Here is a 57,671-nt window from a genome sequence, read left to right on the forward strand (position 1 = left end):
CTGCGCGAGCAGGCCCTCGCGGCCGTTGTGGGCCTGCACACCGTCGACATCGGATCGGACGCCTGCGAGCAGGCCGTGCTGGCCTGGCGCACGGCACGCGACACCACGCAGTCCCAGATCCTTGTCGTTGACGCATCCGCCGAGGACGGGCTGAACCTGCAACTCGCCGACACGGTGGTGCACGTGCGACTACCTTGGTCTCCCAACCAGTTGGAGCAGCGTATCGGGCGCGTGGACCGCTACCGGGGAGTGGAATCGCTGCGCCAACACCGACCGGCGCAGCAGTTCCGCGTGGGCGACCGCGAGGGCGATGAGGCGTTCTGCGGCGCGTGGGCCCGTGTCCTTCACGAGGGATACGACCTGTTCACCGCGTCTGCCTCGACCCTGCAGGACACCATTGCCGCTGCTCTGCCCGGTGTGTGGGGGCAAGCCCTCCTCGACGGTCCGGGGCGGCTGACCTCGCTGGCGCCCAGCATCCGCGAAGAACTGCGCCAGGCCAAGCGGGATATCGACACCATGGACATGCTGGAGTCCGTACATGGGGCGTCGGAGCAGACACGCCAGATTGCTGCCGCCCTGGATCGCCTGGAACAAGACTGGCAACGTCTACGGACGGGCCTGGTGCACTACGCAGACCGAAACAACGGTGGACTGGGCTTCCGGCACGGCACGCGTACCGTCGCAGGCCACCAACGCGATTACTTCGACGTCGCTTCCTCACGTCCGCTGATCGACCCACGCCGCTACAAAGCAGCTGCCGAGCGCATGCATGCCGACATGACACAGGGGGTCTTCAACCGGTCCACCGCGTTGCGGGCTCCGGGAACCAGGCTGTTTCGCGCGGGCAACCCCTTCGTGGACCTGCTCGCCGACATCGTTTTCACCGATGAATGCGGTCAGGCCACAGCTTTCCGCCGCTTCGACCCCGCCTGTCGCGGAGCCGATGAGGCCTACTTCGGACTCGAGTATCTCGTGGAGGCGGACATCAGTGCCGCACTGCGCCGCCTCGAAGAGGTACCGGAGGCCCGGCGCGCGCTGAGGCGGCAGGCTGATCGCCTCATGCCCCCGTTCACCCTCAAGGTGTGGACGCGCGCGGGGCACCCCACGGCTCTGATCGACCCGGCGGTCTGCGCCTGGCTGAATGCTCCCTACGGCAAGGACAAGGACGGCAAGGAGACGAAGAGAGATCAGAACTACAACGTCACCAACCAAGGCCAACTGCTGGCTGTGTTCGGTGGCTGGCAGGAATTCCGGCATGCGGCACAAGCGGCCGAGGACGCGGCCCGGGCCCACCTGTTCCAGGCGACCGACCTCGTGAGCAGGTGCACCACGGCGCAGGAGCAGGCACGCCAGCAACTCGCCGTCGCAACCGCCCAGGCCCAGGCGCGCCAGGCAGCCGGTCATCTGCTGGGGGATACCGAGAGCTATCTGCTGGATGTTGCCGTGGCAGGCGATCTCGTGGAGGGGCTCAGCCGCCCCTCGGTGCGCGTGGTTGCTGCCACCTGCATCGTGCGGGGCGGCTACCGCAAGGCGGCGCACCATGAGTGATGCGTGGGCGCAGGCCCAGGAATTGTTTGCCGCATGGCCCCAGATGCCGTCGAAGCCGGCTGCCGGCACCCTGCGACGGCTGCAGGACGCCCTGGCCGACCAGGCAGCGCAGCACACCCAGGCGGTCGCCTGGCGCGACATTGCGGCGCTGACCCGCCAGGTGCTGTTGGAGGCTGCCGTCAGGGGAAACAACACCGGACTCGACGTCCCCCTGGATCCGGCACTGCCCAGCCGCGAGCAGTGGGAGCAGATGGCCTGCCGGACCCTGCCGACCGAGCGAGGCCTGCGGGTCTTCGCCCAGCCGTGGCACCCGCGAGCGCTGACGCCCGAAGCACAAGACAGCGCGCAAAAGGATTTGAAACAGGTCTACCTCGGAGTGGACTCGCCGCACCGGCGACACCTTGAACCCCGGCCTGCCGATCCCTTTTGGCACGAGGCCCTGGGATATCAGGAGTACGTCTCCGTCGGACAGCAGCAGGCGGCACGGGCGGTCGCGCTCGCCCCCGCCGGCACCACGACGATCGTGTGCCTGCCCACCGGACACGGCAAGACCGCGGTCGCGCAGGCTTCAGCCCTGCTGGCCGGTGCCCGCGGGGGAGTGTCCGTTGTGGTCGTGCCCACCGTCATCCTGGCCCTGGACATGGAAGCCAGAACGCAAGCCACCCTTGAGCGGCAAGGCAAACGAAGCCCGAGCGGACGCTACGCCTACACCAGCGGTATGCCGCAGGAGGTCAAGCAGCAGATCTGCGACGACGTCCGCGCCGGTCGGCAGCGCCTGCTGTTCACCTCGCCCGAAGCAGTGGTGACGGCGCTGAAGAAGCCGCTGGAGGATGCCGCCGAGGCGGGACTGCTGCAGTACTTCATCATCGATGAAGCACACCTGGTCGAGCAGTGGGGCACAGGCTTTCGGCCCGATTTTCAAACCATGGCCAGCCACCGGCGCACCTGGCTGCACAAAGCCCCCGCAGGGCAGGCCCCGGTGACTGTGGCCATGAGCGCCACCCTCACCAGCCGACAGGTGACCCTGCTGGAACAGCTGTTTGCCGAACCAGGACAGGCACAGGTGGCTTGGGCGGCGCAACTGCGTCACGAGCCCAGCTACTACGTCGACACCTGCCCGGACCCTGAAACGCGGCAGGAAGCTGTCATCGAGGCCGTCGCCATGCTCCCGAAGCCTTTGGCGCTGTACACGACGCGCGTTAAGGACGCCGAAGCCTGGGCTGAGCGGCTTCGGTCAGCTGGCTTCCACCGCGTGACCCAGGTGACCGGCCGTTCTAAAGACGATGAGCGTCGCGCTGCCTTGGAAGGCTGGGCGGGCTCCACGCCTGCCGGGCCCAGCCCGACCCGGTTTGACGTGGTCGTCGGCACCTCAGCCTTTGGTCTGGGAGTCGACCTCGCCGACGTACGCACCGTCGTCCACGCCTGCCTACCGGAAACCACCGACCGCTACTACCAGGAAGTCGGCCGCGCAGGGCGCGACGGCAACCCCTGCATCGCCTACATGGCCACAGCCCCCGGGGATGAGGAGTTGGCCGAACGCCTCAACCGCGACCCGCAACTGACAACCGGTCGTGCCTGGAAACGATGGCGTGCCATGTGGCGCGACCGCACGGCCACCCCCAGCGGCGCCTACCGGATCAGCCTTGATTCCCTGCCCGCCGATATGCCCGAAGGCTTCAACCAACATCGCACCTGGAACGAACGCATCCTCAACTTGATGGTCAGAGCCGGCCTGATCACGGTGACCGTCCCTGAGCCGCCTGTGCGCGCACCCGAGGAAACCGACGCAGCCTGGCAGCAGCAGTCCGATGCGTTCTACGCCGCGCTGGGCAAGCAGTTCGACATCATCCTCGCCGACGGCCAAACCAATGACCTTGCCTACTTCGGCGCCCACTTCAACCAGGTGCGCCAGCAGATCATCGCCGACCAGCACAGTGCGGGCGGGCGACTGCGCACCATCCTGCGCAGCGAACGCTGCTGGGGCGAGGCACTGGCAGAGCACTACCGCGTGCCGTACCAGGGGGGCACCTTGACCACCGCAGTCACCTGCCGCGGGTGCCCGCACTGCCGCAAGAACGGCCCCGCGCGGGGGAGTGCTGCCGGCTACTACCGACTGGCCGTAGAACCCCGACCCCCGGTGCCGTCCTGGCCCACCAGCAGCGCAGATCCCCTGCAGCGCTTCAGGACAGACTTGCCGTGCCTTTCCATCTACTGGGAAACCCAACAAGAGTTCAACGACCTCATACCCGAACTGCTCGAGCGGTTGGCGGCACGAGGGATGTCAGCCGTGGGCGGTCCGGGGATCAGTCGCCTTTCCACTCGACGACTGCAGCGCGACATGCGCCCACATCCCCTCATCGTGGACTCCGACGGAGATCTCCTCGACCGCTACACCAACCCCCTGGTCTGGCTCATGGACCCGGAGGATTCCGTCATGGGGCCGGAAGCAGCGATGCGCTTTGAGTCCCAGGATGTGACATACCTGCTGCATCCCCGGTCCCTGACGCATCCGGACCGCCCCAAAACCCCTCTCATTGCCATCCACCGTGCCCACCTGTGGGTACGTACTGCCCTGGAGTCTTTCTGATGGCCCTGCTGAATGTGGAAGCCTCGGTACCACCTTTTATGTGGGCCGTGGTTCGGCTGCTTGCCGCAGAAGGCAAACCACTGCCCGTCGACCGGGCACGGTCCTTCTTGACTCCGCCCGCGCTCACCGAGGGCAAGGAGAACAAGACCTTCGATCAAACCGTACGCACCCTGCGGGACCTGGGACTGATTGCAGAGGAAGACAACTGCATTCGGCTCGCTGGGCATGCTGTGACCGTGGATGGCACGGACTTCACCGCATTCGCTACCTGCCTACGCCGCGCTGTCTTGGACAGTGACCTCAACGCGGGACTGGCGCAGGATCCCGCGCAGACCGGTCCGCGGGACCTGACCCGTACGCTTGTGTGGTTCTTGTCCCGAGACCCCCTGGGCGAGGCCGCCACCTGGGATATTGCTCAGCTTGAGCAGTCTGAATACCTCAACCCTGAAGCGGGGACCGCTTCCAAAAATGACACCCGCTGGAATCGCTTCGTGCACTGGGCCCCCGCTCTGGGCCTCGGAGCGACTCCCTTGCTGCCCACCCCGGGCAGGGGTCCCTTGTCGCCGGACTGCACAGCCGCCATCAAAGAGACCATGCTGACGATGTGGGCGATCGGGGAACGCGTCAACGCCGTTGACGCCGCCCAGGCCCTGCGCACCGCCCTACCGGTGCTTCCCGGCGGTGAGTACGCCGTGGCCTTGGGCATCCCCGACCCAGGAGCACGATCGGCTGGCCCTGCCTTGTCCTTTGCCCTCCTGCGCGGTGAAGACGAGGGCTGGCTCGTTCTGCAGCAGGATGCGGATGCGCAGCGCATCCTGAGCCTTCACGACCCCGACCGCCCCTCCCACTACGTGTCCGACATCGTCATCTCGGAGGACCAGAATGGCTGACCTTCGCGGCTTTTTGTGCTGGAAGCCTGAAACGGCAGCTGCGACGATCAACACCGAAGCAGTCAGCCCTTCCCGAGCGGTCTTCCTGGCCACGCATGCACCGCTGCGTATTCGCCGCTCCCGCTTGGACGGGCGCTCTGTTTTGGACGACGGCGCCCTGGTCGACGAGAAAGCCGTCCGCGATGAGTTTCTTGCACTGAAATCCGACACAGGTGCACTTTTGGTGCCGATTGTGGGTGACTCCGGCACCGGAAAGTCCCACCTGGTGCGCTGGGTAGGCGAAACGCTGCCCGACTCGGCCAGGCGCAAGGTCATCTACCTGGAAAAGGCCAAGACGAGTCTGCGTGCCGTCATCGATGCCTTGCTCGCCGACGTCCAGGACGACAACCTGGCCAAACTGCGCGACGACATCCATCGCTTCACCGACAGTATGGATGTGGCGACGCTCAGCAGGCGACTAGTCAACGCACTGAGTGAATCCCTGGCCGCCACCACGGTCCGCGACGTTCCGCAGCAGGCCCGTTTCCTGGCCGGCCCCCGCGGCCTGACCGTCATCTTGCAAGACCCCCACGTGAGCGCCTCCATGCTCGCCCAGGGCAAGTTCATCACCGCCCTGGCAGAGCAGTTGCTGCATGACCGCGCGGATAGCGAACCAGACCGTCCCTTGGCCTTCACCATCGACGATCTGCCGACCGACCTGCTCGATCTCCACCAGGCCGCCCAGATCACGATCAAGCTGGTCGGCGCGATCTCCGGTAACCCCCTTGCGCAGCAGGCTGCCGTTGACCTGCTGAACCAGCATTTGGAAACGGCCGTCAAGCAGGTAGCCAGCCTGGGCTCCGGCCGCCTACAGGACGCCATGCTCAAGGTGCGGCGGGAGTATGCCCGCGAGGGCAAAGAGATAGTTCTGCTGATCGAAGACTTTGCACTCATTCAGGGTGTCCAGAAAGATCTTCTCGATGCGGTCATCGAGGCGGGTAACCGCTTTGGCAGCGCAAGCCTGGCGCCCATCCGCACGCTCATGGCTGTCACCACGGGTTACTTCAAGGACCTGCCGGAAACCGCCCTGACCCGTGTGCGGGCGACGGCCGGATACGTCTACAACCTCAATGTGCCCTTCACCCAGGATGATCAAGGCGAGGAAGAGATCGCCTCGTTCGTCGGGCGGTATCTGAACGCTGCCCGCCTTGGACGGGACGCCTTGGAAAGCGCGGACGACGGACAGGTCGCCAATTACTGCGAATCCTGCCCTCTGATCACCCCTTGCCACGAGCAGTTCGGGGCAACCTCTCAGGGCTTTGGGCTCTACCCCTTCAACGAGTCTGCGCTGGTGCGCACCATCCACGCCACCGCCCCACGCAGCGACCCTTACGCGTTCGTCCCCCGCACCGTTTTGGGAAGTGTGATCCGCCCTGTCCTGGTCGAGCACGCGACCGCGCTCAAGGAAGGCTCTTTCCCCGACGCCCGCTTCCGCTATCAGTTCCCCACGGCAGCCGTTGATGACCCACTGCCTGCCGACGTGCAGGAAGTGGTCGAGGCTGAGGACCACCTGGACGCCGCTCGCCGCAAGCTTGTCCTGGAATTTTGGGGAAACGCCCCCACCCACGCCGAGGCCCTGCCCAACGCCGTCGTCGACGCCTTTGCCCTGGAACACCGCACCTTCTCCGGCGACAGCACAGCGATCAAACAGACACCGAAAACCCAGGTAAAAGCTGAAAGGGACAAGAGGGGCACCGTCACCAGCACGCCGTCGACGACCGCTCCCGTCCGCGCTGAACCAAACCTGCCCCGATCGCTTCTGGCCAAGCTCAAAGCAGTGGATGACTGGCTCACGCGGGACCAGGTGCTCGTGCAGTCCGTTGCTCTGGAACTGCGCACCGCACTCATCGGCGCGGTCGTCCAGCGCTACCACTGGATCGATCCCTTGATGCCGGAACAATCTCAAAGCACCGCCCGCGCCGTGTGGCCCGTTAACGCCCGTGTGGTCTCCATCGAAGGAGCGACGGAGAACCTTCCCGGCGCGGCAACCGCACCCATTCGCCTCAGCCGGACCGCGCGCAACAGCCGTTATCTGCACAGCATCCTGCTGATGAAGAACGGCCAGACCGCGCAACGAGCGGAGCACGTACGCCGTTTGAGCGCGGAAGCAGACCGCTACGCTGCGTCTTTTACGACGGCCCTGCAAACAAGCTTGCAGATCACCGACGATGAACTGGTACTCGGACTGAGGGCCTCGCTCATCGGTGCCGTGTTGGCTGGCGTTGCATGGCCTGGCATGGACGAGGCCGACCTCTTGACGGCGGCCTTCCACGACGGGCGTTCATGGAAGCGTCAGGACGCAGCCGACCGCGATCCTGCATGGAACAGAATGTTGGAGTACCACCTCCCCAACAGGCCCGCCCTGGTCGAATGGCTTCGCAACGCACTGGGCGTGGCTCAGGGCATCGGGCAACCGCGGATGATCGACGCTGCCCGGGCTCTGCCGCTGTTGCGTCAGGCGTGCACGCAGTGGGACTGGCAGATGGAAGGGAAGGAAGCGCCGGACCACGTGAAGCCGGCCGTCAGGAACTTCGCCAACTGGATCGACGTCGTCAACAGCCAAAACGCCGCCCTACGCAACCAGTTGCATGTCATTCGCCAGCATCATCCGCGCGGTACTACTTCCGCGCAGGTCCTGGCCGCAGTACGCGACGCCCTCGCGGCAGCCGAAGACGCGAGCATCTCGATCCCTCGGGCAACCCTCAAGCGGATCACCGAGTTGCTGGAAGATGCCCGCGACGTCGACTGGAAGCTCCTCAACCAACTCGAGGACGACCTGCGTAAAGCCGACGCTTCAGACGCCACTGATGCTGCGCGCCACGCGGCAGGCATCACTGCCGCCGCGCGAGACCGCGGCGCGACCGTGCAGGTCGTGCAGGAGTTTCTCGTGGCCAGCGACACCTGGCTGACCGCTGCCTTGGACCACGCAGAATCTCGAACCAACTCCCACGGCGACGAAGCCGCCCGGGCAGTTCAGGACATTCTGACCGAGTGGCAGGCGCTGAACGTAGAGGGAGAAGACCGATGAGCGGGACCTTGTCTGTCCTGCAAAAGGCAGAACGCCTGCAAGCTGAAGCACGCCGTCTCAACGAGGGAGCCAAGGGAGAGGAGGAAGCGCGGCGTATCAGCGAACGCATCATCGTCTTGCGGACCCACCTGGTCACCTTGCAACGCCACCTCCGTATCGCCCGCTCGCTGATGACGCAACCTGCAAGCCCGGACATCGACCTGTCCGGAATCGACTCCGGGCTAGCGACATTCTCCCGCCAATGCGAGGGCGGCGGCTTGCCCCCCAACGCTGCCTTCACCCGCGCATCGACCGCAGTACAGAAAACAGTAGAGCGCATCGCCCAGGACAGTCAGGAGGCCTGGCGGCAGTGGACGCAAACGCAACTAACCGGACTCGAACTAGCCCGGCAAGTCATGCTCTCCATCGGCGAGCAGAACCGAGCGAAGTCACTGCACCAAGACCTCATCAAAGCCGCCCGGACCGCAGAAGTCGACGCATCAGCGATCACCCTGTTTGCCAACGCGCACGCCGAACTGGCCGAACTACTCAGCACCGCACCGGCCCCCCCGCCGGAACTGCAGACACTCCTGGACCGCCTGGCATCCGGCACCTCACAGCTACTGAAGGACATCACCGACACAGAAATTGCGCTGCTGCGCCAGTGCCAACTCGATGGCGACCTGGAAGTCCGAAGGAGACGAGCGTGATCTCACCTGCGCTGGCGCGCTTTTACAACCTGGTCCTCAACGCCCTCGAGGACCGCGAACTGCCTCTCCTGTCGTGGGGTATCACCGACGGATCCCTGACCGAGCACGAAGTCCTCGACGTCATAGAAACCTTGCTGCCCAAGGCCCCCGCGGACATTGCGCAGATGTCGAGCGAGGACCTGCTCTATGGGCTCCGCGACCGGGCCTGGCTCTTCAAATTGCCCGACACCTCCCCTGCGCAGTACCGCACACGCCTCGCAGAGAGCGTCCGACTCGCAGCACAACTGCGGCAACTTTTTCCCTGGCAAGCGCGGGATGAATCAACACCGTGGTGGCAAAGCGGCAAACGACTCGTGGCCGACTACCGCCTGCACACCGCGCCACGCCGCTACCCCCAACGCAACATCCCAGCAACCACAGCACTGAAAGAACTGGACAGCCAACCAGGCTGGGGAGCCGTTCAACACCTTGTGGCGCAAACCAACATCGGCCCCCGCGACCTCGCCCGCTTCCAGGTCGAGGCCACCGCGGCAGTGACCGGCGCCCTGCAACGCCCCCACTCCAGCGGCGTCATCGTGGGCGCCGGCACCGGCAGCGGCAAGACCCTGGCCTTTTATCTGCCAGCCTTCGCGGCCATGGCCGAGCGCGCCCGCCCCAACACCTTCCGCCTGCACACGCTCGCGTTGTATCCCCGCAAGGAACTCCTACGGGACCAGTTGCGCGAGGCACTGAGCACCGCACGCTCACTGGAGCCTGCCCTGCTGAAGTTGGGACGCCGGCCATTTCGGCTGGGAGCCCTGTACGGAGACACGCCGTACCGCCAAGACGACACTCGCCTGGAACCCGGCGCCACGGCCCGTACCGCCTGGAAACGCACACGCGATGGCGCCGTCTGCCCGTACCTGACCTGCCCCACGTGCGAGCGCGGCGAACTGCTGTGGCGCGATACTGATCGCCGGAACAATCAAGAACGCCTGACCTGTCTAGGCTGCCGTGCCACCATCCCCCACGGCCTCCTCGCCCTGACTCGAAAATCTCAGGAAGACACACCTCCTGACCTGCTGTTCACTACAACCGAAATGCTCAACCTGAATAGCGCCGGAGGCGGCCTCAGTCGCCTGCTGGGCTGGCAAGGCGGCGCAGTACCATCCCTCGTCCTGCTCGACGAGGTACACACCTACTCGGGGATCCACGGAGCCCAAACCGCCCTGCTGCTGCGCCGTTGGCAGCACGCTGTCCGCAAACCGGTCGCTTTCGTCGGCCTGAGCGCTACCCTGCGCGATGCCGCCGGGTTCTTCGCCCGCCTGGTAGGACTGCGCGACAGCCGCGTGGAATACATCCAGCCCACCGATGACAGCATGGACCACGAGGGTCGCGAATACGCCCTGGCCTTGCGCGGCGATCCGATCGCAGGCAGCAGTTTGTTGTCGACATCGATCCAGACAGCCATGCTCTTTGGACGCATGCTCGACCCGGAAGAGGACGCGGCGCTCTACGGCTCCACCGGATTCCTCTTCACCGACGACCTGGACGTCACCAATCGCTTCTACGACGACCTCAGGGACGCCGAAGGAGGACAGAACCGCTACGGCAAGCCGGGAAGAAAACCGGTTCTCGCAGCGTTGCGGGCCCCGACGCGCGCCCAGCACCAAGCACGCTACCGCGACGGCCAGTCGTGGGACCTCATGGAGAAAATCGGCCATGTACTCGCTGCCGGCAGGGCCAACCACGCTTTGCGCATCGCACGCACCTCCTCCCAGGACGTTGGGGTCGATCTCCAAGCGAACCTGACGGTTGCGACGGCTTCCCTCGAGGTCGGATTCAACGACCCCCGCGTGGGACTGGTACTCCAACACAAGGCGCCCCACGACGCGGCAGCCTTCATCCAGCGGCGCGGCCGGGCAGGCCGCCAACGCGCTATGCGCCCCCTCACCGTCATCACCCTCTCCGACTACGGTCGCGACCGTCTGGCCTACCAGGCCTACGAAGCGCTGTTTCAGCCCGAAGTACCCGCACGCCACCTTCCAGTCCACAATCGCTTCGTCATCAAGATTCAAGGAACGCAATCACTGCTGGACTGGGCCGGACGCAAGATCCGCCCCAAGCATTGGTGGGCCGACCCTCGAGGGCTGCTGACCGCACCCAGCGGGGGAAGCAGCAGCAAGGAAAAGCAAGCCGCCGGTGAAGCCTTGGCGCGCCTGCTGGAGAGTCTGTTGACCACTCCCACTCTCCAAGACGACCTGGCCCGCCACCTCAAGGCGTCACTGCACCTGGGCGCCGACGACGTACAAGCCCTGCTCTGGGAAGAGCCGCGCTCCTTGCTACTCAGCGTCGTTCCCACCGCGCTGCGCCGACTGAAGAACGACTGGCAAGTCCTCCAGGACAAGGACCCCGGCGCCGAACCCAGAGCGATGCTGCCGGAGTTCGTCACACGCACCCTGTTCGACCCCCTGAACGTGCCCGAAGTCGCACTGATTCTGCCCTTCGCTGCGCAGCCCACAGCCCACACGGCTGAGCAGAACAGCGCCGATGAACTGCTGCCGATCGCCAGAGCCCTGCGCGAGGCCGTACCGGGAAGAATCAGCCGCCGCTATGGCCACCAGCACGACGACCACCGCACCTGGCTGCCCATCCCGCCGCTGGGCCAGGACACCCTGGAACTCGACAGCAGCCTCGTGCCCGTCTCGACCGCCGAAGGCCGTTGGACCCCAACCCTCACCGGCCAAGGATCGTCCGACGTCGACGTCCTTCGCCCGCACCGACTGCAATTGAGCAAGCCGGACAAGCAGGTCGCCGACCGGTCCCAAGGATTTCCTCTGTGGGGCTCACAACTCGTCATCGAAGCCGGCGCACGCCCCCTGCCCGCCGATATTCCCCACCCCTCGCCCTGGGAACAACGAATCGCCAGCGTGGGCTTCGCCACCCACGAGGCAGGCAACCCCATCGAGGTGCGCCGCATGACATGCGGATCGCGCTTTGAGGTCAGCTACGACGGGGGCACCACCGACGCACGCACCGTGCGCTACACCCTGAACGGGGAACCGGCCGCACTCGGCTTCCGACTGAACGTGGACGCAGCCTCCTTCACCCTGGCCCCCCTCGACACCAGCCACCCCCAGGTCGCCCAGTATCTGACCTCGCCCCAATGGCGCACCCTCGCCTTCTTCCACACCGTCGACAGCGACGCCGCCCTCATCGAGGTGACCAACCAATTCCAGCGCGGCTGGCTGGCCCTGGTCTACCTGACGTCGTTCTCCCTGCGAGGCCTGGCAGAAAGCAGCCCTACCCCGGCATCGATCCGCCAGGCACTCGCCACCGGAACCTGGCGAGACGACCTGGGCGAGATCCTCAGCGTGCTCTACCGCGACGACCCAACTACATCACCCGCACAGAGCAACGAACGCCTCATCGCCACCCTCACCGATCTCAGCCAACACCCCGTTGTCATCGAAGCACTCGACCGCGCCGGACACCTCCTCGTGGCCTCGGACATCGCCGAGCGCACAGCCAACCTGGCACGACGTACCTACACCGACACCATGGCCGCAGCCATCTTGAGCGCCGCCCTTCGCGCCTGCCCCGACGCCCAAGACGGCGACCTGATCGTGGACGTGGAACTGCCCGCACACAGCCACAACGCGGCCGCGATCTGGCTCAGTGAAACCTCGATCGGCGGCCTGGGCGTCATCGAGCAGCTCTCCCGGCACTACGCCGAAGACCCGCGGCGCTTTTGGCGCCTGGTCGAATCAGCACTGACCCCCAACGACTACGAATACGTCGACTCCACCGTGACCCGGCTCCTGCGCCACGTGACCACCCAACCCAACGGCACAGCAGCACGTGCCATGGCAGCCCTACGGGCCCACACCTCAGCCGCTGAATCCAACCAAGCGCTGACAACACTGCGCGAGGCCTGGAGGGACATCGACGGCCCACCACGCCACAGCGCAGTGGCAGCACTGTCAACCCGACTGCTGCGCCCCGGCAGCACTCCCGCCACCGACGCCAGCACACTGGCATTGGTCCAAGGATGGCAGTCCCTGGAACAACGCCTGGGCGTGGAAGTCGACGCCCGCGTCATCGCCTACGCCGTCGGATCAGGCCGCATGCCCACCGGCCCGGGACCGCGCCTTACCGCCGACCAGGCCTTCAGCCTGCTCTGGCCGCGCGGCCGCGACGCCCGCAACCACCATCTCCAGCACTACCACCCCTATCTCGACCACCCCGCCAGCCTGGACCGACTCCTGGCCACCGCAGCACACGACGAACAACTGCCCCACATCGACGTCACGGAAGAAGGCTGGGAAGAGCGCTACCAAACCGCACTAGCCCAACACGCCGCCGTCGTATTGACCGCAGACACCCAAGCCATCACCGCACTGGCCGACGCCATCGTCCGGGTGCCGGCCCTGTCGATCGACCGAGACGCGATGCGCGTACACGGAGAAATGCAAGGCATGAGCCGCCACGGCCAGCAGTGGCACGTACGAGTGGACATCCGAGAGGCCACACAATGAATGGACTCCAGCGCCCCGTACGAACCGGCGGACCCACCGGTGAAAACCCCGACACCATTCTTGCCACGGCCCTGACGGGCGAACTTCTCTTCCCCGGACCCAGAATGTGGCTGGTCTCGCCCTGGATCAGCGACGTCCACGTCTTGGACAACAGCCACGGATCATACGACGACCTGTTCGGCGACACCCCTCCCAGCGCTTGCTCACTATCCGACCTCCTCGCCCGGATCGTGACCGCTGGCGCCGCCCTCACCGTCGTCACCCGCCCCGACCCCCACAACGCCCACTTCCTCGCCCGATTGCACCGCCGCACCCCTGCCCAATCCGTCCGCGTGGTGCAAGACGCCTCCGTCCACGAAAAGACCATCTGTGGCCGTGACTGGCTGCTCACCGGGTCAATGAACTTCACCGTGCGCGGCTTGTTGGAAAACGACGAAGCCGTGACCTACAAGGTAGGAGGCAGCCATGCAGGCCAGGCACGCCTCGAACTCGCCCAGCGTTGGAAGGAGCATCAGTGACCACCACACGTCAAAGCGCCCCGCCCTGGACCACACAGGACCTGAACGACCTCCTTGAGCGCTTCTTCGGCCCAGGCAACGACGCGTGGCCAGGAATGGACCCCGACCCCCACAAAGGTGAACGAGCCCGGCCCTTCGTCGACCTGCTGCGCCGCAGCACTGACATTCCCCTCGTCCTGCCCCGCTACCAGCAAGCCCAGGACCGCTTCGCCATCTACGTCACCGCCCGCGACGAAGCGCACGCGGCACTCATGGCCCAGATCATTACCGCGTTCGCCGGACCGACATACCTCATCGACGCAGGCGTGCGCCCGTGCACTCTTGACGTCAACGACCCGATCGAGTCAGCACTGCTGGACCTCGCCGGCGAAGCCACCACCTTCCGCCTGGAAACCCACCCCAACCGCCGCTACCGCCAGAAACTGACCGACGTTGCCCTGCTCATGCAGCACACCCTGGCCAATCGCCCTCCTCGCCTGTGGCGCGTAACCAAACCCACGGGGCGACTCCTGGCCGAGTTCGACGCTGCCCTGGCCGCCGGCGGCGAAGCAGCCTCCCAAGCAACACTCGACCAGTTGGCAGCGCAAGGCGGCATCAACGCCGTCAACCTCGCCTACCTGCGCATCAAACGGCTCTCCCGCCTTGGCCTCGACCAGGAACTGCTCGACTACCCCGACCTGGGCGACATCGTGCGGCAAAACCCGCCGATCCCCGTCAAGGAAGCAGTGCTTAACGCCGTCTACGCCTGCGACCTGCACGAACCACTCACCTGCGGTGACCTGCAAGGCGCCCAACAAACCTTGCGCGATCGAGGCTTTCTCGCCCTTGCGCCCTTCGAAGAAGCCCAAGCCTCATACTCCACCGAAGCTCTCACCGTCCTCCTCGTTGCCGCTGTGAGCCGAGAGGACCTGGCAAGCACCCAAACGGTTCTCGATACTCTCCAAAAGAGCGCTTCGCTCGAATCCCTTTCCTTGGGCCTTCGCCACGCTATTGCCACGTTGCGCAACGTCCAACCGGACGGCATACCAACCCACCAAACAAGCAACCCCTCCGAAACGCACGCACCCCCCGCCCCCGCGTCCCTGACGCACAACGCGGACGCGACACCCCCACCAGCAGCTCCCACCTCCTGGGCGGAGTTGATGAGCGCGGTCGCTGACGGCCATGCCAACCTGACCAGCATCCTGGACCAGGAAGCGTGGACCGACTGGCCATCACCGGCCCAAGACGACCGGCACATCGCCACGGTGCTGGAGGATCTCCCTAACGACAGCCAGGCAAAGATCTGGCGATACGTGGGTGCCTTCATCGATAGCGTCGGTTACGGCCAGCCTGCCCCCTTGAGTGCACGCGCCCTGATCACCTGCGCGCTGGCATACGACTGGCTCGGTCCGGGAGACCTGCTGGCCGTGCAGGCCCTAACCGAAATTGTGCTGCGGTCCAGTCCTTCCTCCGCTACCTACCAACAACTGCTGGAAGAACTCTCCGACACCTGCGAACGCTGGGTTGCCCCCGAGCGAGCCGCCATCGCACTGGACTTCGCCGACCGCCTCGTCATGGAAGCCAGCCCCGAGCCAAACGCGCGAGAGACCTTCGCCCTGGCGCTGCTGCTACCACTGAGCGTGCACCAGGGGCGCTTGGACCCCGGCGACCTGAGCATGGCGCGCCGTCTGTCCACGGAACTCGGCATTGAACTGGACTGGCAGAGCCAGCCCAGTGAAGGCGAAGCGCAAGAAGCCGAAGCGGAACTCAAGGCGGCAACGGGGCGCCAACTCCTGCTGTACTCCCTCGACCAACGGGTGCTGGATCGAGTCACCGAGACGCTTCAGCAACTTGTCCCTGGCCTCAAAGTGACCGCTTCCCACGACAGCGTAGGAAGTTCCCAACTGCGTCAAAAGGCCCGACAGGCAGACGTGATCGTCTTGGCCACCCGCTGTGCCAAGCACGCCGCCACAGGGTTCATCACACAGCACGCAAAATCAGCTGTTACCGAATATGCGGACGGCAGTGGTTCGGCCTCTCTTCTGCGCGCGGCAATACACGGCTTGCTCCGCGCGGGCAAGGTTTGAGGCAGAAGCCCGCCTCGCTTACGTTGCCGTCACCCGGCCCGCGACCGCCTCGACCTCGGCGTGTGAGGCTCATAAAATCATCGCTGCTAGTCGGCACCTGCCTACAGGCTCGTCGACGGGGACTTGTAATGCTGCCCTGATGATCGTGTCCCTGCTCTACCGCACCGCATCGACGCCCCCTCGACCGGGCTCCCTGCAGGCACCACACGCCGCACCCACTTCGCCGACCTCGACCTCACACCCCGACCCCGCCGGAAGCCCCGCACACACCTCCCGCGAATCGGGCGTCAGAGTCCCACAGGGCCGGGTCGGTGTCGGTGGTGCGCGCCATCGTGGATTCGCTGCAGGATCGCTCCGCCCAACTGGCAGCCGCCGAAGACGGGCGCAAGCACGGCAGATGTGGGGCATTCACCGTGTCCGGTCCAGGCACAGTGAACCCAGTCGGCCGGTCAGCCTCGCACGGTGCGCACCAGCAGGTCTGTGAGCAGGCGGATGTCGTTGGGGGTGTTTTGCAGGCCGTTCCAGCGGCGCTGTTCGCCGTCGGGGAAGCGCCACATGCCGGAGGTCCAGGCGGTGACCGGCATCAGGCTCAGGATGGCGTTCCGGACCCGGTCGCAGTCGACGTCTTCGGCGGCCATGCCGTCGGTGAGGCTATCCATGACGAAGCCCATGGCTTGGATGCCTGCTCCGTGGCTGAGGCGGGACTGGCGGGGCGGGAGCTTCCAGGCGTCACTGAAGGTTTCCTGCACGATGGTCCAAAAGGAGCGCAGGTGCAGCAGCATGCGTTCGACGTCGCCGGAGCCGTCTTCGGGGTTGCGGTACTGGTAGAGGGCCCCTTCGAAGAGGCTGTGCTCCAGCATGCGCAGCAGGCTGGTGTCTTTGATGTTGCCGTGGGGGGAAGTGGGGCTGGCGACGCGGCCGTAGAAGGGGCCCTTGCCGTCGGTGTTAAGGCGGGTCATCAACTGCGCTGGCAGGCGCTTGCGGGCGTAGGAGGGAGGAAGGTGTCCGCTGGTTTCGGGCAACAGTTCGTGGATGAGGCCCTTGGGTAGCGGTTTGGTGGAGTTGACGAGGATGAACTGGGAGCGCTGGTCTTGTTGATCGTCGGCGATGAAACCGACGGCAGCGACGGGGAATTCGGCCAGGTCCGCGTCGCGAATGGCGGCGCTGCGCTGCTGTCCGTCCACGATCAGCGCGGGCTTTTCCTCATCGGGAAGGGATTCGTCGACGGGGATGACCAATTCTCCCGGGACGGAGTAGTCGACGCCGGCAGCTCGGCGCGCTCCGGTCTCGAACCTGACGGACTCGTCGAACGCCAGGACCAGGGCGTTGGGGAGCATGGCGTTGTCGGACTCGAGGTAGCGGCGGATGCCCCGGACGTGGCTGAGGACTTCGGGCCGCTGATAGCCCTGCAGGCTGCTGCTGTCGTCCCGCCGGACGCGGGAGACGGCGGCGAAGCTGTGGATCTTCTTGCCGTCGACAGCGAAGCAGTAGATTTTTCGCTCTCCCTGACGCACTTCAAGTGCAGGGAGCCTGAGTTCATAGCGGTCGGCCATCGCATCTCCTGACGTGGATAAAAAGTAGAGGGCGGATCTTACCCGAAGGTGAGTGATCGCATTTTCGCTTCGAGTACGGTCAAATTATGAAATCCGCGACGCTTGTTTCGCTCACTCCCCCGGAATATTACGATCTCAATTCCGTGCTTCTCGCACAGGGCGCAGGGGCAGATACGCCAGGGCGCATCGCTCAGGGTGCGCTCGTACACTTCGAGGTAGCTTTTCTTTTTCGGCCCGAGTACGAGGGATTCGTAGGTTCCGAGGGCAATCAGGACCTCCTCTATGGATGTTTCCTCGCGATCAAATTCGCGCAGGGCGCGCAGGCTGGCTCGCTCGGCGGTGATTGCTTCTGTCTGCGACACGTTCCCGGACAGGATGAGCCGCTTGAGTGCGGGGTTTCCGTCGACTTGGGGGACCCTGATGGCCGTGTAGGAGTCGGTGGCCGAGTGGTAGTTATTGCGGTCATCCATGAAGGCCTGACGGAAAGCGGAGGTACTGTCGAAACTGGTCACGCCGTGGCGGGCGAACTGTTCCATGCTGTCCACCCGGTTGATGCCGAGCAGATGCAGTCCTGTTCCCGGGGAGCGAATGTCGTCGATGGCACGCAGACAGGAGAGGATTTCGTGCGATTTGAGGGGAACCATGCCGCCTAGTGCGATGCGCCGGTAACCCATCTTCTGCAATTGCTTCACGCTGTGCGCGTAGCTTTGCGGGCCCCAGCCCTGTGCTGCACCGACCGGTTCGAAGCGCGCGCCTGATTTTTGTGTTGCGGTAATGAATTCTTCGGCAAGTTCCAGGGAGATTTGCTGCCGGGCGATCCAGGCATCTTCGGGCCGCTTATCAGACTCTTCGGGAATATATCCGAAGATAATGTGGTCGATACTAATTCCCGCATCGAATCCACAACGGCCGTAGAAGTCCATGACTTCATCCACCTCGTAAGGCGGACGCTCTTCGTCTATATAGTTGAAGGCTCCACAGTCACCGATGGTGGCACAGACTTCGGGGAGACGGAAGAAATTTCTCACGCCCAGCCGGTAGAAACGCTCGCGCTGCGGGGAGGAGTATTTTCCCGAGCCTTTCACGGATCCGTCGACAACCGCCTTGCTGACGAGGATCCCGTCGTAGGGGATCGGCGTCACAACCTGGTGGGCATAGACGTCGTCCCGTTGGCGCACTCGATAGGGCGAGTACTCGTCGTTGACGAAGTCGTAGGTGGGACTCACCAGGTCCTGACTGTCAGGAAAATAGAATTTCACGCGGCTTTTGCCTTTTCCTGCACATAGATACGGAGGAGGTAGTTCGAAAGGGTACTGATGTGGCGCGGGTTGTTCTGGAGTTCGTTCCAAGGGATGTTCAGGTCCGGCCAGCGCCCGTCGGTCCAACGGCAGTGCGGTGCGACTAGTGCGAGTTCGGCCCGTGCCTGCTCGAGCGCATGGGGGGATGCAGGGGGGATGGCCATCATTACGCGGTCCATGAGACGCCCCATGGAGCGAATGCCCACTCCGTGCATCAGCCGACTCCGAGTCGCCGGCAGGCCCCACGCTTCCGGGAAGGTGTCGCGGACGGCATTCCAATAGATGACAAGAATCTGCCGGATAGTGGCGGTATCGACGGTGCCGTTGGACAGATTTTTGTAGGGGAAGAAAACACCCGAAGGGGAGTTGAGGGATTCCTGTATGGCCGTGGTGAGGCTGTTGTCGGTGACGACAGCCTCCGCTTTCTGCTCGACAGTTGTGGAAGGGCGGCGCACCAACCCGTGAAAGGGCGAATCCTTGTCCTGATTGAGGGCTTCGACCAGAACCGAGGGGAGTTTCCTGGCGGACAGTTTGGTCGGCAGCACCGTGCCGACTTCAGGAAGCAGTTCGGTGACGAGGTTGGTCGGCAGAGGAGAGACCGTGTTCACGCGCAGGAACTGGTCTCGCTGTGTTTCCAGGTCTTCGGCGACAAACCCGGCGATGGTCACTGCCAGGCGGGTGTTGCGGGTACGTGCGAGAGCGAGGCTGCGCTGCTGGCCGTCGACGATCCAGGCCGGCCGGGGGGCATCGGGGGAATCGGGCAGAGAGATCTCCAGCGTCCCAGAGGTACACAGGCCGTCGCTGCTGCTGGGGCCGGGGCTGGACTTGAACCGCACACTGGAGGGCAAGGCGAGGATCAGTCCGTTGGGAAAGAGGACCTCGTCACTGTCGAGATACTCCAGGATCTGCTTGACGTGCTGCTTTTTCTCGGGGCGCTGGTAGCCGATGAGCCTGCCGGCCTCGTCCCGGGAGATCCGCGCGACGTCGGCGACCTGGTGCACCTCTTCTGCCGCCAACGTGAACACATACAGCGGGATCGTGGGGTGCTGCTCGATCCGCAGGGCCCGACGCTTAAGCACAGTGAAAGTCATCCGCGGCCAATCGTTGATGTGTACAGGTCTGCGAAGCGCTTCTGTTCACAGGCCATCCCCTTGTCTCTGAAGAGACGCAGCAGTCGAGTGCGGGAGGAGTCGGGGTGGAGGGCCTTCATCTCTTTAATGAAGGCGATCACCAGCTCGTCCGACATAGGTGTGCGGGCGTAACGTTCGGGCCGGGCCGCCTGAGAGGCCCAGGCATCCCAACGCGCCTGTGCCTCAGGGCTGATGAGGCGGCCCGGCGTGCAGTACTCGAGCCAGGAGGCTGCCATGCGGGCGTTCAAGCTGGTGAGGGTTCCGCCGAGGGCCTGCCGCAGGGCGGCGTTGGCCGGCACACGCAGCACCCCGTCCAGATCGCAAGCGCCCCCGATCAGCACCACATCGGTGTCGGCGGCCGCGAGCCCGCGCAAGTCCCGCTGCATGGCCTGGGCGTAGGTCTCCGACAGCACCACCAGTGCCCGTCCGGCGGCCGTGGCGATCTTAGACAGATCGCTGGTGCCGTCCAGGTGCTGCAGGTGATCCCACCACCGGGATGCTTCAGGACTGGAGAAAGCCACGGAATCTGCGTGTCGTGGTACGAAAGTCGCTGCATACGACGGCGCCAGGCTGGAGACTTGCCGGAGGCCCAGGCCGGCCGAGGCTACATAGAGGCGAGGGATAAACCCTGCTCGAGATGCGGCGTCGGTGAGAGCGAGCGCACGCCGCCACTGATCCCCCTGGTAGAGGTCCTGCAGTTTCGCCCGCCGGCCCTGGACTACCTGCAGGCGACGTGCCCATTCCGCGGCTCGCTGCGGCAGGTCGCCGGTGGGCAGAGTGCGTGCTTGCAGGTCCGCGGGGGGTGGTGAGGCCTTCCGGTCCGTGCACGTGACCACGATGGGCAACTCGTTCACTGCGACTCGACCCCTGGCTTCCGTAACTCGATTTTTGTTGTGGTTACTGTAGCCGGTAGTTAGGGGGGTAGGCTGCACCTGCCTCAGCTGAGGAAACTGGACTGCAGATAGGGGAGTGACAGCATGGACCGTCCCGCGATCGTGTTGCTGAGCGGCGGCCTGGACTCGACCACGGTGCTGGCCATCGCCAAGGACCAGGGATTCACTCCCTACGCGCTCAGCTTCCGCTACGGCCAGCGGCACAGCATCGAGTTGGAGGCGGCTCAGCGCGTAGCGCAGACCCAGGGCGTGGCCCGGCACGTCATTGCCGACATCGATCTGCGGGTCTTCGGCGGCTCTGCCCTGACCTCCGACATCGAGGTGCCCAAGCATGAGACGCTGGAGGACGTCGAGGAGGGTGGTGTGCCGATCACGTATGTGCCGGCCCGCAACACGATCTTCCTCTCATTCGCGCTGGCGTTCGCCGAGACGGTCGGTGCCAGCGACATCTTCACCGGGGTCACAGCCGTGGACTACAGCGGCTACCCCGACTGCCGCCCCGAGTACATGGAGGCCTTCGCCACCATGGCCAACCTGGCCACCCGAGCCGGGGTGGAAGGAACCTCCAAGATCACCCTGCATTCCCCCCTGATCGCGCTGTCCAAGGCCGACATCGTGCGCGAGGGCCTGCGACTGGGCGTGGACTACTCCCTTACTTCCTCCTGCTACGACCCCGACGAGCAGGGGCGCGCCTGCGGTAAGTGCGACACCTGCCTGCTGCGCCTGAAGGGCTTCGCTGAAGCCGGCGTGAAGGACCCCGTCCGGTATCAGAGCGCCTGAGCATGACCTATCTGATCAAGGAAATCTTCTACACCCTGCAGGGAGAAGGCAGCCACGCAGGGCGTCCGGCGGTCTTCTGCCGATTCTCCCGCTGCAACCTGTGGACGGGCCGGGAACAGGACAGGGCCCGTGCCATCTGTCAGTTCTGCGACACCGACTTCGTCGGCACCGACGGTGAAGGTGGCGGCCGCTTTCGCACCCCGCAGGACCTGGCCGATGCCGTGGAGGCCGCCTGGCCCACGACCGATCGAGCCCACCGGTTCGTGGTATGCACCGGCGGAGAGCCCCTGCTGCAACTGGATGAAGAAGCCATCGAGGCTCTGCACGAGCGCGGCTTCGAAGTCGCAGTGGAAACCAACGGCACTCGCCCGGCCCCACGAGGAATCGACTGGCTATGCGTCAGCCCCAAGATCGGCTCCACTCTGGTCCTCACCCAGGGTGACGAAATGAAACTGGTCTACCCGCAGGCCGGCGGTGACCCCGCCCAGTTCGAAGAACTGGACTTCCGGCACTTCAGGCTGCAACCGCTGGATGACGCTCACCGTGAAGCCCATACCCGTGCCACCGTCGAATACTGCATGAAGAACCCGCGCTGGACTCTCTCCCTCCAGACGCACAAGTATCTGGGAATTCAGTAATGGAAATCTTTCGCGAGTTCACCTTCGAAGCAGCGCACCGTCTGCCGCGCGTACCTGAGGGCCACAAGTGTGCCCGCCTCCACGGCCACTCCTACAAGGTGATCGTGCACGTCGAGGCCCCCGTCGATGCAGAACTGGGCTGGGTGATGGACTTCGGCGACATCAAGCGGGCCTTCAAGCCCATCGATGCTCAGCTCGACCACTACTACCTGAACGACATCGAAGGCCTGGACAACCCCACCAGCGAGAACCTGGCCCGCTGGATCTGGGACCGGCTGATCGGCGAACTTCCCGCACTGTCCGAGATCACTGTGCGGGAAACCTGCACCTCCGGTTGCACCTATCGAGGCGTGTAAGGCATGCACGACATCCAAAACGAAGCCGACCACCGCGGCATTTCCATCGACGAGGTGGGCATCAGCGGCCTGCGTTACCCCCTCACCTTCGACGACGGCTACACCCGACAGCAGGGCATTGCTGACATCAGCGTCACCGTCGGCCTGCAAGCCGACCGGCGCGGCACCCACATGAGCCGCATGATCGCGCTCGTGCACGAGGAAGTCGCCACGCTGACCCCGCAGGAGTTTCCCATCGCCCTCAAGCGTGGCCTCGCCCTGCTCGATGCACCGGCTCTCACCCTCACTCTGACCCTGCCCATCGCCACGACTGTCACCGCCCCCGCCAGCCAGCGGGAATCCTGGCAGGCCCACGACATCACCGTCACCGGACGCATCAGCGCTTCCGGATGCGCTGTCACCACCTCGGTGACCACGCACGTCACCAGCCTGTGCCCCTGCTCCAAAGCCATCTCCGACTACGGCGCCCACAACCAGCGCAGCGAGATCACCCTGGAGATCACCGGCACCGACGACACCCCTTACCCCCTGCCCGTCCACGAGATCATCCAACTGTTGCGCGCCACTGGCTCCGCTCCCGTCATCCCGCTTATCAAGCGGCCTGACGAACGTGTCGTCACCATGCAGGCCTACGACCACCCCGTCTTTGTCGAAGACATCATCCGGGACATAAGCCTCACCTGCCGGGACAAAGGACTCACCCACACCGTCACGGCGAAGAACATGGAAAGCATCCACAGCCACGACGCCATCGCAACCCTCACCTACAACCACTCCTGACCCGCCAAGGGCGACTCCGGCCACCACCACGGAACGATCAGTGGACGATTCCTAGCCGGGTCGCACCAGCCAACGGTCACGGCCGTCACCAGGGCCAACCATCGTCCACGAATCCGGTCTGAGCAGCGCCCCTAGCGCGCCCGGCCCTCGCCACCGTCTCGCGGCCTCAGCCCAGCCGTCCCTGTGTGACAGTTCACCCGTCCAGCGCTTAAATTTTGCTACTCAAGTAGCAACCCCTCAAGCTTGAGGCATGCCCCCCTCCGCTGCCTGCTGGGTCCCATGGCCCCGCATAGACCGTCGCACCTACCTCCTTCTGCTGGACGACCGGCGTCGGCTCCTCATGTGCGGCGGATGCTGCGGCGACTGGACCGTCCCCCAGGTACGCATGACAGCCAGCGCCAGCTTCCTGGAGTCAGCCACCCAGTTTCTGCAGGAGCGATTCGAAGTGGCGGCTCCACGCTATGGATCGGTCTATGGCATCCGGCAGTCGCGCACGGGTGAGGACTGGGAGTTCGACCGAGCCACGTCTTCGCGGGTCTTCATCGTTCACATCAGCGACGGCGAAGGATCGGCGATTGAGAAGCGGTCGCTCACACACGCCCGATGGAGTATCGAGGAACTGCGCAGGCGCAGAAGGGAAATCTCCCCGGAGGGGATCGTCTCACTGGTCACCGGTTACGTCGAAGGATGGCTTCCCGATGGCCCCATCACTCTTCACTGAGAGTGGCGCCGTAGCCCGGCCGGCACGCCCTGTTCAGCGATCCGCTTACCTATCTATGGAGCCCTCGCGGGGATCCCACTTGTGACTCTCGAACTCGGTCCCTGCACAGATAGAGGCGGCGCCCCCATCGCGCCCGGCCGCTTTCGCCTGCACGCTGGTCACTGCCTGCTCTGACAGGGTGAGTTCGTGGGCCACAATGCGGACCCACCTCTGGAACTGGGCCGAGGCGGCCTTGACCAAGGTCCTCCAAAGCTGATGCGCTTAGGAAGTTGGGGTGTCGGGCTCGGGGGGCTTCATGGTCAGGGCTGTTCTCGGTTCGATGTCTCGCGACCGTGGTAGCAAGACGGATTCGGTCCTTCCACTCGGTGGAAGGGCGGCCAGCGTATGAGACTCCGGCGAGGGTTCATGATCGGTGTCGTGGCAGCCGGGGGTGCCGTGACAACGATGCTCGTGGGACTCGTCACGAATGCGGTGTCCGAGTCGGAGTGGCCAGGCTGGTTGGGGTGGTTACAGCGGCATGCCTGGTTCTCGTTCGCAGTGCTGGGCGGGGCCTTGGTCGGGCTGACGATGCTGCTCGCCGCGTTATCGGCAACCCAGACACCCCCGCAGTCCAATGAGCCGCTTCGGCCGGAGGACAGATCGGAACCTCCAGGGGCTGCACTGGTGCTGCGGTCACTGCCGCGCGACACCGCTGCATTCACTGACCGGAGCGCCGAACTCGAGACGCTGGTCCGGTCCGTGAGGGTCTCGCAGGAAAGCGGTTCGGCACTGCCCGTGCATGTGATCGACGGGATGCCCGGGGTCGGCAAGACGACATTCGCCGTGCACGCGGGACATGTGCTGTCGGAGCGGTTTCCCGACGGGCAGTTCTTCGTGAACCTCAACGGGCACACGACGGGACGCACCCCGGTGCAGCCCACCGAAGCGCTTGCTTCATTGTTGGCAGCGACCGGTGTGCCAGTACAGCGGATTCCAGTCGGCGACGACGTCGGTGCTGTCACCGAGGCACGGGCGGCCATGTGGCGGAGTGGGCTCGCCGACAAGAAGGCGCTGCTCATCCTCGACAACGCGTCCAGCTATCGCCAGTTTGAGCCTCTCCTACCGGGCGGGAGCGGCTGTCTCGTCCTGGTGACCAGCCGGAAGCGGATGGCTGTGGATGAGGAGGTGATCCTGCCGGTGGCGGCGTTGCCGTCGGAGCACTCAGTCGACCTCTTCGTGCGCCTTAGCGGGCGGCCAACGGACTTGCTCGACCATGCCGTGCTCGCGGACTTGGTGGGACTGTGCGGGTATTTGCCACTGGGGGTTTCGTTGCTCGCGGCGCGGCTGCGCCACCATCCGTCGTGGAGCGCTGAAGACCTGCGGGCGCGACTGGTGGCAGCACGGGACCGGCTGGGAGAACTCAGGGCCGGGGAGCGCGCAGTCGCCGCAACGTTCGCTCTGTCCTACCGTGACCTCGGGCCGGAGGGGCAGCGCTTCTTCCAGCATCTCGGCTTCTACCCTGGTACCGACCTCGACGCCTATGCCGGTGCCGCGCTCGGTTTAGTCTCGGTGGCCGCGGCGCGCGAGCAACTTGACGCGCTCTACGACGCCCATCTGATCGACGAACACCCTGGAAGCCGCTATCGGCTTCATGACCTCTTACGCGACTACGCCCGCGGTCTCGCTGACGAGGGAGGCACCATGGAACATGTTCAGGCCGTTCAGCGCGTGTGTACCTACTACTTGGCCGCCCTCTCTGTCGCGAATGGACACATCCTTCGCGGTGGCGCTGCCATCCCGGCGCTACCAGACGTCGCCGCGCAGGTAGAGACGCCGCCCATGGAGTCGCGTACGACAGCCCTGGGCTGGCTAGAGAACGAGCGAGCGAACGTCCTTGCCTGCATCCGGCGAGCGAACAGTCTCGCGCTGCATGAACTGGTCATCCGTATGGCCGCGGCCATGGCCCCCTTCCTGCGGCAGGCCGGCCCCTGGGACCAGGCCGTCAGCCTTCACCGCGCGGCCGCCGAAGCCGCCCGGCACACCGGTGACCGGCGCGCGCTGGCCTGCGCGCTCACCGAGGTAGGAGTCATACGGCGCTTCATGGCCGCCTACCCTGAGGCGATCGAAGCCCTGAACGAGGCAGTGACGGAGTACGAGGCAGTCGGTGAGCGACGCGGCAAGGCGGACGCGCTCAACCAGGCGGGCATCGTCTCGTACATGATCGCGGACAACGACGCTGCGGCCCGCGCCCAGACCGAGGCCCTCGCCCTCTACCGCGACATCGGCGACCGGCTCGGCCAGGCGAACGCGCTCGCAGACCTCGGCATGGTGCGCCGGCAGACAAGCCAGTTCGACGGGGCGGTGGAGGACCAGACCGAAGCCCTCTCGATCTATCGCGAGCTGGGTGACCGCTACGGAGAGGCCAACTCGCTGCGGGACCTGGGAATCGTGCACTGCCTTATGGGTGAGTATGAGCTGGCCACGCGTCGGCACCGTCAGGCATTCGATATCTATCAGGAGCTCGACGACCGGGTCCACCAGGCATACGCCCTCAACGAGCTCGGTGTCGTACGGCGGCTGACCGGCGACCTTCCCGGGGCTCGAGAGGCCCATGCTCAGGCGCTGGAGCACTACACGGAGCTCGGCGAGCGGTTCGGGCGCGCGAACAGCATCCGCCACCTCGGGGTGCTGGACCGCATGGACGGGAACGCCACCGAGGCGATCCGCATGTTGGAGGATGCCCTGGGTTCGTACCGCGACCTCGGTAGTCGTGGGGGCGAGGCCGCCGCGCTGGGCGATTTGGGTGTGGCGCACGGACTCGTCGCCGAGCAGGACCACGCTATCGAAGCGTTCCGGCAGAGCCTGGAGATTCTGCGAGCGCTCGGCGACCGGTGCGGGGAGGCTGAGGTCCTGAACCACTGGGGGATGCTGGTGCACGCTTCTGGTGACTGGGCCGCCTCGCGGGGACACTTCGAGCAGGCGCTGGGGTTGGCTCAGGAGATCCGCTGTCCGCTGGAGCAGGCGCGGGCGCTGGAAGGGATCGGACGCTGCAACTGGATGGCAGACGGACCCGCGCAGGCTGCGGACTCGCTGAGCGAAGCACTTGCCGTTTACCGGCGGTTGGGCGCGAACCGAGCGGCCGACGCTGTCGAGCGGCTGCTTGTGTCGCAGGCGGGGTGAGCCGAGCTTGTGGCCGGATTGGGCATGCCATCGTAGGTAGTGGGACTGCTACGTTGCGGGTCAATCTGCCGACTCAACCGCCGTCGGACTGTCACGAGGAGCGTTGAATGCTGTCACGCACGTCCGTTCCCATGCCGCAGGCCCCGGTGATGCCCGTGGCCCCAGAACCCACGCAGAGCTCGGTTGTCCTGGATCGCGTCGCTGTCCGCGTACGGCAGCGATTGGCCGCCGAGCAGACCGCGACGAGCCGTACAGGCGAAGGTGGTCACCAGGCTTCACTGATCCGGTTCTGGCCCCTGTGAGCTCTCACGCTCGATGACGCCACACGAGAGCATCGCTCCCTTTCAGTCCTTCATTCTCAAGGTCGCCAATCGCTGCAACATCGACTGTGACTACTGCTACGTCTTCAACTCCGCAGATCAGGCGTGGCAGCGTCTACCCGCCCGGATGAGTGTGGATGTTGCGCGGGCGACCGGGCGGAGGATCGGAGAGCACGCCGCGGCACACGGTCTGCCGAGCGTGCATGTCATTCTGCACGGTGGAGAGCCCCTGCTCGTCGGCCCCCGGCACATGGCTGGCCTGCTTGACGCCGTGCGGGAAGTTGTTCCGGCCAGCTTGGAGGTACGTTTCGAGCTTCAGACTAACGGGACGCTTCTCACGGAGCCGTGGCTGGACCTCTTCGAGCGCTACGAGGTTGTCGTGGGCGTCAGCCTCGACGGGCCGCCGTCCGCGAACGATCGGCATCGGCTGACCCATGCCTCCCGGTCGAGCGCCGCCTCGGCCGTACGCGGCATCGACCTCCTGCGGTCCCGACCTCACCTGTTCGCAGGAGTGCTCGCTGTCGTGGACTTGGCCAACGACCCGGTCGAGGTCCACGACTACCTGGCGTCGTTCGAACCTCCAGTGATCGACTTCGGTCTGCCGCACGGGACGCACGACGAGCCACCGCACCGCGGCGATCCAAGCGTGCCCGAGTACGGGGTGTGGATGAGCCGCGTCTACGAAGCCTGGCTCGCCCGGCCCGAAGACAGGCACGGTATACGGATGCTGGAGGACATCGTGGCGCTCAGCTCCGGCGTGCGCGGCTCGGTGGAATCCCTGGGTCTGGCCCCGCCGACGAGTGTCGTGATCGAGTCCGACGGCACGATCGAGGGCGTGGACACCCTGCGGTCCGTTGAGGAAGGCGCCTCCTGGCTGGGGCTAGACGTCTTCAGGCATTCCTTTGACGAGGTCCTTCACCATCCCAAGCTCCTGCACCGGCAGTACGGGAAGGTCGCGCTCGCTGAACAGTGCCAGAGCTGCCCTCTGGTGGAGGTGTGCGGCGGAGGCTACCTCCCGCATCGCTTCAGCACAGCCCGTGGCTACCAGAATCCCTCCGTCTACTGCGCAGACCTGGAGTACCTCATCCGGCATGTCCAGGGCTCGCTACAGCGGCACGGCTGGGACCCGGCGGCCCCGCTCCCGTAGCCATGAGCCGTGCCGCCACGGCAGGATCATGCGTTGGAACGAGCGAGTGAAGCGATGGAAGAGCGACAGGAGATGTCGATGACCGTGACGATCCGTCCCGCCGACAGGCGGGACATCGTGGCCGTAGCCGAACTGATCGAGGAGATCGAACGGTTCTACGGATCGACCGAGATCCAGCCACTCAAGGAACGCCGCGCCCAGGTAGAGGAGGCGCTCTTCGGGTCGCCGCCCCTGGCGTCCGCGCTCCTGGTCGAGGACGAGGCCGGCGATCTCGTCGGGCTCGCTGCCTACTCGTTTCTTTGGCCAGCTGCGGGGTCCTCGCACTCCCTGTTCCTGAAGGAGCTCTACGTCCGAGGGACCCTCCGCCGCCAAGGCGTAGGCGCCCGCCTCATGGACGAGCTACGCGCCCTGGCCGCCTCACGCGCTGGGTGCAGCCGGGTCGAGTGGATGACGGACCGCGACAACCCGAACGCGCGTGCCTTCTACAAGTCTCTGGGATTCACGGAGTTCGATGGGAAAATCGTCTACCGGGTGGACACCAATACGGGCTGAGGGTGGGGTGCGGCTGTGAAGGTAGAGCGGTGCGACCGGTGTGAATGCATCGTCGGGTTGGGATGCGTCTGCTTGCCAAACGGAGTCGTATCCGAAAGACGGGCTGCCCGCAGCACAGGCAGGAGTGGCGGCGCTTCCCCGCGAACACGATCCTGATCTCGCCGACGCGGTACGCGCACCTACCCGGGGCCTGCGCCCACCTAACGGAGGAGTTGGTGACGGCCCCGCGTTGGGGCTGGATCCCCGATCCACCGCACGGGCTCCGGGACCGGTTGAGCAGTAGCCACCCTGCGCCCGCGACAGAGGGAAACACCACACGGCAAGCGGTACGACGGTGCGAGGAGTGTCGTGATGTAAGCCGCCGTAGGCACAGTCGCACGTGACCGACCTGGGCTTCGCCAGGTGACCGGACGCAGGGCTGCAGCCCTGCGGGTTTGGCTGTGTACTGGGCTTGATCCGCTTTGACGGACATTCGAGATCAGGGGTCCAGCCCCGGGAGGATGTCCATCATGGAGAGCATGGGGAAGAAGAAGCCTCGGCGCCCTCGTCGTTCGTTCACGCCGGAGTTCAAGGCGGAGATCGTCGGTCTGTGCCGGCGGGGTGACCGCTCGGTCGGGCAGGTCGCCAGAGACTTCGAACTGACCGAGACCGCGGTGCGGGACTGGGTGAAGCAGGCCGAGGTCGACGCGGGTGAGCGCAATGGGCTGACCAGCAGTGAGCGCGAGGAGCTGGCCGCGTTGCGGCGGGAGAACCGCAGGCTGCGCGAGGATGTCGATGTCCTCAAGCGGGCCACGGCTTTCTTCGCGAAGGAGACCCGGTGACGGTGCACCCGTTCATCGAGGCGGAGAAGCAGGCAGGTCACAGCGTCAAACGGGCGTGTGAGCTGATGAAGGTCTCCCGGACCGCCTTCTATGCCCGTCGCTCCGGCCTGCCCGGCGTCCGTGTGGTGCGGGATGCCGAGTTGACCGAGCAGATCACCGAGGTCCATGCGCGATCGCGCGGGACCTACGGGGCCCCGCGCGTGCATGCCGTGCTCAAGCGCGAGGGTGCCGGGTGCGGCCGTCGTCGTGTCGCACGACTGATGCGAGCCGCCGGGCTGCAAGGCCGGCACCGCCGACGACGGCATGCGACCACGATCCCCGATCCCACGGCCGCCTTCCGTCCCGACCTCATCGTCCGGAACTCCAGCCCGACCGCACCGGGCTCGATACCCGTTGGTGCGGCGACATCACATACATCCCGACCGACGAGGGCTGGCTCTATCTGGCCACGGTCATCGACATCGCCTCCCGGCGCGTGGTCGGCTGGGCAACCGCCGATCACCTGCGGACCGAACTGGTGGCCAACGCGCTGACATCTGCTTGCCGGCAGCGTCGCCCCACCCGTCCTGTGACCTTCCACTCGGATCGCGGCTGTCAATACACGAGCCAGCAATTCGCCGCCCTGGCGGCCCAGTTTGGGGTTCTTCTGTCGGTCGGCCGCACCGGTCAGTGCTGGGACAACGCGCTCGCCGAGTCGTTCTTCTCGACCATCAAACGCGAACTGCTCGGCACCTCCGCCTGGCCCAGCCGGGCCGCCGCCCGCACCGCGATCTTCTATTTCATCGAGGGCTGGTACAACTTGCACCGACTGCACAGCAGCCTCGGCTACCTCAGCCCCGCCGAGTACGAGACCGCACTCGCAGCCTGACCACCACACCAATGGTGTCCGTCAAAGCGGAACAAGCTCAGTACAGGCCCTTCTCTTCCGGTCAGTGGCCCGTGTCACGCAGCCGTCTTTACGGCGGCCCTGCTCCCCCATCATGGCCAGGACAGCGGCTTGGTCGGCCGCCTGCGCCCGAGTCAAACTCCAGGAATGGGGACGGCCGCACGGAGGCTGCAAGTGCTGGTCGCGCTGTGCACGCCTTCACGGCTTCCAGGTCCAAGACTCGGTCTCCCTTCAAGCCTCACAGAGAGGGTGTTGCGCATCGAGACGGACGCACCCGCGGTTGCACCCCAACCCTCCAAGCTGGCGGCCTCGCCAAGCGCGCATGAGCCGTCGATCAAGTGGAGTTCGCCTTCATCGTTCAGTCAGACGGCGCAGTAGTCAGCTGCGTGGGCCCACTCCCATGCCTGGTAACGGCACTGCGGTTGGCGGCGATAGCGAACCTGGTGGCAAGTACCGGTTCAGGGCAGCTATCGGGCTTGCGAAGCTGAGTCCAGACCGTGTCTCGGCTGGCTGCTACCCCACCCTTCAGCAGGCGCATCACACGGACGGTCCTGTACACGGCGAGGAAGGTGCTCGGAGTGAAAATCGGGCAGCCAGGGCACCACACGCCCTTGTCCTTGCCAAAGTTCGTGCCAGGCGGGACATAGACGCTGGAGGCCAGGGGCCCGTAGAGAACGCGGGATGCCTGACCGGAACTCATGTAGGGCTTGCGCCCATCACGATGCAACGCGAGTTCCTTCTGTCACCTACGTACCCCCTCTTGCCCCTCTATAGGGTGAGGCGAGAATCAGGGGACTGAGGGGTCGGGAAGTGAAGTCAGAACGAGCCTCTCAGGACCCACGCGCGGTTGCTCACGATTGCTGAGCCCAGGTGGTGTTCAACCCTTCAGGACGTGATCACCTGTCACCGCTTCCCTGTGTCAGGAGCCATCTGGTCGAGCGAGCTCTCCGGCGGCTGTCTCCTATCCCGCCTAGGGAATCCTGGCTGGGCAGTTCTCCTGAGTGCCTCTCACTGACTGAGCTGTGGTCGGGTTCTCAAGTACTCGCGCACAGGGGTCGCATCAGGCTTCCCGGGGCGTCACACGAGGTCAGAGATACCGTTCTCTTGACGGTTTCCAGGGCCTGCGGCGCCACGCTCCCGGCCTCTCCGACGCGCCCTGGGCTGCCAGCGGATCCCCCAATGACTATCAAAGCGGGCGGGCCGGTGCTGTCGAGGCCCTATGGTGATCGCCATGCAGCCCACCGACAGTGGCGCCGCGTCCGCCAATCCCAGCTGGGTCGCGGTGGATATGGGTGCCTTGATTCACCAGTGTGATGCCGAGTTGGCTCAGCACGACGCCATGCTCGACCGGCTCAGGTCAGGAGTCGCAGCGCTGGAAGCTGAGAAGCAAGCGGTGCGCTCTGCGCGCCAGCAGGTGGTGCTCACTCGCGAGGAGGCGCTGCGCGTTCAGGAGACGCTCCACGCGGCGGCCCGGGCTGGAGCCGCTCTTCGTAGCGGGCAGCGCGAGGGCGGGGCCGGTTGCAAGGACTTGCCGGATCCTGGCGAATGCAAGGGGACCGACGCCTGCGCCGATGAGGCTGCGGACAGTTCGGATGCGGCGGCCACGTCGGCTGAAGAAGGCAGCACCGGCAAGGCTTCGACAGCGTTTGACGAATCGAAGCTCGGCCCTCGCGGCATGCAGGCCATGCAGATCATCAACAGTGAGCCCACGCTGCAGTGGACCGGGAAGCTGCTCGCGGTACGGCTGGAAGGCCAGGAGGCCAAGGCCGACGGGAAAGCGCACAATCGCGCGCGAACGCTCATGGACGATCTGGCGAAGAAGCAACTCGTGGCGAAGATGTACACGGATGATGGTCGTCGCTGCTACTTCGTCGCGGCCGCGTCAACGGAGGCCGCCTAGAGGCACCCCAAGGCGACCGCCTCCCGCGCTGGCATGGTTCCTAGGCCGACGCATCAACGCGGGAGGCGGTCTGACGACTCTGGGCCGTACCTCCACGCTACCGGGCAATTCCCGGGCGAGGGGCCAGTTCGGCCTGCGTTCCCCCGATCGAGAGGCCGACCCTCGCATGACAGGCGCATCATCGGAATTTTCCCGGCTATCCAACCCGGCCGGCTACTACTCCTCGCCGCTTCGCCGATGCGAGGGAATGGGCTGGTGACGGGCACCGTCATCGCCTGCAGGCCAATCGGTATGACGTGGCCAGAGCATCTCGTCAAGCGTCTCCTCGATGCTTGCGAGCGTAAACATGTCGGGCCAAACGGTTCCGGCAAGGATGTTGGAAATGACTTGCCGGTTGACACCGGACGCAGTCGCCAGCGCGTTGGCCGACAAGCCGCGCCGCTCCATCGCCTCCGCCAGGGCCCGGGCTACGGCCTGCCCGACCTGTGCCTGCCGGGCGCTGTCCATCACTGCGTACGGCCAGTGGCCGGACACGGCATAGTCGCGCGGCTTCTTTCCACGTCTCGTTCCTCCGGGCATGCGACCAGTGTGACGGACGGGATGCCGACTTGCGCACCCCTCACAATCATGGGCTGCTAGAACAATAGCAACCCATGATTGGCCGCGCTTCCATCTCAGCCCGTTTGAAAGGATTGGTATCTACAGTGTCGACTCGTCAGGCGGGGACTCCGCCGATCAACGGCCGCGCCAGACTGAGGTCTGATGAGCGGCTGATGCCGTCGCCCAAACTGCGGGCGGAGCAATACCTCCTGGTCACCGTGGCTGCCTGCTCGGCGGTCGACCCGGTGGGGGCCGAAGAACTGGCAGCGGCGACTGGGGTCTACGTCAAAAACTGTGGGCTGGTGCCGGTGTTCATCATGAACACCGGACTGCTCACCAAGGGGCACCGGCGAGCGACATATCTGCCCAGCGAGAAGGGTCGATACATCGCCCGCGCCTTCGCGCGCAGTGAAGCCGAAGGGCTTGAAGCGCTGAGGACGAAGTGGAGGGGGCAGTGGTTCGCGCGAACGGTCAGGGACCGTTGCCGGCACGGCCCCGTCTCCCGTGAGGGCCTGGTAGCCGCCCTCATGGTGGCGGCAAAAGCCGGGCCTGAGCGCATCAAGCAGGCCCACGTTCTGCTCGATCTGATGGTCGCGACCGGTCTCGTCACGGTGGAGGGGTCCGGTGAGCTGAACTATTTCGAGGGCACCAGTAACACAGACGCCCCGCCCACAGGCACCCAAAGCACCGACACGCCTCACGAGGCACCGCAGGCTGTCAACGAGGACGACGAGTCGAGTACAGCCGTGGAACCGTTGCCTCAGGACGAGTGTCAGTCCGGCAGTACCCGACAGCCTGACTCCGAGGGGGTGCGGGACGGTGGCGAGCAACTGCAGACGGAGGTACCTCGTCCGCGTACCGAGGCAGTCGGCGGCCAGCCGCCTGAGGGAACGGGACCCGATCAGGATCTCTTGTCACTTCTGCTGCCACCGGTTCTGCTGGCGGACTTGACTCGTCTGACTTCGGCGGAGGTCCTCGAACTCCACAGTCATCTGAGAGCCGTCACGGCCCTCACCGCCAAACTCCGGGGCCATCGCGTCGCTTAAACCCCAGGACACAAAAAACAGTCCGGCAGCGCCAGCTTCCTTGGCCGGTGCGGCGCTGCCGGACTCCCACCTCCACCCGACGACCCGCCCGGCAGTGCCGTGCAGGAAGGGGCTTCGGCATGTCCTCACACAAGGCGAGGAACAACCACCGTAGCGCGATCAATCGCGCGCCTGCCCACGTTCGCGCGAGTTCCGGCCCTCTTCAGGGAGTGGTCCGGCATGGCTAGGCCCACCATCCGCCGAGTGCTTCTCGAAGTCAGCCGTCAGTGGCTGCAGCAGGCAGCCGACGGCGACATGGCCATCGAGACAGTCGACCTCTACATCCAGATCAGTGAACGATTCGACGTCTTCGCCGACGCCCACGGTATCCACCGAATGGATGATGTCACCGGCCAATTGACCGAGTCGTTCATGGACGCGCCCGGCCATGACCGACACGACAACATCACCCTCGTTCCAAAGGACGGCACACGGCGGCAGCGCCGCTCCGCCCTCGCCTCCCTCTTCGCGCACGCCCGGGCCCTCGGCATGACCCAGGCCGTGCCCCTGCTCGACTCCCCTCCCATCCCGCGGCCGCCTCGCAGCACAGGCGCCGAACTGACCGGCGCGGAAATCGAGGATCTCCAGTTCCACTCCGAACGCGGCATGCCTGCGACCCGGCATGCTGCCCTGCTGGCCTTGCTGCTGTCAGGCCTCGGCAGCGCCGAGGCCGCTCAGGCAACCCCCGGCGACCTGGACCTCTCACTAGCCTCCGTGACCACCGAAGGCAGCACACGCACCACCTCCAGAACCTGTCCGCTCAGCCCCTGGGCCGTCCGCGCCCTCCGTCTGCGCACCGCCTACCTGGCCGAGCACCGGCCGGGCCGGCGCCGCCTTGTCACGAGCGACGCCTCCACCCGGTACGCGGCGCAGGCCAGCGTCGGCGCTGGCTTCAACGACATCGCAAGGCTCTCAGGCCTCGCCACCGTCGCCCGCCGGGTCGAACCCCGCGACATCACCCGCTACGTCGCCCGCCAGGTGCTGCTGGAAACCGGCCAGATCTCCGAAGTCGCCCAAAGGCTCGGGCTCTCCTCCCTAGACAACGCCGCAGACCTCGCCGGACTTGTCTGGAAGATCGGCGGAGATCCGCGATGACACTCCACAGGGCCGCACGCCCCAAGCGCACGTCCAAGACCACCCGCAAGCCCAAGAACACCCCGCCGCCGTACATCTACGGAACGATCCCCGACGACACCTTCGGAGCGAAGAACGACCCACCAGAACTGCACGGGCCGCAAGCCCCGCACCTGATCACCGACCGCCGTTTCGCCTACTTGATCAATAACCCGGACCTCTACGCCGCGGCCGATACCCTGCCCGGGCCGCGAGCGGTCGGCCGACCTCCGCACTATCCCCCCGTCATCTACCTGATCTTCCTGTGCTCGATCTCCGTCTTCGGCTCCGCACGCGCGACTGCTGCCCACTTCCAGGATGAGGACTGGTGGAAGCGCATCCGCTCAGCGATCCGTACACATTCGGGCGACGAGGCCGCAGACGCGCTGAGGCCGACCGGCCCCACCCGCAGCAACTGGAATCACTACTTCAGGCAGCACCTCAAGCCCGCTCACGACGAGATCCGTGACATCAGCAGCGATCTGTGGGTTGAGCAGGCCCTCGCACACGGCATGCTCTGCGAAACCAGCAATAGAACCAGCCGCGTCCGCCCCGAGCGCCAGCAGGTCCTCCACGGAGACGCCACCGTCGCAAGACCTCCCTCCGGGCACTCCGAACACGAGACAGTCGACAAGAGAACCGGCGAGATCCGCCGGCGCCGCGTGGACGAAGACGCCGGCATCTGCATCGAAGGCGGCGGCAAGCAGGTCTACGGCAACAAGTTCCTCTCCACCGCCGTACGCCTGGCCGCCACCCCCCACAGTCGCGTGATCCTCGCCCTGGAATCCATCCGCCACAAATCCGTGAAGGAAGACCCCGAGCGCGAATCGGAAGGGGTCGCCCTGGTCGCCATGGTCAAGCGCATCCTCAAACGCGCCCCCGGCACCAAGGCCGTCACCTACGACGCCGCCCTGCGCGGCAGGCACCGCGCACCCCTCATCGCCGAAGGCCTCGTTGTGTTCACCCCACAGCACGACGGGCTCACACCCCAGTCACTCCTGCGGTACAAGGACAAGGACAGCCCCTGCTCCCACGACCTCTACGTCGCCGAGGGCAGAGTGTGCGAGCGCCGCTTCATCGACGGCAACGAGACGCTCTACACTCCTCTGCCCGTCGAAGAACTCGAATGCCGTGGCGGAAAGAACAGCACCCGCTTCTACCATCGCATCGCCATCCCTTGCCCCACCAAGACACACCAGCTCCGGATCCGCGTCGACGAGACCGACGAGGACAGGCAGGTCGACCCGAAGACGAAGAAGCAGCGCTTCAACCGCACCGAGCACCTCCGCCAGGTACCTCCCGGCACCCCCGCCGGCCGCCGCTTGAAAGGCTTCCGCCAGGACAGCGAGTCCATCCACTCCCGCTTCGACCAGGCCTACCCCCATGAGCGAGTCCCGGCATATGGCGCCCGAGGAGCCCTGTTGATCTACCTCGGCTACGCCTGGCTGAACAACTCGATCACCCGAGCACTCAACGCCCTCCACTCCTGACACCCTCCACAGGCCCCCCACCCCAGCACCCGGGCCCAGGACAAGATCCCTAGCCCGCCACACCCCCCGTACATCGAGCACGCCACCCGCTACACTGGCGGCGGCGAGCAGACCATCACAGGTCGATCACCAACCTGTCCAAAGCATGTCAAGAATCGGCTCCGCGAATTGCGCCGTTTTAGACACATTTTTGTACAGATCCCCGCCTTCGTAGCTCAGGGGATAGAGCACCGCTCTCCTAAAGCGGGTGTCGCAGGTTCGAATCCTGCCGGGGGCACCAGTACACAGGGGCCTTGCCTACTAAATTTAGTAGGCAAGGCCCCTGTGGCATCCGCGTCCGACATCAACAGCGGCGGTTACTCCCGGGCCGATTCCTGAGGGAGTAGGTACTGCCCCGAGTGCCGGCGGAGAAAGCCCTCCAACCGTGGAAGCTCGATGACATCGGCCGGCAGGTCACCGGGGCGCGCACGGTAGAGGTCGACCAGCCGGGCCAGCAGTTCCTCGTCGAGCAACGGGGCCTGATAGCGGTCAATGGTTCCGATGTAGAAGAGCCAGCTGAACAGCCGGTTGGCGGGAGAGTGCCCTTTACCTGCGTGCAGGTTCTCCGGCTCGTGCTCCTCGCTCCACGAACCGGCGTACAGGTAGGAGGCGCAACGCAAGGCCTCGTCCAGAGCGGGGGTCGGATCGTCCTTGCCGTTCCAATAGATCCGAGCCTCGTCCTCGGGTATGGGACTCGGTGCGGCTGCCAGCCACAACGGGTAGGTCTCTTCCACGACCGCAGTCTGACAGGCCGGGTCGAGCGCGGCCCACGGATCATGGATCAGGGATCAGGGATCACGGATCACGGCGCCACCGGCCGGGACCTCCGAAGAGGCGGCCGGCGCGAGTTGACCCTCCCCTTACGTCAGGCTTGAGGCTGTGTCCGACGAAAGGGCAGGTGCATGAGCTACTCCGTGGGACAGGTCTCGGCCTTCGCCGGGGTGACGGTGCGTACGCTGCACCACTACGACAAGGCGGGGCTGCTGTCGCCCAGCGGCCGCAGCCACTCGGGATACCGGCGCTACAGCGACGCCGACCTGGTTCGGCTCCAGCAGATCCTCTTCTACCGCGAGCTCGGCTTCTCCCTCGTCGAGATCGCCGCGGTCTTCGAGGATCCGCAGGCGAACGCGCTGGACCGTCTGCGCGCCCGTCAGCGGCAGTTGGGCGAGGAGATCGCCCGGCTTCAGCGGCTGTCCGAAGTGGCGGAACGGGCCATCGAGGTCCAGCAGACCGGCGTGGCCCTGACCCCCGAGGAGCGCTTCGAGGTCTTCGGTGAGATCTCCTTCGACCTGAGCTACGCCACCGACGCGGAGCAGAAGTGGGCGCAGTCGGAGGGACAGCACGAGGCGATGGCGCGCGCGGCCGCCCACACCAAGGAGGACTGGCGACAGCTCATTGGCGAGGCCACCGCCTGGCGTGCGGAACTGCTCGCGGCCTTCGACGAGGGGGAGCCGAGCGACGGCGAACGGGCCATGGATCTCGCCGAGGAACACCGCCTGCACGTCTCACGCTGGTTCACCTCCTGCCCACCCGACATGCACCGGCGCATCGCGGACAACTTCCTCGCCGACCTGCGCGCCTTCGCCCCGGTCGTACCACCGTCCCAGCAACGCCCAGGGCTGGCCGCCTACACGCACAAGGCGGTCCACGCCAACGCGGCCCGCCGCGCAGGCGGCCGTACCGACACGGAGGCGGACCGGTGAGGACCCTGATCGCAGCGGCCGGATCACGTGGTGACATCGCGCCCTACACCGGCCTGGACGCCGAGCTCCGCCGGGCCGGGCACGACGTCGTCCTCGCCACGACAGACGCCTTCGCGCCCCTCGTACGCGACGCCGGACTGGAATTCCGCAGCGTCCCCGCTGATCCGCGGGGACGCGGTGGCGTCGCGAGCTGGCGACCTTGCAGTCCCTCCACCCGATGCAGTGGGCCTGGTACGTCGACGGCGGGCTCGGCGGCGTCGACCCGTCGAGGTTCATCACCTTCGACGGGGACATCGAGCTCGGCCCCGGTGTCGCGCCGCTGTGGCCCCCGGGGCACACCGACGGCAACCACTCCCTCGCGCTCAACACCCCGGACGGCCACCGGGTGCTGGCCACCGACGTCGACGGGGACGCGGCACGCGCCACGGCGGCCGGGATCGGGCCCCCATGTGTCGTGGGCCGCCGTCGACGTACGGGACGAGGCCCAGGTCGCCGCGGCGCGGGACCGTGTCGTGACGGAGACCGGCCGCCTCGACGTGTGGGTCAACAACGCCGGCGTCCTCGTGACCGGACCGGCCTGGGAGCAGCCGCCCGAGGTCCGCCGCCTGATGCTGAAGGTCAACGCCCTCGGCACCGTCAACGGCACGGTCGCCGCGATCGAGGCGATGCGGGGCACGGGCGGCCACATCGTCAACGTCGTGTCGCTGGCGGGGCTGACGGCGGTGCCCGGCGAGGCCGTGTACGCCGCGTCCAAGCACGCCGCGATCGGCTTCAGCCTGAGCACGCTCGCCGACCTGCGGCTGGCCGGGATCAAGGAGATCGACATCTCCTGCGTCTGCCCCGACGGGATCTGGACCCCGATGCTCCACGACAAGCTCGGCGACCCCGCCTCCGCGCTGTCCTTCTCCGGCAAGCTCCTCCAGCCCGAGGAGGTGGTCGCGGCGGTACGCAAGGTGCTGGACCGCCCGCGTCCCGTCGTCGCGGTGCCCGGTTGGCGGGGCGTGCAGGCGCGCCTGGCCGACGCCCTCCCCGGGTTCGGGCTGCGCGCCCTGCCGCTGGCGGTCGCGCAGGGCCGGCGCGTGCAGCGCAGGATGCTCGCGAAGCGCGGCACCGGGACCTGACCGGTGGGAGCGTCCCTCGCCGGGACGGCCGCCGGACGGTGCCGTCCCGGTCAACTGCCCTGGTTCCTGGGGTGGTTGCTGGCCATGCGCTCGTTGCCGAACTTGTACGCGCCCGTCCAGCGGGCCATCACGGCCTGGGCGTCGCCCGACTCCACCTCGGCCACGAACTTCGCCGCCCGGTCGCCGCGCAGCGTCGTGGCCTTGCGGTCGCGGTGGGTGATGACGACGGTGCCGTCGGCATGGGACTCGTAACGGAACCCGGAGGGTGCCGGCATGGTCGGACCTGCCTTGTCTCGTGTCTGCGCGCGTGGGTGGTCGAGTACGGGGCTCTCGGCGTCAGCCCTCGCGCCGGTCGTCGACGACCTCGACGGTCAGGTACGGCCACGACGACGCCCACCGCGTCAGCTCGTCCGCCGCCTGACCGGCCGCCGCACGCAACGGTACGGACGGACGGAAGCGGACCAGGGTGCCCGTCGAGCCGTCGTCGTCGACCGGGTCCAGACCGGTCACGGGGACGCCGTGCTCGTAGCGCTGGGTCCAGGAGCCGTTGCGGCGGCGGTTGGTGTGGACGAGGTGCTCGCTGAGCGCCGCGACGACGGACATGCCCCGCCGCGGGTGCCCGTCGGGGAGTGTCCGCGCTTCGGGGAGTGTCCGCGCTTCGGGGAGTGTCCGCGCTTCGGGGAGTGTCTGCCCTTCGGGAAGGTCGAAGAACCGCAGGTCCTTCGTGGCCATGACGGGCTTCTTCACGAGCTCGCCCCGTTCGTCACGGCGCGTGTCGGTGCCCCGCCCGTCGTCCGCCACGGACACCGAACCGTCGGCATGCAGCGTGACGAGGGCGCGGCCCCCGCCGTTGCACTCCGCCTCGTCGGCGGCATACGCGACGACTTCGAGGATCAGGTGCCCCGCGCCACCGGGGGCAAACACGGCGGGGTCGCGCCGGATGCCCTCCAGATGACCGGGATCGACGGCCCCCGCCCAGTCGTGCGTCGTGTTGCGCCAGTCAGCCCTTGAGGTGTTCATCAACAAATCATCCCTCTCAGCGGCAGGAGGCCTTCAGCTGCGCCGCCGCATGGTGCGCACCGGCCGCCTGCGTGCCGCCCCAGTCCCGGCCCCGGTCGATCAACTGGACGGCGAAGGTGTCGCCCTTCACCGGGTAGCTGTTCACGTCGACCGCGCTGCCCCGGTGCACGGTCTGCCGCACGGCGAAGCCCATGTACGCCGAGTCCGCGTCTGCGGGATCGGAGAGCACCCGGTAGACGGTGGGGTTCCCGGCGACGTCCCGGTCGCGGTCCGAGCGCGGGACGAAGACGATCAGCGCGCACTCCCGGAAACCGGACCCCAGGTGCCAGGACCAGGTGGCGGTGGAACCGCGGTCCTCGTCCGGGCTGCCGGACATCGGGACGGCGCTGAACCGCCCGTCGCAGGTGCCACCGCGGAAGCCGCCCGAGGCGACCGTGTACCAGCCCGCGTCACCGTTCTCGAAGCGCCCGTACTCGCGGTACTCCCCCGTCGAGCAGCCGGGCCCCGCCCACGCCGTGTAGCGGTAGGCGGGCTGCTCCGACGGGCCGGGAGGCGTGGCCGGTGAGGAGGTGGAGGGGGAGGCGGAGGGGGAAGGGGAGGTGGCCGGTCCGGCGGCCGAGGGGCTGATCCTCGTGGGGGCGCCGCCCACCCGGTCACCGGCCCCGGCACCCGCCCGGCCGACCGCCCCGGTGCGGGTCTCGCCGCCAGCCGACGCGATGAGCGACGCCGCCGTGACCAGGGAGCCGGTCAGCACCACCACGCCCGCCGCCAGCCAGGCCTTCCGGCTCCCGGGAAGGGTGGATATCCGGCCCGCGAGCGTCTCCCGGGCGATCCACGTACCGTCGCCGCCGCCCGAGCGCGCCACGGAGCCGCAGTCGGGACAGCTCATACCGGGCAGCGCACCACGTCGTTCGCCGCCGCACTGTTGGCACGTCATGGCAGCACACCATGCCAGTGCCGCGTGCCCGCAGGGAGAGTTCGTACGGAATTGGTCCGGCCGGTTCCCGTACCGCGGTGCGGGAACCGGTGACGGGTGTCAGCGCAGTTCGTCCGGGCACGGTGTCCCGGGCGACAACTGGTAGGGCGCGCCCAGCCGGTACACGCCGGGGCGCGGTGCCAGCAGTTCCGTCCACTCGTCGCCGTGCTCGTCCTCGTCCAGCTTGATCAGGCAGCCGTTGGCGTTGGTGAAGGACCTCGGGCTGTCCTCGTCCGCGCGTTCCTTGGACGCCTCGGTCTCCTGAGGCCGCTCCAGGCTCCGCCCCTCCTCGTCGACGACGGCGAGCCAGCGCGAGTACGGGATACGGATCAGGACCCGGCCCGCCTTCTTCACGTGAATGGTCAGCTCCCCCGCACCGGCCTCGTCCACCGTCGCCGGCGGATCGGCCATCGGCACGGGGCTGTCGACCGCGAAGAGCCGCCAGTTGGCGTCGGCCCAGATCGCCTTGAGGTACGGCTGCCCCTTGCCGACCAGCTCCGCCTCCTGGACGGCTCCGCTGGAGTCCGGGTCGCCCGTCGGCAGCACCACGTAGTGCACCGCCCAGCGGTCGAGCCACTGGCGGTAGTTGATGGCGTTCAGGGTGTCGTCGTAGAAGAGCGGGTTGCGCTCCATGTCGGCCTGCCGGTTCCAGCCGCGGGCCAGATTGACGTACGGCAGCATGGCCGCCGCCTCCCGGTGGCTGCTCGGCGGAACGACCTCGACCCGGCCCCTGTCCGCACCCGCCTTCTGGAGCTGGTCGACCAGCGGAGCCAGTTCGCGCGCCCAGGACGCGGTGGGCGCGGTCCGGACGATGTCGTCGACGCCCTTGAACCCGATCCAGAAGTTCAGCGCGGCGAACGCGATGGCCAGCGCGTACCACTTACGGGAGCGCGGCACGGTGTACGGCAGCGTGGCGAGCAGCACCACTCCGCCGAACAGCATCGCCATCCGCGAGACGTTCGAGCCGATCTGCGAGTCGATCACATACGTCAACAGCGTCCCGATGCCGTACACGGCGGCCGCGGTACGCACCGTCCTCCAGTCGCCCGGCACCAGGAAGAAGACCAGGCCGGCGAAGATGAACGGCCCCGACAGCGTCGCGATCGACATCGGCTGCGTACCGGAGAACGGGAACAGCCACGCGGACAGGGCCACCACCGCGACCGGCGCCAGCCCGAGGGCGTACGCGCCGGGGCGCCGCTTGTTCAGGAACAGCGCGGCCGCGACCACCCCGAGGAAGAGCCCGGCCACCGGGCTGCCCGCCGTCGCGAGCGCGGCGAGCGGTGCGGCGACCGCCGCCTTCGCCCAGCGCTTGTACCGCCAGCGGTACGGCCAGCAGAACACCGCCGCCGTCGCACCGACCGCGAACATCATGCCGAGCCCGAAGGTCACCCGGCCGGACAGCGCGTTGCACAGGTAGGCGAAGACACCCGCCATCGAGCAGGCCAGCGGATTGCGCACCGCCTTGACCCGGTAAAGGATCAGCGAGGTCAGCCCCGCCGAGACCGTCCCGGCGATCATCATCGTCGTACGGACGCCGAGCAGGGACATCAGATACGGCGAGACGACGCTGTACGAGACGGGGTGCATGCCCCCGTACCAGGCCAGGTTGTACGCGGTCCCGGGATGCCGGCCGACGAACTCGGCCCAGGCGTCCTGCGCCGCGATGTCACCGCCGCTGTTGGCGAAGAAGAGGAACCAGAGCATGTGGACGGCCGCCGCGACCGCGGTCGTCAGCAGGACCGGATGCCTCAGGCAGCGCTCCTTGAGGCCGCCGAACCCCGTGGGGCCCTCCGGTCCGTCCGTGCTCCTCCCGGAGCTTGGTGAAGCCGTGCTGCTCGCCCGTGTCGGCTCGGCAGTGGTCACTGCGACTCTCCCCGTCCCTCCCCGGACGCGTTGGAACCGCCGGCTTGCCTGCTCGGGTCTCATGGGCGGGAAGACGCGTTCCAGGGTCCACGCGTTGCCCCCGGGACGCTAACACGCACCTTCTCGTCGCCGCCCGGAAAGGGCCCCTGAAGGCCCGTGAAGGCCCGCGAAGGCCCGTGAAGTGCCTCGCACTCCCGGCCCGGGGGCGCGAGGCCCCGCGGGATACGGATCCCGCGGGGCACCACCGGCCCTGACACCCGGCACCGGCACCGGCACCGGGCCGGTGCGGTGCGCTGCCGTCAGCTGATCCGGGTCAGCTTCTGGCCGAAGCCCGGGTCCTTCAGATCCTGCTGGAGGGCGACCGGGGTGCTGACCTTGCCGGGGCCCGTCCCCACGGTCACCACGCCGACCTTCGTGCCCGCCTTCATGCTGCGCGAGATCTCCTTGCCGTTGCCCTTCACGGACAGCTCGACCTTGAGACCCGGCCAGCCCTTCGCCTTGAGGTCAGCGGTCGCGACCAGCGGAGTGTGACCGCCGAACCCGTCGTCGACGTATCCGACGACATCGCCCTTCTTGACGACCGCGGCGGAGGTGACGGCCTTCTGCGCTTCCTGGATCAGCTTGAGGCTGTTGTCGATCGACATCACCAGGCTGTCGTACGGCTGGCCGGTGCCCGCCTGCTGTCCCATGACCGCGCCGTAGATCCAGAGCGTCTTGCCGTCCACGACCGTGTTGGCGGACCAGACCAGGTTGCCGCCGGCCGGCGTGGAGGAGCCGGTCTTGATGCCGCTCACGCCAGGCTGCAGCAGGATCGTGTTGTTGTTGTAGATCGTCGGGGCGATGCCGTCGATCTTGATCTGCGGAGTGTCGACGATCTCGCGGAACACGTCGTTCTGCATCACGGCCCTGGCCAGCTTCAGCTGGTCGACGGCCGTGGAGACCGTCGTCTTCTTCAGACCGCTCGGGTCCGTGTACGTGGTGCCGTCCATGCCGAGGTCCTTGGCCGCGGCGTTCATCTTCGCGATGAACTCGGTCTCGGACGAGTCCCAGCGGGCGAAGAGGCGTGCGGCGTTGTTCCCCGACGGGATCATCAGGAGCTGCAGCAGCTGCTTCTCGGTGAACTCCTGCCCCTCGGAGATCGGCGCGGTCGACTCGTCACCCAGCTTGGACTCGTCCTCGGCCTGCTGGTCGACGGTGATCTTCTCGCCCTGCTCCTTGCCGGTGAGCGGGTGCTCCTTGAGCACCACGTACGCCGTCATGATCTTGGCGACACTGGCGATGGGCGCCGGCTTCTGCGTACCCGCCGAACCCATCGTTCCGACACCGTCCACGGTGACCGCCGACTGCCCCTGCGACGGCCAGTTGAGCTTCAGGTCGCCGCCCTTGAAGGCGTACGACGACTCCGCCGTCATCGTGAGCGCGGGGGCCGGCAACGGGCGCACCATCTGCACGACTGCAAAGACGATCAGTAGCAGGAGGACCAACGGGGTCCAGATCTTGACCCGGCGCACGGCGTTGCGGACCGGGGTCTCCGGCGGCGGCGGGGTGTTCGTCAGCTCCGCCAGCAGGTCGAGCGGCGGCCGGGGCGGCATCGGCTGCTGCCGGGTCCGCTCGGCACCGCTGAGCGAAGCGGCGGGCGGCGGCTGACCGGCGCCCGGGGGTGCGGGTGCGGGTGTCTCCGGCGTACGGGGCGCGGGGGCCGGACGTACGTCGTCCGCACGCAGCGGTACGAACTTGCTGGTGCGCTCGGCGGGGGACTCCGGCCGGGACCCGGTCCCGGGCCTGGGCTTCGACTCCGCGGGGGGTGCGGTGATCTTCAGCGCGGTCGTCGGCTGGTCGACGCGGGGCAGCCTCGGCGCCTTGAAGACGGCCGTTGCCTGATCGATTCCGCGCGAGTCCCCGGCGGGCTGCGCCTCGTCGCCGGACTCCTCACGGGTCCGCGGGACGCGCGCCTCGGAGGCGGTGTCCGGGACGGCGTCGTCGGATGCGGCGTCGCCGTCGGAGACGGTGTCCGTGGAGGCGACGTCGGTGGATCCGGTCGGCGCCTTGCCCTTGCCCTCGTCCGCGTCGTCATCGTCGTCGTCGGAATCGGGAGCCGGCTCCGAAGCGGCCTCGGCGTCGGCAGCGGCAGCGGGCGCGTCACTCTTCGCGTCCACGCCCTCCGCGACGTCCGTGCCGTCCGCGTCCTCGCCCTTGGAGACCCACGCGGCAACGGCGGCACGCAGCCGCGCATCACCTTCCCCGGGCTCCTCGGGCTCCGGCTCGGACCCGGCAGCCTCCGCCGGCTCCTCGGCGGGCCCGTCCTGGGCGGGCTCATCAGGCTCGGCGGGCTCGGCCGGCGCCACGGCCTCTGCGGGCGCCACGGCCTCTGCGGGCTCCACAGGCTCCTCGGGCTCCGTGTGCGCCTCCGCAGCGTCCGACGCGGCCTCAGGGGCCTCTGCCGGGCTCTCAGCGCCCTCTGTGGCCTCCGCGACCCCTTCGCCGCCCGCGACAGCCTCGGGCTCCACGGACGTCACCTCGCCCGGTGCCGCGGGAGCCACCTCGTCCGCCACCACGGACGTCACCTCATCCGGCTCCGGGGACGTCACCTCATCCGGCTCCGGGGACGTCACCTCGTCCGGCTCCGGGGAGTCGCCCGAAGCGGGCTCCTCGGCCTCGGGCTGTGTGCGGAAAACGGCCGTAGCCGTGTCCGTGCCGCGTCCGGACTCCGCCGGAGAGGCGGGTTCACGGAACACCGCAAGACGCGGATCGGCCTCGCTCCGAGTCGTTCCCGACGACTTCTGCTGCTCCGACTTGTCGGGGGACTCGCCCGCCACCGATGCCTCCTCCATGCGGCACGGGGACATCCCCGCGCTGTCCGAACCATCTACCAGTGTCCCGTGTGAACCCTTGGCCGGGCTGCTAGACGAGAACGACATACCTACTGGTTCCCGTATAAAGCACCCAGGCACCCTCGACAGACAGATGTGAGAGGGGTCACCCTGTCACTCATCCACGCGGGGAGGCATGGATGGGCAGGAGCCGCAGAACAATTCCGGAGGAGCTTCTGTTGCTCGCTCTGGACCCGACCACGGGTACCACAGCGCAGCCGCAGTCGCTCGACCTCGGCCTGGCCGGGGCACAGCTAGTAGAGCTGGCTCTGGCAGGACGGATAGCCCCTGATGGGGATCGTATCGCCGTGGTGATGCCACGGCCGACAGGAGATCCGACTCTGGACTCCGCACTGGAACTGCTGCGCAGACGCGGCAGCCCGGTCCGGGCCGTCCACTGGATCGGCGGACCCCGGCTGGGGCTCCGCCAGATTTACCTCGCTCATCTGGAGCGGTGCGGCATGGTGCATGCCGTGGCGGGCCAGATGTGCGGAGTGCTGCCGACGACTCGCTACCAGGCGACGGACACGGCAATCAGCCGGGACATCAGAGCCAGGCTGGACAGTGCGATCCGCACCGGCGTACCGCCGGACCCGCGGACCGCGGCGCTCGCCGCGCTGGCCCACGCGGTCGGACTCGGCAAGCACCTGTACCCCGGGAACGAGGGGCGCTCCTCGCGCTCCCGGCTCCGGGACCTGATCAGACACGACCCGATGGGCGGTCTCGTGGCGCATGCCGTGATGGACGTCCAGAACGGGGCGGTCGCACAACCGCGCCGCAACCAGGCGGCCGGCGTTCCGTTGCAACAGCAAGTGCAGTCGCAGTCACGCCGCGACAGCATGGCGCACACCGCGGTCCACTAGGGCCGCGCGGGCGTCGACGCAGCACCCGCACCACCCAGCATCACGTGCACCGCAACGCACCACCGCAACAACCGAATACCGCCGCACCGTCGTCCCCAAAGACCCGGTTCGGGAGCCGCACCAAGCGCGGGGCAGCCGGTACCACCGGCTGCCCCGCGCCGCTGCGTGTGGCCGTTTTCCAGCGCGGCCGGGGGCACGGGTGGCAATCTGCTGAGCAGTAGATACGCACAGCTACATAGCCGGAGGTGCCGTTTCCGTGCCGTCCAACGTCAATCCCACCGTCAGGCGACGCCGGTTGGGTCAGGAATTGCGCCGACTGCGCGAGATCAAGGGCATGACGGCCGAGGAGGTCGCGGAGCGGCTGCTGGTCTCGCAGTCCAAGATCAGCCGCCTGGAGAACGGCCGCCGCTCCATCAGCCAGCGCGACGTCCGCGATCTCTGCGGGGTGTACGAGGTCGAGGACCACCGCATCGTCGACTCGCTCATGCAGATGGCCAAGGACTCCCGCCAGCAGGGCTGGTGGCATGCCTTCGGCGACATCCCGTACAGCGTCTACATCGGCCTGGAGACCGATGCCGAGTCGCTGCGGGTGTACGAACCCCAGGTGGTCCCCGGCCTGCTGCAGACCCGCCAGTACGCCGAGTCACTGATCAACGGCGCGCTGCCGGAGGCTCCACAGACCGACATCGACAAGCGCGTCAGTGTCCGTGCGCGCCGCCAGGACCGCATCACCGACCCCGAGCACCCCCTGCGCCTGTGGGCGGTCATCGACGAGTCCGCGCTGCGCCGGCTCGTCGGCGGCAAGCAGGTGATGATCGAGCAGTTGGAGCGTCTGGTGGAGCTGTCGCACCTGCCGCACGTGACCGTCCAGGTGCTGCCGTTCGACATGGGGGCGCACCCGGGCATCAACGGGCAGTACGCCATCCTGGAATTCCCGGACGCCGCGGATTCCAGCGTGGTCTATATCGAGGGCGTCACCAGCGACCTCTATCTGGAGAAGGCGAATGACGTGCAGCGGTACAGCGTCATGTACGAGCACCTGAGGGCGCAGGCGCTGAATGTGGAGCAGACCCGGCATTTCATCGACGGGATCGCGAAGGAGTACACCCGCCTGAACACGGCGTGAACTCCGGCTGGACGGGCGCGTAAACCGGCCAGCCCACAAAGTCCGGTATGAGAGAAATGAAGCGATGTTACGGGTGAGGCGACGGCACGGTACACCGTCGCCACCTCGCAACGGAAGACCTGCATGGTATATACCATCCGGTCGAGTGAACGGCCCCTTCACTCGGGGAGCTTGGCGAGTAGCGTCGATCACGCCACCGGGCAAACCGCTGGCGCTCACACAACTCTCTGAACCGGAGTGAACATGGCCATTCGTCAGGGTGCTACGGAAATCTGGACGAAGTCGTCGTATTCCGGGGGCAACGGCGCCTGCGTCGAAGTCAAGTCCCCTCTTGTGCAGGCGATTGCCGTACGTGACTCGAAGGCGCCCGAAGGCCCTTCACTCACCTTCGTCCCCGGCGCCTGGAACGCGTTCGTGCGTGATGTCGCCGAGGGCTCCGTCGACGCCTGACCGATGTCTCCCTTACGCCGTATCGCCGCACCGATTCAGGTGCTGCCGGTAGCCCTCTCGTCCGGTCCGCCGTCCTGGCCGAGGGGGCTCCCCGCGCAACTCCGGGGAGCGGAACCACCGCACGGCTCCACCCGCCGCCCGACTCAGCGCAGCTGATCCACGTACCGGTCCGTTCCCGGCACGGTCGGGATGAACGGCGCCACCAGCTCCACCCGCCCCAGACCCGACTCCGCCACCGTCGCGTCGAGCCCGGCGAAGTGCCCGGCCCAGCATTCCCTCGGGTCCTCCTGGAGGAACCAGAGCAGGGTCAGCCGGGTGTCGACGCCCTCGACCTGTTTCACGTAGGTCATCCGGTCGCCCGGCAACGGCGTGGGACGGAACACGGTCACCATCGCCGCGGGCGACCCGCTGAGCCTCTTCGGCAGATGCCGTGAGCGCAGCCACTCCAGCAACTCGGCCCGCTGCTCCGGCCCTTCGGCGTCGATCACCTCCAGGACCAGCCCGCGGTACGGATGGTCGAGGGCGTGGAAGTCCCGGGGCCCCGCCGCCCCGTCCCGGTAGACCGTCGCCTCGTGGTCCTGGAACGCCGTGAAGACGTGCGTACGGTCCTGGTAGACGCGCCCGTCGCGGTTCAGCCGCTTGTTGATGCCGACGGTCCACTTCATGTGGTCGTCGTAGCGCCCGTCCGTCACCCAGTACGTCGACAGGTAGCAGCCGGCGCCGACCGGCTGGGCGATCGCGGACTTGTCCGGGTAGCGCAACTCCTGGAGCTCGCGCGTGGCCACCCAGCGCCGACCGGAGAACATCCAGGGCATCGCCATCGCGCCTGCGTAGTAATGATCATCTTCATACCACCGGTTGTACGCGAACTCATGGCCCGGGTGCGGTTCCACCATGGTGATCAGCGCATGGCCGGGATGAACCCCGTACGGGCCCAGCGCGGCCAGTTCGGCGTACGTGTCACTGCGCGTCCCGCCGCCCCGTGTCCCCTCGCCCTTTACTTCCTCACCCATGCCGTTCCCCTTCCGTACTCCGCCGGAGGGACCTACTCTGACGCCCCGTCAGAAGAACTTCCAGAGCCGGGAGGCACCGATGTTGCTCGCGGGGAAGACCGTCGTCGTGTCCGGGGTGGGTGCCGGGCTCGGCCATCAGATCGCGGCCACGGTCGTACGCGACGGAGGCAACGCCGTCCTCGGGGCGCGCACTGCGGCCAATCTCGTCAAGTCCGCCGCCGAGATCGATCCGGAGGGGCTGCACACCGCACACCTGGCCACCGACATCACCGACGAGGTGCAGTGCGAGGCGCTTGCGGCGCTGGCCGTCGAGCGGTTCGGACGGATCGACGCGGTGGTCCATGTCGCCGCCTGGGACAGCTACTTCGGCGGCGTCGAGGATGCCGACCTGGACACGTGGAAGGCGGTCGTCGACGTCAATCTGCTCGGCACCCTGCGGATGACGCGCGCCTGCCTGCCCGCCCTCAAGGAGCGGGGCGGCTCGGTCGTCGTCATCGGCACACAGTCCGCCGTTGCGGCGCCGTCCCAGGTGCGCCAGGCGGCGTACGCGGCCTCCAAGGGCGCACTCACCTCGGCGATGTACTCCATGGCGTGGGAGTTCGGGCCGCACCGGATCCGGGTGAACACCGTGCTGCCGGGCTGGATGTGGGGGCCCCCGGTGCAGGCCTACGTGCAGTTCACCGCGCACACCGAGGCGGTACCCGAGTCCGAGGTGCTGGGGAGGCTCTCGGAGCGCATGGCGCTGCCCGAGCTGGCGACGGACGGCGATGTGGCGGAGGCCGCGGTCTTCCTGGCCTCCGACCGGGCACGGGCGATCACCGGGCAGTCCCTGCTGGTCAACGCCGGCGAGCTGATGCGCTGACGCGCGGGGGCGCTCCACAGGGAGTTCGGCAAGGTCAGCTCTCCTCCTTCTCGGCCGCACGGGACCCGCATCCCGTGCGGTCTTTCTGTGCTCTTCGGCGCTCCTGAACGTTCTCTCGTCTTCTCTGCACAGCCTGACGAAGTGCCCGATCATCGTGTGGCCGCCGTCACGTTCACGACAACGACTTCGTGAGTCAAGAACGAGTAAAATCGTTCGACTTACTGATCCGTGTTCACATCCCTGACCGTCGGAGGCCTTGACCGAGGTACCGAACAGGCGGTTCAATCCCCGAAGTCCCCACTCCCGCACGGGGGCCCCGCTGAACGGCCGTACTGACGAAGTGCGCACCCGTTCATAAGGCGGACCCCAGGAGGGGGACATGAACAGTCTCGACTGGGTCGTGCTCATCGGCTACTTCGGCGTGATGATCGCGATCGGGCTCTGGTCCCACAAGCGTGTGGACAACGTCAGCGACTTCTTCACGGCCGGCGGCAAGATGCCGTGGTGGCTGTCCGGCATCTCGCACCACATGTCCGGCTACAGCGCCGTGATGTTCACCGGCTACGCCGGCATCGCGTACCAGTACGGCGTCACGTCCTTCGTGACGTGGTCGCTCCCCATCGCCATCGGCATCGGCATCGGTGCCAAGCTCTTCGCTCCCCGGCTCAACCGGCTGCGCTCGCGGCTGCACGTCGCCTCGCCGCTCGAATACCTGAAGACCCGCTACAACATCCAGACCCAGCAGGCGCTCGCCTGGTCCGGTCTGCTGCTGAAGATCGTGGACGTCGGCGCCAAGTGGGCGGCCATCGCGACCCTGCTCTCCGTCTTCACGGGCATCAGCCTGACCCAGGGCATCTTCATCACCGGCCTCATCACGGCCATCTACTGCACGGTCGGCGGCCTGTGGGCCGACGCGCTCACCGAACTCGGGCAGTTCGTCATCCAGCTGTTCGCCGGCATCGCGATGCTCGTCACCGCGATGAGCAAGCTCGACGGCTTCAGCACCCTGTGGACGGTCTGGGACAAGCTGCCCGAGGGCCACACGGACCCGACGGCGGGTCCGTACACCGTGACCTTCCTGCTGGCGTACCTGTTCATCAAGACCTTCGAGTACAACGGCGGCATGTGGAACCAGGCCCAGCGCTACATGGCCACGGACTCCGCCGCCTCCGCGACCCGCTCGGCGCGCCTCTCCGCCCTCCTGTGGCTGGTCTGGCCGACGGTCCTGTTCTTCCCGATGTGGTGCGCCCCGCTGCTCGTCGACGCGCAGAAGCCGGACGCCTCGGACAGCTACGCGCTGATGACCGAGCAGCTCCTGCCGCACGGTCTGCTGGGCCTGGTCGTCGTCGGCTTCTTCTCGCACACGATGGCCATGTGCTCCTCGGACGCCAACGCCATCGCGGCGGTCTTCACCCGTGACATCGCCCCGGTCTTCTCCAAGGCGGCCCGCAACTGGAACGCCCGGGCCGGCCTGCTGGCAGCACGGCTCTCCACGCTCGGCTTCCTGGGCCTGTCCATGGCACTGGCGACCCAGATCAACTCGCCGACGTTCAAGGACATCATCTCGGTCGTCATCAAGTGGGTCGCCGGTCTGATGGGCCCGATCGCCATCCCGTTCATGCTGGGTCTGCTGCGCAGGTTCCGTAAGTCGGGACCGACGGCGGCGCTCACCAGCTGGGCGGCCGGTCTGCTGGCCTTCTACTTCACCAACTACAACTTCGACGGTTCGGTGAAGACGGACGTCGCCCTGCAGTACCAGGTGGCGCTGCCGCTGGCGATCTCGCTGGTGCTCTACATCGTCATCGGCTTCATCAAGCCGGAGGACACCCCGGAGCGCGACGCGGTCATCGAGCAGATCAACTCGGACGACGACGGCCCGGCCACCGGTGCGACGGTGCCGGCCCAGGGCGGCCCCGAGGACGTCGCGGCCGTGGAGGGCGTGAAGGACTGACGCCTGCGGCTGTACGGGGGTGAGGGGCGGGTTCACGTACGGATGCGGCGGCTTCCGTACGTGAACCCGCCCCTCTTCCGTGCCCCCGGTGTGCTCAGCCGCGCGGGTAGCGGACAAGCCAGCCCGGGGCGGCGGCGGCCGGACCGTGCAGGGCGGGCCCCTGGGTCATCTCCATGGCGAAGTCGTCGGCGAGTTCGAGAAGGGTGGGACGCCCCTCCAGCTCGGCCAGCCAGGCCGGGGGCAGCGCGGTCTCGCCGTGCAGCGTGCCGAGCAGCGCCCCGCACAGGGCCCCGGTGGCCGCGGACGGCCCGCCGTGGTTCACGGCCAGCCGCAGTCCGTGCCGGACGTCCTCACCGACCAGGCAGCAGTACACGGCCACGGCGAGAACCTCCTCGGCGGAGTCCGTGGCGCCCAGGGACTCGATGAGGGCGGGGCCCGGAATGCCCTGGCGCACGGTGCCGAGGGCCTGCTGGAGCGCCTCGGTGACGGGTTCGTGGCCCGGCCGCTCGGCGAGCAGGGCCAGCGCGTGCTGCACGGAACCGTCCAGCGTCTCGCCGCGCGCCAGCCCGTGCACCATCACGGCGAGGGCGCCGGAGGACAGCAGGGCGGTGGGGTGGCCGTGCGTCTGGGCGGCGCACTCGACGGCCAGCTGGAACACGAGTTGCGGTTCCCAGCCGACGAGCAGCCCGAACGGCGCGGAGCGGGTGAGCGCGGCCGAGTCGTGCGCGGTGGGGTTCTTCGGCTGTTCGAGGGTGCCCATGACGGTGTCGCCGAAGCCGCCCAGGCACTCCCGGGTGGGGGCGCGGCGACTGTAGAGCCACTCCTGCGCGGCGAGCCAGCCGTTGTCCTTGCGCCGTTCGTCGGGCCCCCAGTCGTGCTGGGTGGCGGCCCAGCGCAGATGGGCCCGGTGCACATCGGTGGGCGGGTGCCAGGCGCCGGTGTCGCGGCGGACCTGGGCGCGGATCAGCCCGTCGACGGTGAACAGGGTGAGCTGGGTGACGGCGGTGACGCAGCCGCGTCCGCCGTGGGCGGGCACGAAGTCGGTGACGGCGTCGGCCCCGTGGGCCTCGCGGATCTCCTCCAGCGTGAGCCCGCTGACACCCGCGCCGAGCGCGTCACCGATGGCGCCGCCGAGCAGTGCGCCCCGTACGCGGCTGCGGAAGTCCTGCTGCTCGGCACGGCCCCAGACAGCTGTGGTCGCAGAGCTCACCGTGCCCCTTCCCGTCGGTCGTCCGGTCTGTTCCTGTGTGCGACTGCGCGGTAACTGCGCAGCACTGTAATCGACCGGAGCGGGCTGCCAACGGGGCAGAACGGTATGTACGAAGTGGCTGGTTCGGTTCAGTTTTGCGCGGCATTCTCCGGGGATTGCCCCTGCATCCGGCCGCCTCTGCTGTGCGCGATCCGCAGCAGATCGCCCAGCGACTCCGTGGCCCTGGTGAGCGCGAACCGCACCGCCCGCTCCCCCGCCGCCCGGTCCGCCAGCACGGCCCGCGCACCGGCCCACACCTGCTCGCCGCACTCGATCTGCTCGTCCTCCATGTCATCGGCCAGCCGTGACATCAGACTCCCGGGGTCGTCGGTGCTGAGCCAGCACGGTTTGCCCTCCGGGGAGACCCAGGGAAGGAGGCGGGGAGGAAGGTCGGCCATGACTGCTCCTGACGGCCGGTGGGCGCTTCCGCCTTCTCACCGTTTCGTGGAAGTTGAGAGCGATGTGTGCGCTGCGGGTACGGCCGAGGCGCCCTCGGAGCGCCCACATCACTCTCAACCTGGCGCCGGATGAAGAAACACGACACGAGATGTCTGGGTTCGCGTCGAGCATGGAGCCACCGGCCACCGCGATGCCATGCGGGGGCCGGGGTCCACAGACAGCCACGACCCTCAAGGGGACGCATGCCCGACACATCGACATCGACACCCGCACCGGCACTCCACGAAAGGATCGCCCTGGTCGCGGGAGCCACCCGGGGCGCCGGGCGCGGCATCGCCGTCCAGCTCGGCGCGGCGGGTGCGACCGTCTACGTGACGGGGCGCACGACCCGGGAACGGCGATCGGAGTACGACCGGCCCGAGACGATCGAGGACACTGCGGAGCTCGTCACCGCAGCCGGTGGAACCGGCATCGCGGTGCCGACCGACCACCTCGTACCCGAGCAGGTCCGTGCGCTGGCCGAGCGCATCGACGCCGAGCAGGGACGGCTGGACGTCCTCGTCAACGACATCTGGGGCGGCGAGCGGCTGTTCGCGTTCGACAAGCCGGTGTGGGAGCACGACCTCGACGACGGGCTGCGGCTGCTCCGGCTGGGCGTCGAGACGCACGCGATCACCAGCCACTTCCTGCTGCCCCTGCTGGTACGGCGTCCGGGCGGCGGGCTCGTGGTCGAGATTACCGACGGGACTGCCGCATACAACCGTGCGAACTACCGCAACTCCTACTTCTACGACCTGGTCAAGAACAGCGTGCTGCGCATGGCGTTCGTGCTCGCACACGAGCTGACGCCGCACGGCGGTACTGCGGTGGCGCTCACCCCGGGCTGGCTGCGCTCCGAGATGATGCTCGACAACTTCGGTGTGGCCGAGGAGAACTGGCGCGACGCACTGACCGAGGTGCCGCACTTCTGTATCTCGGAGAGCCCGTCGTACGTCGGGCGCGCGGTTGCCGCCCTGGCCGCGGACGGCGACCTCGCGCGCTGGAACGGCCAGTCGTTGTCCAGCGGGCAGCTCGCCCAGGAGTACGGCTTCACCGACCTCGACGGCTCCCGCCCGGACTGTTGGCGCTACCTGGTCGAGGTCGACGCCGCCGGGAAGCCGGCGGACGCGTCGGGGTACCGGTGACCGTTGGGTCGAGGGGCTTCCTACTTCTCGGTGAAGACGTCCTCGACGGACTGGGCGGTGGGTGCCCGCAGGAGCCAGCGGTTCAGGGTGTCGAGATCGCCGCAGGTGGTGATCCGTTCGCGCGCCTCGTCCGGTACGTCGACGCCCGCCCGGGCGAGGAAGAGCAGGATGCCCTGCGCGATGCCCTCCGCACGGCCTTCCGCACGGCCTTCCGAACGGCCTTCCGAACGGCCTTCGTCCCGGATTTCTTCGGAGATGGCGGACTTGTAGAAAGAAAGGTCCACGGCCACCAGGTTCCTCCACTGTTCCGCGGCCGGGCGGCTGCCCAGACCCTGTGCGGTGAGTTCGACTAAGGGCTGTCCCGCAATTCCTGGTGGATCAGCGCGCGGCGTCAGATGCGGTGCATCGCAAGGCGGAGAGGCGCCCGCATACTGGATGTATTCGGGCGTTTCGACAACGCGGCGAGGTGCCGTAGCTGTCGTCGTGCGCCCGCCAGGAATTGCGGGACAGCCCTTAGGGGATCGGCGATGATTTCCGGTGCGTCCCGCAGAGCGGTGGACAGCGTCTTCAGTATGACACCGATGTCCGGATCGGCCGCGTGCGTGATGGCGGCCAGCGTGGTCAGCACCAGGTCCTTGCGTGCCTCGGCGACATTGGTGATCACCGGCATGTTGTGCGGGCCCGCGACCAGGGGACGCAGTGTGAGTGCGGGCCATTGGCGCGGGCCGATGGGGACCGTCCGGGACGCCCATTCAGCGGTCGCCCTGTCCTGGCACACGACCAGCAGGAGCGGCGGAACCCTGTACTTCGTGTAGAGGTAGGACAGGTAGTAGGCCCAGCTCGCGGGCTTGTCCTCGTCCTTCTTGCCCTGGGCCTCGACGGCCAGGAGAAACGACTCGTCGCCCTCGACGTCGAGGCGCAGCAGCGTGTCCACGCGCCGTTCGACGGGGCGGTTCTCGGTGAGGTCGGTCGGCATCACCGAGACGGAGGTGGGGGCTGCGATGGGAACACCCAGTAACTCCGAGACGCGGGAGAACAGCCCCGGGTACTCCTGAAAGATGCGATGCATCGCCTCGTGCGGCGAGCTGACCATGCGGATTCCCTCCGGGCGGTGCGAGCCCCGTGCAGATCCACGCACACCTGGGGCCACTTCTTGCCGGGAGCATATGCAGGGCGGAAGGGCGGGCAACGCGGTACGAGAGACCCCTCACCCGTCCGAGTGGCGCGACGCGAACGCGCGCGCGAACAGGCCGCTTCCGGAGCTCCGATGCCCCGCTCCGGAAGCGGCCCGCCCCCGCTACTGCGGCAACACCGGCAGCAGTTCCGGCAGATGTCCGTCCGAGGCCGCCGCTGCCGCCACCCGCTCCTCCGGCACCTCCCCGTACAGCGTCGTACGCGGCTTCGCCGGGCGGCCCGCCGCCTCGGCCACCGCGATCAGGTCCTGCACGGACTTGTAGGAGCCGTAACTCGACCCGGCCATCCGGGAGATGGTCTCCTCCATCAGCGTGCCGCCCAGGTCGTTCGCGCCCGAGCGGAGCATCTCCGCCGCGCCCTCCGTGCCCAGCTTCACCCAGCTGGTCTGGATGTTGGTGATGTGCGGGTGGAGCAGGAGACGGGCCATCGCGGTGACGGCCCGGTTGTCGCGGTCGGTGGGGCCGGGGCGGGCGATTCCGGCCAGGTAGACGGGGGCGTTCGTGTGGATGAAGGGGAGCGTCACGAACTCGGTGAGGCCGCCGGTCTCCTGCTGGAGGTCGGCGAGGGTCCGCAGGTGGCCCAGCCAGTGGCGGGGCTGGTCGACGTGGCCGTACATCATCGTGGAGGAGGAGCGCAGGCCCACCTCGTGAGCCGTCTTGATGACCTCCAGCCAGGTCG

Annotated in this window: 46 protein-coding genes, 1 tRNA gene and 4 pseudogenes (2 of these 51 running past the window's edge); 34 read left to right on the plus strand and 17 right to left on the minus strand. The window is 67.0% G+C overall.

Translation table 11 applies throughout. The features are described 5' to 3' along the window. The 8 genes in view from dpdE to dpdD are tightly spaced (each overlapping or abutting the next) and all read left to right on the plus strand, a layout consistent with a single transcriptional unit that may run on beyond the window. Positions 1 to 1,548, plus strand: partial view of a protein DpdE gene (dpdE, locus tag ACIBJG_RS12490; protein WP_399307461.1) — the 3' portion only. It extends 1,782 nt beyond the left edge of the window; only the last 1,548 of its 3,330 coding nucleotides appear in the window; its start codon lies off the left edge, out of view; the stop codon is at positions 1,546 to 1,548. Continuing rightward, positions 1,541 to 4,135: a protein DpdF gene (dpdF, locus tag ACIBJG_RS12495; RefSeq protein WP_399307462.1), complete on the plus strand. Its 2,595-nt coding sequence runs from the start codon at positions 1,541 to 1,543 to the stop codon at positions 4,133 to 4,135. Before dpdE ends, dpdF begins: the two co-directional genes overlap by 8 nt. After that, positions 4,135 to 5,025: a protein DpdG gene (dpdG, locus tag ACIBJG_RS12500; RefSeq protein ID WP_399307463.1), complete on the plus strand. Its 891-nt coding sequence runs from the start codon at positions 4,135 to 4,137 to the stop codon at positions 5,023 to 5,025. Before dpdF ends, dpdG begins: the two co-directional genes overlap by 1 nt. Beyond that, positions 5,018 to 8,092: a protein DpdH gene (dpdH, locus tag ACIBJG_RS12505; protein WP_399307464.1), complete on the plus strand. Its 3,075-nt coding sequence runs from the start codon at positions 5,018 to 5,020 to the stop codon at positions 8,090 to 8,092. Before dpdG ends, dpdH begins: the two co-directional genes overlap by 8 nt. After that, positions 8,089 to 8,781, plus strand: a complete 693-nt coding sequence (locus tag ACIBJG_RS12510; protein ID WP_399307465.1) for a hypothetical protein — start codon at positions 8,089 to 8,091, stop codon at positions 8,779 to 8,781. The genes dpdH and ACIBJG_RS12510 overlap by 4 nt, the downstream gene beginning before the upstream one ends. After that, on the plus strand, positions 8,778 to 13,298 hold the full coding sequence (gene dpdJ / locus ACIBJG_RS12515) for a protein DpdJ (protein WP_399307466.1): 4,521 nt from the start codon (positions 8,778 to 8,780) through the stop codon (positions 13,296 to 13,298). The genes ACIBJG_RS12510 and dpdJ overlap by 4 nt, the downstream gene beginning before the upstream one ends. Then, positions 13,295 to 13,816, plus strand: coding sequence for a phospholipase D-like domain-containing protein DpdK (dpdK, locus tag ACIBJG_RS12520; RefSeq protein WP_319178876.1), 522 nt, complete (start codon positions 13,295 to 13,297; stop codon positions 13,814 to 13,816). Before dpdJ ends, dpdK begins: the two co-directional genes overlap by 4 nt. Next, the gene (gene dpdD / locus ACIBJG_RS12525; protein ID WP_399307467.1) at positions 13,813 to 15,885 is read left to right on the plus strand and encodes a protein DpdD; all 2,073 of its coding nucleotides are present in this window, start codon (positions 13,813 to 13,815) and stop codon (positions 15,883 to 15,885) included. The genes dpdK and dpdD overlap by 4 nt, the downstream gene beginning before the upstream one ends. 449 nt (positions 15,886 to 16,334) lie before the next feature. Here dpdD and dbpB (ACIBJG_RS12530) read toward each other — a convergent pair whose 3' ends face one another. Genes dbpB (ACIBJG_RS12530) through ACIBJG_RS12545 form a run of 4 tightly spaced genes read right to left on the minus strand, consistent with a single transcriptional unit; the run spans position 16,335 to position 20,387 of the window. Then, a complete protein-coding gene (gene dbpB, locus ACIBJG_RS12530) occupies positions 16,335 to 17,438 on the minus strand; it encodes a DGQHR domain-containing protein DpdB (protein ID WP_329206035.1) in 1,104 nt (367 codons plus the stop codon). Between the two features lie 38 nt (positions 17,439 to 17,476). After that, a complete protein-coding gene (gene dpdA / locus ACIBJG_RS12535; protein ID WP_399307468.1) occupies positions 17,477 to 18,697 on the minus strand; it encodes a tRNA-guanine transglycosylase DpdA in 1,221 nt (406 codons plus the stop codon). Further along, entirely contained in the window at positions 18,694 to 19,827 is a 1,134-nt protein-coding gene (gene dbpB / locus ACIBJG_RS12540; RefSeq protein ID WP_367504717.1) for a DGQHR domain-containing protein DpdB, read from the minus strand. The genes dpdA and dbpB (ACIBJG_RS12540) overlap by 4 nt, the downstream gene beginning before the upstream one ends. Then, positions 19,824 to 20,387 (minus strand): hypothetical protein, encoded by a 564-nt coding sequence (locus tag ACIBJG_RS12545; RefSeq protein ID WP_399307469.1) that lies wholly within the window; start codon positions 20,385 to 20,387, stop codon positions 19,824 to 19,826. Before ACIBJG_RS12545 ends, dbpB (ACIBJG_RS12540) begins: the two co-directional genes overlap by 4 nt. Before the next feature lie 456 nt (positions 20,388 to 20,843). Here ACIBJG_RS12545 and queC point away from each other — a divergent pair, with 456 nt between their 5' ends. From queC to ACIBJG_RS12610, 13 genes and pseudogenes are all read left to right on the plus strand, one after another. Beyond that, complete coding sequence (queC, locus tag ACIBJG_RS12550; protein WP_071339525.1) at positions 20,844 to 21,539, plus strand: 7-cyano-7-deazaguanine synthase QueC; 696 nt, start codon at positions 20,844 to 20,846, stop codon at positions 21,537 to 21,539. Positions 21,540 to 21,541: 2 nt separating this feature from the next. Next, positions 21,542 to 22,177 carry a 7-carboxy-7-deazaguanine synthase gene (gene queE, locus ACIBJG_RS12555; RefSeq protein ID WP_367504712.1) on the plus strand — a complete coding sequence of 212 codons (636 nt, stop codon included), beginning with the start codon at positions 21,542 to 21,544 and terminating at the stop codon, positions 22,175 to 22,177. Continuing rightward, positions 22,177 to 22,533, plus strand: coding sequence for a 6-carboxytetrahydropterin synthase QueD (gene queD / locus ACIBJG_RS12560; RefSeq protein ID WP_018551858.1), 357 nt, complete (start codon positions 22,177 to 22,179; stop codon positions 22,531 to 22,533). Before queE ends, queD begins: the two co-directional genes overlap by 1 nt. A 3-nt stretch (positions 22,534 to 22,536) precedes the next feature. Continuing rightward, complete coding sequence (locus tag ACIBJG_RS12565) at positions 22,537 to 23,313, plus strand: GTP cyclohydrolase I FolE2 (protein WP_399307470.1); 777 nt, start codon at positions 22,537 to 22,539, stop codon at positions 23,311 to 23,313. Positions 23,314 to 23,698: 385 nt separating this feature from the next. Then, on the plus strand, positions 23,699 to 24,034 hold the full coding sequence (locus ACIBJG_RS12570) for a hypothetical protein (RefSeq protein WP_367504707.1): 336 nt from the start codon (positions 23,699 to 23,701) through the stop codon (positions 24,032 to 24,034). Between the two features lie 405 nt (positions 24,035 to 24,439). Next, positions 24,440 to 27,193, plus strand: a complete 2,754-nt coding sequence (haaT, locus tag ACIBJG_RS12575) for a cyclophane-containing RiPP biosynthesis TPR protein HaaT (RefSeq protein WP_399307471.1) — start codon at positions 24,440 to 24,442, stop codon at positions 27,191 to 27,193. A gap of 107 nt (positions 27,194 to 27,300) precedes the next feature. After that, complete coding sequence (gene haaA, locus ACIBJG_RS12580; RefSeq protein WP_399307472.1) at positions 27,301 to 27,495, plus strand: HaaA family cyclophane-containing RiPP peptide; 195 nt, start codon at positions 27,301 to 27,303, stop codon at positions 27,493 to 27,495. Between the two features lie 13 nt (positions 27,496 to 27,508). Beyond that, on the plus strand, positions 27,509 to 28,660 hold the full coding sequence (locus tag ACIBJG_RS12585; RefSeq protein ID WP_399307473.1) for an FxsB family cyclophane-forming radical SAM/SPASM peptide maturase: 1,152 nt from the start codon (positions 27,509 to 27,511) through the stop codon (positions 28,658 to 28,660). A gap of 78 nt (positions 28,661 to 28,738) precedes the next feature. Beyond that, on the plus strand, positions 28,739 to 29,212 hold the full coding sequence (gene haaN / locus ACIBJG_RS12590) for a cyclophane-containing RiPP N-acetyltransferase HaaN (protein WP_329206057.1): 474 nt from the start codon (positions 28,739 to 28,741) through the stop codon (positions 29,210 to 29,212). Between the two features lie 509 nt (positions 29,213 to 29,721). Further along, complete coding sequence (locus tag ACIBJG_RS12595; RefSeq protein ID WP_032774357.1) at positions 29,722 to 30,033, plus strand: IS3 family transposase; 312 nt, start codon at positions 29,722 to 29,724, stop codon at positions 30,031 to 30,033. 65 nt (positions 30,034 to 30,098) lie between these two features. Next, positions 30,099 to 30,275 (plus strand): annotated as a pseudogene (locus ACIBJG_RS12600) (IS3 family transposase); the annotation flags it as partial. Continuing rightward, positions 30,266 to 30,901, plus strand: a complete 636-nt coding sequence (locus ACIBJG_RS12605) for an IS3 family transposase (RefSeq protein WP_399307474.1) — start codon at positions 30,266 to 30,268, stop codon at positions 30,899 to 30,901. The pseudogene ACIBJG_RS12600 and the gene ACIBJG_RS12605, both read left to right, overlap by 10 nt. Before the next feature lie 1,249 nt (positions 30,902 to 32,150). Next, the gene (locus ACIBJG_RS12610) at positions 32,151 to 32,819 is read left to right on the plus strand and encodes a hypothetical protein (RefSeq protein ID WP_399307475.1); all 669 of its coding nucleotides are present in this window, start codon (positions 32,151 to 32,153) and stop codon (positions 32,817 to 32,819) included. Positions 32,820 to 33,035: 216 nt separating this feature from the next. Here the strand turns inward: ACIBJG_RS12610 and ACIBJG_RS12615 are convergent, their stop codons facing one another. Then, positions 33,036 to 33,398: a helix-turn-helix transcriptional regulator gene (locus ACIBJG_RS12615; protein WP_230543608.1), complete on the minus strand. Its 363-nt coding sequence runs from the start codon at positions 33,396 to 33,398 to the stop codon at positions 33,036 to 33,038. 125 nt (positions 33,399 to 33,523) lie between these two features. Between ACIBJG_RS12615 and ACIBJG_RS12620 the strand changes: the two genes are divergently transcribed. From ACIBJG_RS12620 to ACIBJG_RS12635, 4 genes are all read left to right on the plus strand, one after another. Then, positions 33,524 to 34,465: a hypothetical protein gene (locus ACIBJG_RS12620; protein ID WP_399307476.1), complete on the plus strand. Its 942-nt coding sequence runs from the start codon at positions 33,524 to 33,526 to the stop codon at positions 34,463 to 34,465. 243 nt (positions 34,466 to 34,708) lie between these two features. Beyond that, positions 34,709 to 35,599: a hypothetical protein gene (locus tag ACIBJG_RS12625; RefSeq protein WP_399307477.1), complete on the plus strand. Its 891-nt coding sequence runs from the start codon at positions 34,709 to 34,711 to the stop codon at positions 35,597 to 35,599. Next, positions 35,596 to 37,107 carry a hypothetical protein gene (locus tag ACIBJG_RS12630; RefSeq protein ID WP_399307478.1) on the plus strand — a complete coding sequence of 504 codons (1,512 nt, stop codon included), beginning with the start codon at positions 35,596 to 35,598 and terminating at the stop codon, positions 37,105 to 37,107. The genes ACIBJG_RS12625 and ACIBJG_RS12630 overlap by 4 nt, the downstream gene beginning before the upstream one ends. A 204-nt stretch (positions 37,108 to 37,311) precedes the next feature. Beyond that, positions 37,312 to 37,387, plus strand: a tRNA-Arg gene (locus tag ACIBJG_RS12635). Between the two features lie 76 nt (positions 37,388 to 37,463). Here the strand turns inward: ACIBJG_RS12635 and ACIBJG_RS12640 are convergent. Continuing rightward, on the minus strand, positions 37,464 to 37,880 hold the full coding sequence (locus tag ACIBJG_RS12640; RefSeq protein ID WP_399307479.1) for a hypothetical protein: 417 nt from the start codon (positions 37,878 to 37,880) through the stop codon (positions 37,464 to 37,466). A gap of 168 nt (positions 37,881 to 38,048) precedes the next feature. Between ACIBJG_RS12640 and ACIBJG_RS12645 the strand changes: the two genes are divergently transcribed. From ACIBJG_RS12645 to ACIBJG_RS12655, 3 genes and pseudogenes are all read left to right on the plus strand, one after another. Further along, positions 38,049 to 38,849, plus strand: a complete 801-nt coding sequence (locus ACIBJG_RS12645; protein WP_399307480.1) for a MerR family transcriptional regulator — start codon at positions 38,049 to 38,051, stop codon at positions 38,847 to 38,849. Continuing rightward, positions 38,846 to 39,019, plus strand: a pseudogene (locus tag ACIBJG_RS12650) (glycosyltransferase); the annotation flags it as partial. The gene ACIBJG_RS12645 and the pseudogene ACIBJG_RS12650, both read left to right, overlap by 4 nt. A gap of 279 nt (positions 39,020 to 39,298) precedes the next feature. Further along, the gene (locus ACIBJG_RS12655) at positions 39,299 to 39,970 is read left to right on the plus strand and encodes an SDR family NAD(P)-dependent oxidoreductase (protein ID WP_399307641.1); all 672 of its coding nucleotides are present in this window, start codon (positions 39,299 to 39,301) and stop codon (positions 39,968 to 39,970) included. 50 nt (positions 39,971 to 40,020) lie between these two features. Here the strand turns inward: ACIBJG_RS12655 and ACIBJG_RS12660 are convergent, their stop codons facing one another. From ACIBJG_RS12660 to ACIBJG_RS12680, 5 genes are all read right to left on the minus strand, one after another. Further along, the gene (locus tag ACIBJG_RS12660) at positions 40,021 to 40,245 is read right to left on the minus strand and encodes a hypothetical protein (RefSeq protein ID WP_399307481.1); all 225 of its coding nucleotides are present in this window, start codon (positions 40,243 to 40,245) and stop codon (positions 40,021 to 40,023) included. A 61-nt stretch (positions 40,246 to 40,306) separates the two neighbouring features. Continuing rightward, complete coding sequence (locus tag ACIBJG_RS12665) at positions 40,307 to 40,990, minus strand: ATP-binding protein (RefSeq protein WP_399307482.1); 684 nt, start codon at positions 40,988 to 40,990, stop codon at positions 40,307 to 40,309. A 16-nt stretch (positions 40,991 to 41,006) separates the two neighbouring features. Then, entirely contained in the window at positions 41,007 to 41,879 is an 873-nt protein-coding gene (locus tag ACIBJG_RS12670) for an adhesin (protein WP_399307483.1), read from the minus strand. Between the two features lie 147 nt (positions 41,880 to 42,026). After that, positions 42,027 to 43,832 carry an MFS transporter gene (locus ACIBJG_RS12675; RefSeq protein WP_399307484.1) on the minus strand — a complete coding sequence of 602 codons (1,806 nt, stop codon included), beginning with the start codon at positions 43,830 to 43,832 and terminating at the stop codon, positions 42,027 to 42,029. 299 nt (positions 43,833 to 44,131) lie between these two features. Next, the gene (locus ACIBJG_RS12680; protein ID WP_399307485.1) at positions 44,132 to 46,663 is read right to left on the minus strand and encodes a serine hydrolase; all 2,532 of its coding nucleotides are present in this window, start codon (positions 46,661 to 46,663) and stop codon (positions 44,132 to 44,134) included. Positions 46,664 to 46,842: 179 nt separating this feature from the next. Here ACIBJG_RS12680 and ACIBJG_RS12685 point away from each other — a divergent pair, with 179 nt between their 5' ends. From ACIBJG_RS12685 to ACIBJG_RS12695, 3 genes are all read left to right on the plus strand, one after another. Further along, the gene (locus ACIBJG_RS12685; protein WP_352124161.1) at positions 46,843 to 47,565 is read left to right on the plus strand and encodes a GPP34 family phosphoprotein; all 723 of its coding nucleotides are present in this window, start codon (positions 46,843 to 46,845) and stop codon (positions 47,563 to 47,565) included. A 256-nt stretch (positions 47,566 to 47,821) separates the two neighbouring features. Next, on the plus strand, positions 47,822 to 48,691 hold the full coding sequence (locus ACIBJG_RS12690; protein WP_399307486.1) for a helix-turn-helix domain-containing protein: 870 nt from the start codon (positions 47,822 to 47,824) through the stop codon (positions 48,689 to 48,691). 243 nt (positions 48,692 to 48,934) lie between these two features. After that, positions 48,935 to 49,141: a DUF397 domain-containing protein gene (locus ACIBJG_RS12695; RefSeq protein WP_359085797.1), complete on the plus strand. Its 207-nt coding sequence runs from the start codon at positions 48,935 to 48,937 to the stop codon at positions 49,139 to 49,141. A gap of 143 nt (positions 49,142 to 49,284) precedes the next feature. Here the strand turns inward: ACIBJG_RS12695 and ACIBJG_RS12700 are convergent, their stop codons facing one another. After that, positions 49,285 to 50,154, minus strand: a complete 870-nt coding sequence (locus ACIBJG_RS12700; RefSeq protein ID WP_399307487.1) for a hypothetical protein — start codon at positions 50,152 to 50,154, stop codon at positions 49,285 to 49,287. A gap of 79 nt (positions 50,155 to 50,233) precedes the next feature. Here ACIBJG_RS12700 and ACIBJG_RS12705 point away from each other — a divergent pair, with 79 nt between their 5' ends. Both ACIBJG_RS12705 and ACIBJG_RS12710 read left to right on the plus strand, forming a co-directional pair. Beyond that, positions 50,234 to 51,016 carry an SDR family oxidoreductase gene (locus tag ACIBJG_RS12705; RefSeq protein ID WP_399307488.1) on the plus strand — a complete coding sequence of 261 codons (783 nt, stop codon included), beginning with the start codon at positions 50,234 to 50,236 and terminating at the stop codon, positions 51,014 to 51,016. Between the two features lie 379 nt (positions 51,017 to 51,395). Beyond that, positions 51,396 to 52,967 carry a sodium:solute symporter family protein gene (locus ACIBJG_RS12710; protein ID WP_399307489.1) on the plus strand — a complete coding sequence of 524 codons (1,572 nt, stop codon included), beginning with the start codon at positions 51,396 to 51,398 and terminating at the stop codon, positions 52,965 to 52,967. 94 nt (positions 52,968 to 53,061) lie between these two features. Here the strand turns inward: ACIBJG_RS12710 and ACIBJG_RS12715 are convergent, their stop codons facing one another. Next, the gene (locus ACIBJG_RS12715) at positions 53,062 to 54,177 is read right to left on the minus strand and encodes an ADP-ribosylglycohydrolase family protein (RefSeq protein WP_399307490.1); all 1,116 of its coding nucleotides are present in this window, start codon (positions 54,175 to 54,177) and stop codon (positions 53,062 to 53,064) included. Between the two features lie 128 nt (positions 54,178 to 54,305). Continuing rightward, positions 54,306 to 54,614: a hypothetical protein gene (locus ACIBJG_RS12720; protein WP_399307491.1), complete on the minus strand. Its 309-nt coding sequence runs from the start codon at positions 54,612 to 54,614 to the stop codon at positions 54,306 to 54,308. A gap of 243 nt (positions 54,615 to 54,857) precedes the next feature. On the opposite strand from ACIBJG_RS12720, the gene ACIBJG_RS12725 reads away from it, so the two are divergent. Beyond that, complete coding sequence (locus tag ACIBJG_RS12725; RefSeq protein ID WP_399307492.1) at positions 54,858 to 55,799, plus strand: SDR family oxidoreductase; 942 nt, start codon at positions 54,858 to 54,860, stop codon at positions 55,797 to 55,799. Between the two features lie 20 nt (positions 55,800 to 55,819). Here the strand turns inward: ACIBJG_RS12725 and ACIBJG_RS12730 are convergent. The 3 genes and pseudogenes from ACIBJG_RS12730 to ACIBJG_RS12740 form a co-directional block, all read right to left on the minus strand. Beyond that, positions 55,820 to 56,155, minus strand: a pseudogene (locus ACIBJG_RS12730) (hypothetical protein); the annotation flags it as partial. Between the two features lie 162 nt (positions 56,156 to 56,317). Continuing rightward, a pseudogene (locus ACIBJG_RS12735) lies at positions 56,318 to 56,892 on the minus strand (hypothetical protein); the annotation flags it as partial. Between the two features lie 204 nt (positions 56,893 to 57,096). Then, on the minus strand, positions 57,097 to 57,671 hold the end of the coding sequence (locus tag ACIBJG_RS12740) for a bifunctional FO biosynthesis protein CofGH (RefSeq protein WP_399307493.1). Its footprint extends 2,008 nt past the window's final position; 575 of the gene's 2,583 nt are visible here — the last part of the coding sequence; its start codon lies off the right edge, out of view; the stop codon is at positions 57,097 to 57,099.

The organism is Streptomyces sp. NPDC050422, assembly GCF_044458665.1.
Taxonomy (GTDB): domain Bacteria; phylum Actinomycetota; class Actinomycetes; order Streptomycetales; family Streptomycetaceae; genus Streptomyces.

What these genes read in the sequence shown, in the direction of transcription:
- ACIBJG_RS12615 (WP_230543608.1), bottom strand. Translation starts at nt 33,398, where the DNA reads ATGCCCGGAGGAACGAGACGTGGAAAGAAGCCGCGCGACTATGCCGTG.
- ACIBJG_RS12670 (WP_399307483.1), bottom strand. Translation starts at nt 41,879, where the DNA reads ATGAGCTGTCCCGACTGCGGCTCCGTGGCGCGCTCGGGCGGCGGCGAC.
- ACIBJG_RS12585 (WP_399307473.1), top strand. Translation starts at nt 27,509, where the DNA reads ATGACGCCACACGAGAGCATCGCTCCCTTTCAGTCCTTCATTCTCAAG.
- ACIBJG_RS12700 (WP_399307487.1), bottom strand. Translation starts at nt 50,154, where the DNA reads ATGGGTGAGGAAGTAAAGGGCGAGGGGACACGGGGCGGCGGGACGCGC.
- ACIBJG_RS12720 (WP_399307491.1), bottom strand. Translation starts at nt 54,614, where the DNA reads ATGGCCGACCTTCCTCCCCGCCTCCTTCCCTGGGTCTCCCCGGAGGGC.
- ACIBJG_RS12630 (WP_399307478.1), top strand. Translation starts at nt 35,596, where the DNA reads ATGACACTCCACAGGGCCGCACGCCCCAAGCGCACGTCCAAGACCACC.
- dpdH (WP_399307464.1), top strand. Translation starts at nt 5,018, where the DNA reads ATGGCTGACCTTCGCGGCTTTTTGTGCTGGAAGCCTGAAACGGCAGCT.
- haaA (WP_399307472.1), top strand. Translation starts at nt 27,301, where the DNA reads ATGCTGTCACGCACGTCCGTTCCCATGCCGCAGGCCCCGGTGATGCCC.
- ACIBJG_RS12725 (WP_399307492.1), top strand. Translation starts at nt 54,858, where the DNA reads ATGCCCGACACATCGACATCGACACCCGCACCGGCACTCCACGAAAGG.
- ACIBJG_RS12695 (WP_359085797.1), top strand. Translation starts at nt 48,935, where the DNA reads ATGGCCATTCGTCAGGGTGCTACGGAAATCTGGACGAAGTCGTCGTAT.
- ACIBJG_RS12565 (WP_399307470.1), top strand. Translation starts at nt 22,537, where the DNA reads ATGCACGACATCCAAAACGAAGCCGACCACCGCGGCATTTCCATCGAC.
- ACIBJG_RS12660 (WP_399307481.1), bottom strand. Translation starts at nt 40,245, where the DNA reads ATGCCGGCACCCTCCGGGTTCCGTTACGAGTCCCATGCCGACGGCACC.
- dpdG (WP_399307463.1), top strand. Translation starts at nt 4,135, where the DNA reads ATGGCCCTGCTGAATGTGGAAGCCTCGGTACCACCTTTTATGTGGGCC.
- ACIBJG_RS12645 (WP_399307480.1), top strand. Translation starts at nt 38,049, where the DNA reads ATGAGCTACTCCGTGGGACAGGTCTCGGCCTTCGCCGGGGTGACGGTG.
- dbpB (WP_329206035.1), bottom strand. Translation starts at nt 17,438, where the DNA reads ATGGCCGACCGCTATGAACTCAGGCTCCCTGCACTTGAAGTGCGTCAG.
- dpdK (WP_319178876.1), top strand. Translation starts at nt 13,295, where the DNA reads ATGAATGGACTCCAGCGCCCCGTACGAACCGGCGGACCCACCGGTGAA.
- ACIBJG_RS12665 (WP_399307482.1), bottom strand. Translation starts at nt 40,990, where the DNA reads ATGAACACCTCAAGGGCTGACTGGCGCAACACGACGCACGACTGGGCG.
- ACIBJG_RS12685 (WP_352124161.1), top strand. Translation starts at nt 46,843, where the DNA reads ATGGGCAGGAGCCGCAGAACAATTCCGGAGGAGCTTCTGTTGCTCGCT.
- ACIBJG_RS12705 (WP_399307488.1), top strand. Translation starts at nt 50,234, where the DNA reads ATGTTGCTCGCGGGGAAGACCGTCGTCGTGTCCGGGGTGGGTGCCGGG.
- queD (WP_018551858.1), top strand. Translation starts at nt 22,177, where the DNA reads ATGGAAATCTTTCGCGAGTTCACCTTCGAAGCAGCGCACCGTCTGCCG.
- queE (WP_367504712.1), top strand. Translation starts at nt 21,542, where the DNA reads ATGACCTATCTGATCAAGGAAATCTTCTACACCCTGCAGGGAGAAGGC.
- ACIBJG_RS12610 (WP_399307475.1), top strand. Translation starts at nt 32,151, where the DNA reads ATGCAGCCCACCGACAGTGGCGCCGCGTCCGCCAATCCCAGCTGGGTC.
- dpdF (WP_399307462.1), top strand. Translation starts at nt 1,541, where the DNA reads ATGAGTGATGCGTGGGCGCAGGCCCAGGAATTGTTTGCCGCATGGCCC.
- queC (WP_071339525.1), top strand. Translation starts at nt 20,844, where the DNA reads ATGGACCGTCCCGCGATCGTGTTGCTGAGCGGCGGCCTGGACTCGACC.
- ACIBJG_RS12680 (WP_399307485.1), bottom strand. Translation starts at nt 46,663, where the DNA reads ATGGAGGAGGCATCGGTGGCGGGCGAGTCCCCCGACAAGTCGGAGCAG.
- ACIBJG_RS12595 (WP_032774357.1), top strand. Translation starts at nt 29,722, where the DNA reads ATGGAGAGCATGGGGAAGAAGAAGCCTCGGCGCCCTCGTCGTTCGTTC.
- haaN (WP_329206057.1), top strand. Translation starts at nt 28,739, where the DNA reads ATGACCGTGACGATCCGTCCCGCCGACAGGCGGGACATCGTGGCCGTA.
- ACIBJG_RS12570 (WP_367504707.1), top strand. Translation starts at nt 23,699, where the DNA reads ATGACAGCCAGCGCCAGCTTCCTGGAGTCAGCCACCCAGTTTCTGCAG.
- ACIBJG_RS12510 (WP_399307465.1), top strand. Translation starts at nt 8,089, where the DNA reads ATGAGCGGGACCTTGTCTGTCCTGCAAAAGGCAGAACGCCTGCAAGCT.
- ACIBJG_RS12710 (WP_399307489.1), top strand. Translation starts at nt 51,396, where the DNA reads ATGAACAGTCTCGACTGGGTCGTGCTCATCGGCTACTTCGGCGTGATG.
- haaT (WP_399307471.1), top strand. Translation starts at nt 24,440, where the DNA reads ATGATCGGTGTCGTGGCAGCCGGGGGTGCCGTGACAACGATGCTCGTG.
- dbpB (WP_367504717.1), bottom strand. Translation starts at nt 19,827, where the DNA reads ATGACTTTCACTGTGCTTAAGCGTCGGGCCCTGCGGATCGAGCAGCAC.